This window comes from Nocardioides sp. ChNu-153 (assembly GCF_030466625.1).
In the GTDB taxonomy this organism is placed as follows: domain Bacteria; phylum Actinomycetota; class Actinomycetes; order Propionibacteriales; family Nocardioidaceae; genus Nocardioides.
This window is the reverse complement of sequence record NZ_JADEVT010000012.1, coordinates 55,410-103,952: the sequence shown is the minus strand read 5'-3', so window position 1 is coordinate 103,952 and position 48,543 is coordinate 55,410. Positions and strand designations below refer to the sequence as shown.

The following is a 48,543-nucleotide window of genomic DNA, read 5'->3' as shown; positions in this document are numbered from 1 at the left end:
CAATCGTCATGCTGCTTGTTATTGTTCGCGTCCACTGTCTGGTGTCTGAGACAACACACCATCCCGCTGCCCCCACACTTGACCGGTGGGGACGACATGCGGGGATTGTGTAAGTCAATAGAGTTACGGCGGTCATAGCGAGAGGGAAACACCCGGTCCCATTCCGAACCCGGAAGTTAAGCCTCTCAGCGCCGATGGTACTGCGACCGGGAGGTCGTGGGAGAGTAGGACGCCGCCGGACATCCTTTCGCCTAGGGCGACCCTCTTCGGAGGGTCGCCCTAGTGCTATTTCCCGACGTTCTTGACGGCTCGGTTCGACTCGCCGAGGACGGTCAGGGCGACGCAGGGCCGCGGGGTCGTCAGAACGCGCGCATGATGGCGCCGATGCTCGACTTCGGCTGGAAGGACGTCGCCTTCTCGGGGAGTCGGCGCCCGGCCGCGACGACGGCGTCCACGGCGTCGTACGTGAGAGCCGGCACGAGCACGACGGTGCGCTCCTCGGCTCCCCGTGCGGGCGACGTCAACCGCGCCAACGCCGCCTCGGCCGTGTGGTGGAACTCGACGCGGTGCGCGGGCACGTGGGGGAGGAGCTCGCGGTGGAGCACCTCGACGGGAGCGAAGGTGCTCGACTCGGGGATGGTGACGGCCCACGAGTCCTCACCCGTGGTGACGACGAGCGTCCGCTGGTCCAGCGCCACCACCGGGGAGGCGTCTCCCAGGTGCCGCAGGTCGCCGATCCCCCGCAGGCGCACCGCGTCCACCAGTGCCATGGCGTCCACGCCGTGCAGCACCCGGTGGATGGCGCCCAGGAACAGCGGGGTGTCCGACTGGTCGACCGCCATCACGAGGCCGCGGTCCCAGCCGGGCTCGGTCTCCTCGGCGTCGAGCAGCTGGTAGGCCGCGAGCCGGTGGTGCCCGTCGGCCACCAGCAGCCGTGCCTCGCGGAACGACGCCGCGAGGTCTGCGACGGCGGCCTCGTCGGTGACCGCCCAGAACCGGTGCCGCTGCCCGGCGCGGTCGACGTAGTCCGTCAGCGGCGCGGCCAGCGTGGCGTCGTCGACGCACGCGCGCGTGGCCGCACCCGCACGGTGGGCCAGCAGGATGGGGGCGGGGTTGACCCGCATGGCGTGCATGCGCGCGGCCAGCTCCTCGGCCTGGTGCCGGTCCACGTCCTCGTGGGGCACGATGCCGGGCCCGGCCAGGGTGGCCGCGGAGCGGTGCACGGCGGCCAGACCGACCACGGCCCGGACGGCCAGCCCCTGGCTGCTGTACTCATGGACGTAGAGGGCTGGGCGGTCGTCCTGCACGAGGTTGCCCAGGCGGCGCCACCGCTGGATGCGCTCGGGCACCGCCCGGTGGGGACGGGCCAGGAGGCGCGCGGACGCCGGGTCGCCGACCCGCGCCGGTGAGAGCCGCGTGGCGGCGAAGGGGTGCAGCTCGACGGGAGGACCGACCGCCGGGGCGATGGTCACGTCGTCGGGCTCCACCGAGGCATCGTAGGGTGCCGCGGCAACCCGACCGACGAAAGGGGCGACCCGTGCTGGCCACCACCGAGCGACCGCTGGGCGAGGCGCACGACCTTGTCATGCTCGACCTGGACGGCGTCGTGTACGTCGGCGGGGAGGGCGTACCGGGTGCGGCGACCCACCTGGCACACGTGCGCGAACGGGGCACCCGCCTCGCCTTCGTCACCAACAACGCCTCCCGCCCCCCGGGCGTCGTGGCGGCCCACCTGGCCGAGGTCGGCGTACCCGCCGAGGTAGCGGACGTCGTCACCTCCGCGCAGGCCGCGGCGATGCGCCTGCGTGCCCGCTGGGGTGCCGGGGCGCGCGTCGTCGCGCTCGGGGCGGCGGGCCTGCGCGAGGCCCTGGAGGAGGTCGGGCTGGTGCCCGTCGGGGCCGAGGACGAGGCGGTGGCCGTGGCGACCGGCTACGGGCCCGACGTCGTGTGGCGCGACCTCATGACGGTGGCCGTGCGGATCCGCGACGGGCTGCCCTGGACCGCGAGCAACACGGACGGCTCGATCCCGACCCCGCGCGGGCCCGCCCCCGGGCACGGCGTGCTCGTCGCCATGCTCCAGGGGTTCACCGGCGTCACCCCCGAAGTCGCCGGCAAGCCCTCGCCCCCGTTGCTGGAGACGACGATCGAGCGCTGCGGCGCCGAGCGGCCGTTGATGGTCGGCGACCGCCTCGACACCGACATCGACGGCGGGATCGCGGTCGACGTGCCGACGCTGCTGGTGATGACGGGCGTCTCCGGTCTGGCCGACCTCGCCACGTGCGCGGTGGGGCACCGGCCGTCGTACGTCGCCGCCGACCTGGGCGGTCTCCTCGAGCCGCAGCCCGCGGTCGAGGTGGTCGACGGCCGCGTCGACCTCGGGGCCTGGAGCGCCGCGGTGACCGACGGCCGCCTGCAGGTCGAGGGCCGCGGGGACGCGGCCGGCACGGCGTCGGACTGGTGGCGCGCCGCGGCGGTCGCCCTGTGGCACCACCTCGACGTCACCGGTGCGCCCGCGGACGTGGGCGCCGTCCACAGCCCGGGGCTGCCGCCGTACGACGGGGGAGCCGACAGGTAGCCTCGGCAGCATGTCCGACTCCCGTCCCGTGCCCCCGGTCGACCTCGACGACCGCGTCGGCCCGGTCGTCGTGGAGCCGACGGGCGACGCGGACGTCGACGCGGTCGTGGCCGAGCTCGCCGCCCTCGACGGCACGCCGGTCGTCGACCACGTCGCCGTGCTCGAGAGCGTCCACGCCGGGCTGCGCCGCGTGCTCGACGGCACGACGGCCGGGTGACCGCGCTCGATGCCTCCCCGCCGCCTGCGGCTCGACGCCGAGCTCGTGCGTCGCAGCCTCGCCCGCTCCCGTGAGCACGCCAGCACCCTCATCGCCGACGGTCGCGTGAGCGTCGCCGGCGCCGTCGCGACCAAGCCCGCCACCGGCGTGACCACCGACGTCGCGATCGTCGTGCGCGAAGACCCGGGCGGCCCGGAGTACGTGTCGCGCGGCGGTCACAAGCTGGTCGGCGCGCTCGACGCCTTCGGCCCCGCCGGCCTCCTCGTGGAGGGCCGCCGCTGCCTCGACGCCGGGGCCTCCACCGGCGGGTTCACCGACGTGCTGCTGCGCCGCGGCGCCGCCGAGGTGGTCGCGGTCGACGTGGGCTACGGGCAGCTCGCCTGGTCGGTGCGGCAGGACCCCCGGGTCGTGGTCCGCGACCGCACCAACATCCGCGAGCTCGACCTCACCGTCACCGACGGGCCCGTCGACCTCGTCGTCGGCGACCTGTCCTTCATCTCGCTCGTGCTCGTGCTCGAACCGCTCCTGGCGGTGACCGCACCCGACGGCGACCTCGCCCTCATGGTCAAGCCGCAGTTCGAGGTCGGCAAGGACCGCGTCGGCAAGGGCGGCGTCGTGCGCGACCTCGCCCTGCGCGCCGAGGCGGTCACGACCGTGGCCGACGCCGCGGCGGCCCGCGGCTGGGGCGCGCGCGCCGTCGCGACGAGCCCCCTGCCGGGCCCGTCGGGCAACGTGGAGTTCTTCCTGTGGCTGCGCCGCGGGCCCGCCGAGATCGACGCCAGCCACATCCTCGAGGAGGTCTCGCGGTGACCACCGACGTGCCCACGGACGTCCGCAGGGTCCTCCTGCTCACCCACACCGGCCGGGCCGGTGCCCGGGTGGTGGCCGAGGAGTTCTGCCGGGCGCTGCACGCGGGCGGGCTCGAGGTGCTCGTGCCGGCCGACGAGGCGCCCGACCTCGACCTCGACGCGGGCGCGGTGCGCGTCGTCCAGGACGGGGACCTCGCCGACGCCGGCCTCGAGCTCGCCGTCGTCATCGGCGGCGACGGCACCATCCTGCGGGCCGCCGAGCGCACCCGCGCGTCGGGGACGCCGCTGCTGGGGGTCAACCTGGGCCACGTCGGGTTCCTGGCCGAGGCCGAGCACGACGACGTGGCCTCGACCATCGAGGCGATCGTCGAGCGGCGCTACACCACCGAGGAGCGGCTGACCCTCGAGGTCACCGTGGTGGTGGGCGGTGAGGTCGTCGAGCGCACGTTCGCGCTCAACGAGGCCTCCGTCGAGAAGGCCGCGCGCGAGCGGATGCTCGAGCTGGTCCTGGAGATCGACGGGCGGCCGCTGTCGCGGTGGGGCTGCGACGGCGTCGTGCTCGCCACGCCGACGGGGTCCACGGCGTACAACTTCAGCGCGGGCGGGCCCGTCGTGTGGCCCGAGGTCGAGGCGCTGCTGATGGTGCCGATCTCGGCGCACGCCCTGTTCGCCCGCCCCATGGTGGTGGCCCCCACCTCCGTGCTGGCGGTCGAGATCGTCACGCCCGGGACCAGCGCCGGGGTCCTGTGGTGCGACGGGCGGCGCGCGGTCGACCTGCCCCAGGGGGCCCGCATCGAGGTCACCCGCGGGACGCGGCCCGTGCGGCTCGTGCGGCTGCACGCCTCGCCGTTCGCCGACCGTCTCGTCGCCAAGTTCGGCCTGCCCGTCGAGGGGTGGCGCGGCGCCGCCGAGCGCCGGCTGCGCGACCTCGCCGTCGACGCGGAGGCCACCGCCGCCGCGAGCACCCCCGTCGGCCCCGGCGGCGCCACCGCCGGCCCCGCGGACCCGACCCACCCGACCCACCCGACCCACCCGACCCACCCGACGGGAGAGCCCGGTGCTTGAGGAGATCCGCATCCGCTCGCTCGGGGTCATCGACTCCTCGACCCTGACCCTCGGCCCCGGTCTCACGGTGGTGACGGGTGAGACCGGCGCGGGCAAGACCATGGTCGTGACGGCCCTCGGCCTGCTGCTGGGCGGACGGGCCGACAGCGGGGCCGTGCGTTCGGGCTCCAAGGCCGCGCGGGTCGAGGGTGTCGTGCTGACCGGCGGGCTCGACGGGTTCGCCGCCGCGGTGGAGGAGACCGGCGGCGTCGTCGAGGACGACCGCGCCGTCCTCGCCCGCAACATCTCCGCCGAGGGTCGCAGCCGTGCGTACGCCGGCGGCGCCACCGTCCCCGTGGCCGTGCTGGGCGAGCTCGCCCAGCCGCTCGTCGCGGTGCACGGCCAGTCCGACCAGCACCGGCTGCTGCGGGCCGCTGCCCAGCGCGAGGCGCTCGACCGCTTCGGCGGCGCTCCCGTCGCCGAGGCGGCCGCGGCGTACCGGGAGCTGCACGACGCGCTCGTCACGACCGAGCGCGAGCTCGCCGACGTCGTCGCCTCGAGCCAGGAGCGGGCCCGCGAGGCCGAGCTGCTGCGCTTCGGGCTGGACCAGATCGCGGAGGTCGCGCCCGGTGCCGGCGAGGAGGACGAGCTGGCCGCGGAGGAGTCCCGCCTGGGGTACGCCGACGAGCTGCGCACGGCCGCCGAGACCGCCCGCGAGGCGCTGTCGAGCGAGGTGGGCGCCCCCGACGCGCTCGGCGCCATGGCGGCGGCCCGCAGCGCGCTCGACGGTGTCGCCGAGCACGACCCGGCCGCCGCGGCGCTCGCCCAGCGGCTCGCCGAGGTGGGCTACCTCCTCACCGACCTCGCGGGAGACGTCGCGTCGTACGCCACGGGCGTCGAGGTCGACCCCGCCCGGCTCGCCGCCGTCTCCGAGCGCCGCGCCGCGCTCATCGCCCTCACCCGCAAGTACGGCGACACCATTGCCGAGGTGCTCTCCTGGTCGGAGCGCTCCGCGCGCCGATTGACCGAGCTGGAGTCCGCCGACGACAGCATCGACGAGCTGCGCGCGCGGCGCCGCACGCTGCGGGACCAGCTGGCCGAGGTCGGATCCCGCCTCAGCACCGCCCGCACCGACGCCGCCGGCCGGCTCGCCGAGCGGGTCGAGGCCGAGCTGGGCCACCTCGCCATGCCGCACGCCCGCTTCCGGATCGACGTGCGCCAGCAGGAGGTCGACCCCGGCGCCGGTGACGGGGACGGCGCCGGGGACGGCACCGAGCGGGCGCCGCTGCGGGTGGGGGAGCGCGTGCTCCGCTTCGCCCGCCACGGCCTCGACGAGGTCGAGATGCTGCTGGCGGCCAACACCGGCGCCGACCCGCGCCCGTTGACCAAGGGCGCGTCGGGGGGTGAGCTGTCCCGGGTGATGCTGGCCCTGGAGGTCTCGCTGGCAGCGACGAGCCCGGTGCCGACCTTCGTGTTCGACGAGGTCGACGCGGGCGTCGGGGGCAAGGCGGGCATCGAGATCGGGCGCCGCCTCGCGGGTCTCGCCGTGCACAAGCAGGTGCTCGTGGTCACCCACCTGCCGCAGGTGGCGGCGTACGCGGACACCCACGTCCTCGTGCGCAAGGAGAGCGACGGCTCGGTGACCAGCTCGGGCCTGACGGTGCTCGACGAGGGGGCACGCGAGCAGGAGCTGTCGCGGATGCTGGCGGGCCTGGAGTCCTCCGACACCGCCGTGGCGCACGCCCGCGAGCTGCTGGCCAGCGCCGCGCGGGACCGCGCGGCAGCCGCCCGCGCCTGAGCCCCCGCCTGAGCCCCCGCCTGCGCGCCCGAGCGCCCGCCGGGGCGGCTCCGGGGCGGCTCCGGGGTTGCCCCGGGACGAGACCGAGGGCACCGCGACGCGCCCGTCCCGCTTGCCGCCCACGGGGCCCGGGCGCTGTCACCATGGACGGGTCATGAGACTGCGCACCCGATCCGACGGCCCCGACGTCCTCCCCGGCACCACCGGCACCGCACGCGTCGGACGACGCGTCTCGGCGCTGCTGCCCCGTCTGCGGAAGGGGGACGTCGCCGTCGTCGACCTCGTCGACATGGACAGCTCGACGGCCCAGTCGCTCGTCGACGTCGGCGTGGTCGCGGTGCTCAACCTGCAGTCGATGATCTCGGGCCGCTACCCCAACCGCGGGCCCCAGGTGCTGGTCGACGCGGGCGTGGTCGTCGTCGACGAGCTGGGCTCCGCCGGCGGCCTGCGCGACGGCGCCGTGGTCCGGGTGCACGAGGGCCGGGTGCACGTCGGGGACGTCGCCGAGGCCGTCGCGACGGGTCGCGTGGTCGACGCCGCGCTCGTCACCCGCCAGCTCGAGGCGGCCCGCGAGGGCCTCACCAGCCAGCTCGACACCTTCACCCACAACGCCAGCGAGTTCCTGCGCCGCGAGCAGGACCTCCTGCTCCACGGCCAGGGCGTGCCGCTGCCGGCGACGCCCATCGAGGGGCGCCCCGTGGTCGTCGTCGTCCGCGGCGAGGACAGCGCGGCGCAGCTCGACGGCCTGTCCCGTTTCCTGCGCGAGCAGCGCCCCGTCCTCGTCGGCGTCGACCGCGCCGCCGACGACCTCCTCGAGGCCGGGCGGCCCGCCGACGTCGTCGTGCTGAGCAGCGGCCTCGACGCCGCCCTGCCCACGACCAAGGCGCTCAAGGCCGCGACCGACGTCATCGCCGTCGTGCCCGAGGGCATCAGCCGCGAGGCCTCCGCGCAGCTCGACCGGCTCGGCGTGCGGCCCCGCAAGGTGCAGACCCAGGCCACGGCGGAGGACGTCGCCCTGCTCGTCGCCGATCGCCAGGAGGCCTCCGTCATCGTCGGCGTCGGCGTCGGCGCGACCCTCCACGACTTCCTCGACCGGCAGCGCGCCGGTCTCGCCAGCACCTACCTGACCCGGCTCAAGGTCGGCCCCCGCCTCGTGGACGCGGCCGCCGTGCCGACGCTCTACTCCGGCCGGGTGCGTCCGGTGCACCTGCTCCTCCTGGTGCTCGTGGGCCTGCTGGCCCTCGTCGCCGCCATCTCCGTGACGCCCGTGGGCCAGGAGTGGGGCGACGACCTCGCCGCCCGGGCCCGCGACCTCGTCGACTACATCCAAGGACTCTTCTCGTGATCACGTTCCGCCAGCACCTCGTCACCCTCGTCGCCGTCTTCGCCGCGCTGGCGGTGGGCGTCGTCCTCGGTGGGGGCCCGCTCTCGGAGGTCGGTCGCAACGAGCCCGCGGCGGCCCCGACCACCACGCGCTCCGACGACGGGCTGCGTGCGTCGTACGGCGACGAGTTCGCGGCCACCGCGGCGCCCGCGCTGTACGGCGAGCGGCTCGCGGGGCAGCAGGTCGCCCTGGTGACGCTGGCCGGGGCCGACCCCGAGGTCGTCGCGGGTGTCGTGGGCCAGGTCGAGGCCGCGGGCGCCCAGGTCGCGGCGCGCTACGACGGCCGTGAGCGCCTCACCCTGCCCGACGACCAGGGCATGGCGGACTCCCTGGCCACCCGCCTCGTCGAGGACCTCGACCTGGCCGAGACCGTGCCGAGCGACCTGCCCTCGCACGAGCGCGTGGGCCGGCTCATCGGCCGGGCCGTCGCGAGCACCGAGACCGAGGGCGAGGAGGCGGACGCCGCCGCGGGCACGATCCTCGAGGCGCTGCGCACCGGCGAGATGCTCGACGGGCCGGCGACGGCGCCGGGCCGCGTGCCGCTCGTGCTCGTCGTGCTCGGCGAGGACCGGGAGGACGCCGCGGCGAACGCGCTCGTGGCCGGCCTGACCGAGGGGCTCGCCGCGGCGGCCGTCGGCGAGGTCGTCGTGGGCACGACGGCGTCGGGCGAGGAGGGCACGCTGGCCCAGCTGCGCTCCGAGGTCGAGGGCGTGAGCACCGTCGACGGCGGCGAGACCACCGTGGGCCAGGTGTCCTCGGTGCTGGCCCTCGCGGCCGCCCTGGACGGCACCACGGGGGCGTTCGGGGCCTCCGGGGCCGACGGCGCCGTTCCCGTCGGCTGAGCACCGCCGGATCTCGGGTAGGGTGGAAGCCCGTGAAGCACTCGACGCCCACGAAGCACGTATTCGTCACCGGGGGCGTCGCCTCCTCCCTCGGCAAGGGGCTCACGGCCTCTAGCCTCGGCAACCTCCTGAAGGCCCGCGGGCTCACGGTCACGATGCAGAAGCTGGACCCGTACCTCAACGTGGACCCCGGCACGATGAACCCCTTCCAGCACGGTGAGGTCTTCGTCACCAACGACGGGGCCGAGACCGACCTCGACATCGGGCACTACGAGCGGTTCCTCGACACCGACCTCAACCAGATCGCGAACGTCACGACGGGGCAGGTCTACTCGACCGTCATCCAGCGGGAGCGGCGCGGCGACTACCTGGGCGACACGGTCCAGGTCATCCCGCACATCACGAACGAGATCAAGGACCGCATGCTCGCCATGGGCGGCGAGGGCGTCGACGTCGTGCTGCACGAGATCGGGGGCACGGTCGGCGACATCGAGTCGCAGCCGTTCCTCGAGTCGGCGCGCCAGGTGCGCCACGAGGTCGGCCGCGACAACTGCTTCTTCATCCACGTCTCGCTGGTGCCCTACATCGGCCCGTCGGGGGAGCTGAAGACCAAGCCCACGCAGCACTCGGTCGCCGCGCTGCGCTCGATCGGCATCCAGCCGGACGCCGTCGTGTGCCGCGCCGACCGCGACCTGCCGGTCTCCATCAAGCGCAAGATCGCGCTCATGTGCGACGTGGACGACGAGGCCGTCATCACCTGCGCCGACGCGCCGTCGATCTACGACATCCCGAAGGTGCTGCACCGCGAGGGCCTGGACGCCTACGTCGTGCGCCGCCTCGACCTGCCGTTCCGCGACGTCGACTGGTCGTCGTGGGACGACCTGCTGCGCCGCGTGCACCACCCGGCCGAGGAGGTCACGGTCGCCCTCGTCGGCAAGTACGTCGACCTGCCGGACGCCTACCTGTCCGTCGCCGAGGCGCTGCGCGCCGGCGGCTTCGCGCACGAGGCGAAGGTGCACCTGCGCTGGGTGCCCTCCGACGAGTGCGCCACGCCGGCCGGCGCCGCCCGCGCGCTGGAGGACGTCGACGCGATCTGCGTGCCCGGCGGCTTCGGCATCCGCGGCCTCGAGGGCAAGCTCGGCGCCCTGACGCACGCGCGGACCCACGGCGTACCGACGCTCGGGCTGTGCCTGGGCCTGCAGAGCATGGTCATCGAGTACGCGCGGAACGTGGCGGGCCTCGGCGCCGCCGACTCGACCGAGTTCGACCCCGCCACCCCCGAGCCGGTCATCGCGACCATGGCCGAGCAGGCGGCGTACGTCGAGGGGGCCGGCGACCTGGGCGGCACGATGCGGCTCGGGCTCTACCCGGCCGACCTCGCCGAGGGCTCGATCGTGCGCGAGGTCTACGGCACCGGGCGGGTGGAGGAGCGCCACCGCCACCGCTACGAGGTCAACAACGCCTACCGCGCTCGGCTGGAGGAGGCCGGTCTCGTGTTCTCCGGTCGCTCGCCCGACGACGAGCTCGTCGAGTTCGTCGAGCTGCCGCGCGAGGTGCACCCGTACTACGTCTCGACCCAGGCGCACCCCGAGCTGATGTCGCGCCCGACGCGGCCGCACCCGCTCTTCGCGGGCCTCGTGCGGGCGGCGCTCGTGCGCCAGCGCGAGCTGCTCATCCCGATCGACGGGGGCGAGTGACCCGGTGACCGACGAGCAGCGCGACCCCGGGGAGCTCCGCGACGAGCCCGCCGCCTGGCCGGTGGAGTCCAGCGAGGACCTCCACCGCGACGGGTGGGTCGTCGCGCTGCGGGCCGACCGGATCCGCCGCCCCGGCGCCGACGACGAGGCGCCGTTCCGGCGCATCGTGCTCGAGCACCCCGGCGCGGCGGTCGTCCTCGCGGTCGACGACGACGACCGCGTGCTGTGCCTGCGCCAGTACCGCCACGCCGCGCGGACGCGCTTCGTCGAGCTGCCCGCGGGCCTGCTCGACGTGGCGGGGGAGCCGGCGCTGGAGGTCGCGCGCCGCGAGCTGCGCGAGGAGGCGGCGTTCGAGGCGGAGCGCTGGACGCACCTCGTCACGACGTACCCCTCGCCCGGGATCAGCAGCGAGAAGGCCTCCATCTTCCTGGCCGAGGGCCTGCGGGCCACCGACCGCGGCGACTTCGTGCTCCAGCACGAGGAGGCCGACATGGAGATGCTGTGGGTGCCGTTCGCCGAGCTGCTCGACGGCGTGCTCGCGGGACGCATCACCGACGCCCCCGTGGTCATCGCCGTGCTCGTGCTGCACGCGCGGCGCGTCCGGGGCGTGACCGGCGAGCCGGAGCCGACGTCCTGAGCGGCCCGACCGGAATCGAGCGGGCGGTCGCGACCTACCTCGACCACCTCACGGTCGAGCGCGGGTCGGCCCGCAACACGCTGGTCTCCTACCGCCGCGACCTGCGCCGGTACGCCGCGCACCTCGCCGCCCGCGGCATCTCCACGCTCGACGCGGTCACGACGCCGGTGGTGGCCGACTTCCTCGTCGCGCTGCGCACCGGCGACGACGCCCACCCGCCGCTCGGCGCCAGCTCGGCGGCGCGCACACTCGTCGCCGTGCGCGGGTTCCACCGGTTCGCGCTGCGCGACGGGCTCGTCACCCACGACCCGGCCGCCGAGGTGAAGCCCCCGACGCCGACCAAGCGGCTGCCGAAGGCGCTGCCGCTGAGCGACGTCGAGGCCATCCTCGACGCCGCCGGCGCCGCGGGCACGACGCTCGCGCTCCGCGACCGCGCGCTGCTCGAGCTGCTCTACGGCACCGGCGCCCGCATCTCCGAGGCCGTCGGACTCGACGTGGACGACGTCGACCGCACCGAGGGCACCGTGTGGCTGCGGGGCAAGGGCGGCAAGGAGCGCGTCGTCCCCGTCGGCTCGTACGCGCTGGAGGCCCTCGACCGCTACCTGGTGCGCGCCCGGCCCGAGCTCGTCGCGACGGGCGGCGGCACGCCCGCGCTGTTCCTCAACGCCCGCGGCGGGCGCCTGTCGCGGCAGAGCGCGTGGACCGTGCTGGTGCGCTCCGCCGACCGCGCCGGCGTCCGGGCCGACGTCTCGCCGCACACGCTGCGTCACTCCTTCGCCACCCACCTGCTCGACGGCGGCGCCGACGTCCGCGTGGTGCAGGAGCTCCTGGGCCACGCCTCGGTGACCACGACGCAGATCTACACGCTCGTGACCGTCGACAACCTGCGCGAGGCCTTCGCCCTCGCGCACCCCCGCGCCCGGTGAGCCCGGTGAGCGCCGTGGGCCCCGTGCCCCCGGTGAAGGAGCCGCTGCTCGCCGTCGTCGACGCCGCGGGCCCCGACCCCGACGCGTTGTACGACGGGTTCACCGCCTGGGCGCAGGAGCGCGGCGTACCGCTCTACCCCCACCAGGACGAGGCCGTCCTCGAGCTGCTGGGCGGGGCCAACGTCGTGCTGGCCACGCCCACCGGGTCGGGCAAGTCGCTGGTCGCGGCCGCGGCGCACGCCGCCGCGCTCGCCCAGGACCGCGTCAGCTTCTACACCGCTCCGATCAAGGCGCTCGTCAGCGAGAAGTTCTTCGACCTCTGCGCGCTCTTCGGGGCCGAGAACGTCGGCATGCTCACCGGTGACGCCGCCGTCAACGCGGACGCGCCCATCATCTGCTGCACCGCCGAGATCCTGGCCAACCTCGCGCTGCGCGAGGGCGAGGGGGCCGACGTCGGCCTCGTGGTGATGGACGAGTTCCACTACTACGGCGAGCCCGACCGCGGGTGGGCCTGGCAGGTGCCGCTCCTGACGCTGCCGCACGCCCAGTTCCTGCTCATGTCGGCCACGCTGGGCGACACGACGGCGATCCGGGCGGACCTCACGCGTCGTACCGGGCGGGAGACCGCGCTCGTGGCGGACGCCCCGCGTCCCGTTCCCCTCGACTTCCGGTGGTCCCTGACGCCGGTGGCGGAGACGCTCGAGGAGCTGGTCTCCACGCGGCAGGCGCCGGTCTACGTCGTGCACTTCACCCAGGCCGCGGCCGTCGAGCACGCCGTGGGCCTCGTCGGCCCCGGCGGGCTGACGGTGCTGACGGGTCGGCGCGACGACGCGTGGAAGGAGCAGAAGGCCCGCATCGCGGCGCACCTGGCCGACTTCCGCTTCGGCGCCGGCTTCGGCAAGACGCTCTCGAAGCTGCTGCGCTCCGGGATCGGCGTGCACCACGCCGGGATGCTGCCGCGCTACCGGCGCCTCGTGGAGCAGCTGGCCCAGGAGGGGCTGCTCGCCGTCATCTGCGGCACCGACACCCTCGGCGTGGGCATCAACGTGCCGATCCGCACCGTCCTCTTCACGGGCCTCGCGAAGTTCGACGGCTCGCGCCAGCGCGTGCTGCGCACCCGCGAGTTCCTCCAGATCGCCGGGCGCGCCGGCCGGGCCGGGTTCGACACCATGGGGTACGTCGTGGTGCAGGCCCCCGAGCACGTCATCGAGAACGAGCGGGCCAAGGCCAAGGCCGAGGCGAGGAACGCCGCGATGAGCGAGGAGAAGCGCGCCAAGCGGAAGAGCAAGGCGCAGCTGCGCAAGCCGCCCGAGGGCACGATCGTGTGGTCGGAGCAGACCTTCGACAAGCTGGTCGCCGGCGCGCCCGAGCCGCTGGCCTCGCGGATGCGCATCACCAACGCGATCCTGCTCGCCGTCCTCGCCCGCCAGGAGGACGCGTTCCCGGTGCTCCGCCGGCTCCTGACGGACAACCACGAGGACCGGCGCAACCAGCTGCGCCTGGCCCGGCGCGCCCTGCGCCTGACCCGCAGCCTCCTGACCTCGGGGGTGGTGCGCCGCCTCGACGAGCCCGACGCGCACGGGCGCCGCTACGTGCTCACCGAGGCGCTGCCGGTCGACTTCGCCCTCAACCAGCCGCTGGCGCACTTCGCGCTGGCCGCGCTCGACGTGCTCGACCCGGAGTCCCCGACGTACACCCTCGACGTCGTCTCGACGATCGAGGCCGTGCTCGACCCGCCGCGCCAGGTGCTGATGGCGCAGCAGTTCGCGCTGCGCGGCGAGGCCGTCGCCGAGATGAAGGCCGACGGGATCGAGTACGAGGAGCGCATGGCGCTGCTCGAGCAGATCACCTGGCCGCAGCCGCTGCGCGAGCTGCTCGAGGGCGTCTACGAGGTCTACCGCACGGCTCACCCGTGGCTGCCGGAGGACGCGCTGTCGCCGAAGTCGGTGGTGCGCGAGATGTACGAGCAGGCGATGAGCTTCACCGACCTCGTCTCGCGCTACGGGCTCGCGCGCTCGGAGGGCGTGGTGCTGCGCTACCTCTCCGACGCCTACCGCACGCTGCGCAGCACGGTCCCGGCCGCCCACCGCACCGACGAGCTCGAGGACATCGTGGCGTGGCTGGGGGAGACCGTGCGCCAGACCGACTCCAGCCTCGTCGACGAGTGGGAGGCGCTGGGCTCGGACGACCCCGAGGCGGTACGGCGGGCCGCGGCCGAGCGCGCCGCCGGCGTGGCCCCGGTGCCCGGCGGCAGCCGCCCCCTCTCGGCGCAGCCCGCGCTGCGCGTGATGGTGCGCAACGCCGCGTTCGCCCGCGTGCTGCGCTTCGCGCGCGACGACCTCGACGGCCTCGTGCGGGCCGAGCGCCTCGCCGCGGACCGCGTGGAGCCGCCCCGGCAGGTGCTGGTGGGCCGCTCGGTGTGGGACGCGGCGCTGGAGGAGTACTTCGCCGAGCACGACGAGGTGCGCACCGGGGCCGATGCCCGCGGGCCCGCCCTGCTCGACGTCGTCGAGGACCGCGGCCCGGCGCCGGGCCACCCCGACGGCGAGGACGCGCCGGTCGTGCGGCTGCTGCGGGTCACGCAGGTGCTCGACGACCCGGCCGGTCACCACGACTGGATCATCGAGTCGGCGGTGGACCTCGACGCCACCGACGAGACCGGCGAGCTGCTGCTGCTCACCACGGCGGTGCGGCGGCGCTGACGCCGGGCGGGGGCGGCGGTAGAGTCGCCCGCGGGCCGAGTCGACTAGTCGACGGACCCGGGTCCCGGGCCCGGTGCGCCGCCCACCCGCAGCACAGGACCGCCCGCAGCACAGGACCGACCGTCCGCCACCGTGGAGGAGCCAGACCGCGTGACCGACCCCCTGCCGTTCGCCACCGACACCGCGACCGAGCGGCTCGGACCCACCGGCAGGCCGCTCCCGGTCTTCCCGGAGCCCCCGCCGGTCACCCACCACGGCAACGGCCGCGTCGTGGCGATGTGCAACCAGAAGGGCGGCGTCGGCAAGACGACGACCGCGATCAACCTGGGTGCCGCGCTCGCCGAGCTGGGCCGCACCGTGCTGCTCGTCGACTTCGACCCCCAGGGGTCGCTCTCGGTCGGCCTCGGTCTCAACCCGCACGAGATGGACCTGTCGGTCTACAACCTGCTGATGGAGCGCGACGTCACCATCGACGACGTCGTCGTGGAGACCGGCGTGCCGGGCATGGACCTGCTGCCCTCCAACATCGACCTGTCGGCCGCCGAGGTGCAGCTCGTGCACGAGGTGGCCCGCGAGCAGACCCTCGCGCGGGTGCTCGCACCCGCCGTCGAGCGGTACGACGTCGTGCTCATCGACTGCCAGCCCTCACTCGGCCTGCTGACCGTCAACGCCCTGACCGCCGCCGACGGCGTCATCGTGCCGTTGGAGTGCGAGTACTTCGCGCTGCGCGGCGTGGCCCTGCTGAAGACGACCATCGACAAGGTCGCGGAGCGGCTCAACCCGCGCCTGACGATCGACGGGGTGCTCGGCACCATGTACGACGGGCGCACTCTCCACGGCCGCGAGGTCATGGAGCGCCTGGTGCAGGCGTGGGGCGACACGGTCTTCCACACCGTCATCCGCCGCACCGTGAAGTTCTCCGACTCCACGGTCGCCGGCGAGCCCATCACCAGCTACGCCTCGAAGTCGACGGGGGCCGACTCCTACCGCCAGCTCGCGAAGGAGGTGCTCGCCCGGTGGCCCGGCGCGTGAGCCTGCCGCCGGCCGACGACCTCTTCCGCCCGACCGCGCCCGTCGCGGACGGCGACGCAGCGCCGGCGCCACCCGCCGTACCCGCCCCGGCGGACGGGTCGGCGAGCGCCTCGGCGCAGCCGGCGGGGGCGCGACGACCGAGCGGGCGCGTCAAGCACGACGAGAAGATGACGGTCTACGTGACCTCCGCCGAGCTGCTCGACATCGAGCAGGCGCGGCTGCGGCTGCGGGCCGAGCTGGGCACGGCGGTCGACCGGGGGCGGCTGGTCCGCGAGGCCGTCGCGCTGGCGCTGGCCGACCTGGAGGAGAACGGCGAGGCCAGCGCGCTCGCGCGGCGCCTGCGTGGCGAGGGATGACGCTCGCGGACCCCGAGCCCACCGCTGACGCGGCGCCGGCCTTCGCGGTCCGCCTCGACAACTTCGAGGGACCGTTCGACCTCCTGCTCAACCTCATCGCCAAGCACCGGCTCGACGTCACCGAGGTGGCCCTGTCGCGGGTGACGGACGAGTTCATCGCCCACGTCAAGGCCGGTGGCCCGGTCTGGGACCTGGAGCAGACGACGTCGTTCCTGCTCGTCGCGGCGACCCTGCTAGACCTCAAGACCACCCGCCTGCTGCCGTCGGCCGAGGTGGAGGACGAGGAGGACCTCGCGCTGCTGGAGGCCCGCGACCTGCTGTTCGCCCGGCTGCTGCAGTACAAGGCGTACCGCCAGGTCGCCGGGGTGCTCGAGCGTCGGCTGGCCGAGGAGTCCCTGCGCCACCCTCGTGCGGTCGGCCTCGACGAGCGGTTCGCGACGCTCCTGCCGGAGGTGCTCATCGGCATCGGGCTGGAGGAGTTCGCCCGCCTCGCGGCCCGGGCCTCGGCGCCCCGCGCCGCGCCGGAGGTGTCGCTGGCGCACATCCACGCCCCGGCGGTCAGCGTGCGGGAGCAGGCGGCGGTCGTCGTGGCGCGCCTGCGGCGCCAGGGCGCGCTGACGTTCCGCTCGCTGGTGGCCGACGCCCCCGACACCCTGACGACGGTGGCCCGCTTCCTCTCGCTGCTCGAGCTGTTCCGCGAGGGCGTCGTCGCCTTCGACCAGGCGGTCGCCCTCGGCGAGCTCACGGTGCGCTGGACCGGGGGCGAGACCACCGACGTCGAGATCACCGACGAGTTCGACGGCACCCCCGTGCCGGCCCAGGAGGACCGATGACCACCCAGCCCGACGGCCCGACCCCCGACGCCGGCCCCGACCCCGGCCTCGACCCCGCAGACCTGCACCCGGCGCTCGAGGCGGTGCTGATGGTCGCCGACCAGCCGCTGCCCGCGGTCGTGCTCGCCGCGGCGCTCCGGCGCTCCGTCGACGAGGTCGAGGCCGCGCTGCGCGACCTCGAGGCGGGGTACGCCGCGCAGCGGCGCGGCTTCGAGCTGCGCGCCGTCGCCGGGGGCTGGCGCTACTACACGCGCGAGGAGTTCGCGCCCGTGGTCGAGCGGTTCGTCCTCGAGGGGCAGTCGGCCCGCCTGACGCAGGCCGCGCTCGAGACGCTCGCGATCGTCGCCTACCAGCAGCCGGTGTCGCGGGCCCGCGTCTCGGCGGTGCGGGGCGTCAACGTGGACGGCGTCATGCGCACCCTGCTCGCCCGCGGCCTGGTCGAGGAGGCCGGGCAGGACGAGACGAGCGGCGCGCACCTGTACCGCACGACGTCGTACTTCCTCGAGCGCCTCGGCATCACCTCGCTCGACGAGCTGCCCGAGCTCGCGCCGTACCTGCCCGCGATGGACGACCTGGAGGAGCCCGGACGATGAGGGAGATCGAGACCGACGCCGAGGGCCTGGTGCGGCTGCAGAAGCTGCTCGCCCAGTCGGGGGTGGCGTCGCGCCGCCGCTGCGAGGAGCTGATGCTCGACGGCCTCGTCGAGGTCGACGGCGAGGTCGTCACCCGCCTCGGCACGAAGGTCGACCCGCGCACCGCGGTGATCCGCGTCGACGGCGAGCGGCTGCCGCCGATCTCCGACCACGTCTACCTCGTGCTCAACAAGCCCCGCGGCGTGGTCTCGACGATGAGCGACCCCGAGGGCCGCCGCACCCTGTCGGACCTCGTGGCGGACCGCCCCGAGCGGCTGTTCCACGTCGGGCGGCTCGACACCGACACCAGCGGGCTGATCCTGCTCACCAACGACGGCGACTTCGCGCAGCGGATGGCGCACCCGTCGTACGAGGTCGACAAGACCTACGTGGCCGAGGTGGACGGCGACGTCAGCCGCGAGACGCTGACCCGGCTGCGCGACGGCGTCGAGCTCGAGGACGGGCCGGTGACGCTCACCGGCGTCCGCCTCGTCGAGCGTGGCGCCGGCGGCGCGCGGGGCCGTTCCATCGTCGAGCTGGTGCTGCACGAGGGCCGCAACCGCATCGTGCGTCGCCTGCTCGACGAGGTGGGTCACCCGGTACGACGCCTGACCCGCACCCGCATCGGCCCCGTCGACCTGCGGGGCATGCGGAACGGGGAGCTGCGCGAGCTGACCCGCGAGGAGCTCGGCGCGCTGCTCGACAGCGCCCGGCTCTGACACCCGGCCCCGACCACCCGGCTCCGACCCCCGCGCCCGGGCAGTAGCCTGTGCCGGTGTCCGAGGCGCCCCCTGATCTCCCGCCGCCGGGGACCGCAGCGGCCCCCGGCACCGTCCTCGTCGTCGGAGCGGGGCTGATCGGCACCTCCGTCGCCCTGGCGCTGACGGCCGCCGGCCACGACGTCCTCGTCGCCGACGCGCAGCCGGAGAACGTCCGCACCGCCACGCAGCTCGGGGCCGGTCTCGACGCGGCCACCGTGCCCGACCCCGACGTGGCGCTCGTCGTCGTGGCGGTGCCCCCGGACGCCCTGGGCGCGGTGGTCACCGACCGGCTGCTGCGCCACCCCCGCGCGGTCGTCACCGACGTCGGCAGCATCAAGGACCAGCCGCTGCGCGAGGTGCTCGCGGGTCCGGCCGCCGGGGAGGTCGCCCGGTACGTCGGGTCGCACCCGATGGCGGGCAGCGAGCGGTCCGGCCCGCTCGCGGCCTCGTCCACCCTGTTCGAGGGCCGACCGTGGGCCATCACGCCGCACCCGGACGCGCCGCGGTCCGCGGTGGAGCTCGTGGAGGCCGTGGTGCGCACCTGCGGTGCCGTCGTCGTGTGGCTGACCCCGGCCGAGCACGACCGCGCGGTGGCCCGCACCTCGCACGTGCCGCACCTGCTCTCCGCGCTCGTGGCGGGGCGTCTGGCCGAGGCGCCGGAGCAGCACCTCGCGCTGGCCGGTCAGGGGGTGCGCGACGTGACGCGCGTCGCCGCCGGCGACCCCGCGCTCTACGGCCAGATCGTCGCCGGCAACGCGGACGCCGTGCTCGACCTGCTGACCGAGGTGCGGGCGGAGCTCGACCGCGTGATCGCCGCCGTGGGGGAGGGGGACCGGCACCAGCTGGGCGCCGTGCTCGAGCGCGGCGTCGCGGGCACCCGGGCCATCCCCGCCAAGCACGGCGGACCCCCGCGCCCCCTCCGCTCGGTCTGGGTCTCGGTCCCCGACGCCCCGGGAGCGCTGGCGCGCCTCTTCGCCGACGCGGTGGCCAGCGGCGTCAACATCGAGGACATCCGCATCGACCACGACCCGGGTCGCCCCACCGGTCTCGTCGAGCTCGTCGTGGACGCGACCCGGGCGGAGCACCTGCTGGCCTCGCTCGAGGAGCGGGCCTGGGTGACGCACCGGTAGGCTGCTCGCCCGTGAGCCCGACCGACACGCCCGTCCCGCCCGCCCCCGAGCACGAGCCGCAGCACGCCGGCGCGCCCCTCGTGGTCGCCGTCGACGGCACCTCGGGCTCGGGCAAGTCGAGCACCTCGCGGGGCGTGGCGGAGCGGCTCGGGCTGGCCTACCTCGACACCGGCGCGCAGTTCCGGGCCATCACCTGGTGGATGCTGCGTCGCGGCGTCGACGTGCACGACGCCGCCGCGGTCGCGGACCGGGCGACGGAGCCCCGGCTCGTCTCGGGCACCGACCCGGCGGCGCCCACGATCCAGGTCGACGGCGAGGACGTCTCGGCCCCGATCCGCACGCCCGAGGTCAACGGCGCGGTCAGCCCGGTCAGCGCGGTGCCCGAGGTGCGCACCCGCCTGCTGGAGCAGCAGCGCGCCATCATCGCCGAGACGCTCGCGTCCGGCCGCGGGATCGTGGTCGAGGGCCGCGACATCGGCTCCGTCGTGTGGCCGGACGCCCCCGTCAAGGTCTACCTCAGCGCCGACCCCTCCGCGCGCGCGTCGCGCCGCTCCCGCGAGGAGGGGGGCAGCGACGTCGCCGCCACCGAGCAGTCGCTGCTGGCCCGCGACGCGATCGACTCCGGCCGGGCGACGGCGCCCCTCGTGCTGGCCGACGGTGCCGTGGCGATCGACACGACGCCGTACACGCTCGACGAGGTCGTCGGGCAGGTGGTGGCGCTCGCCCGGGCGGTCGAGGCCCCCGCGTGACGTCGGCGCCGGCGTCCCCGGCGCGGTGGCCCGCCGACCGGGGTGACGGGCCCAGCGAGGTCCCCCGCAGCGACGGCGTGCCGCTGCCCCGCCGCTGGCTGCTCCACGGAGGTCGACCCGCGTCGCGCTGGCTGATCCGCCGCCGGTTCTCCGTGCGCCTGCACCACCCGGAGCGGGTGCCGCGGCGCGGCGGCGTGGTGCTGGCCGCCAACCACGTCGGCTGGGCCGACGGGCCGCTGCTGGCGATCTTCAGCCCCCGCCCGGCCCACGCGCTCACCAAGGTCGAGATGTTCACCGGCCCCTTGGGGGCGTTCCTGCGGACCTGCGGGCAGGTGCCGCTCGACCGGTTCCGCCCCGACCCCGCGGCGATCCGCACGTGCCTCGGCCTGCTGCGCGCGGGGCGCGTGGTGGGCGTCTTCCCCGAGGGCCGGCGCGGCCCGGGGGACCTGTCGCGCTTCCACCGCGGCCCGGCGTACCTCGCCCTGGTGACCGGGGCACCCGTCGTACCGGTCGTGATCCTGGGCACCCGCGAGCCCGGCGGGCGCAGCGGCGACCTGCCGCGACGTGGCGCCCACGTCGACCTCTACTACGGTGAGCCCCTACGGCTGCCGCGGCAGCCGTGGCCGCGCACGCGGGAACAGGTCGAGGAGGCCTCGTTGTTGCTGCGACGGTACATGCTGACCACCCTCGACGCCGCGCGCGCCGCGACCGGGCGCGACCTGCCCGGGCCGCTGCCGCCCGACGACCTGGAGGAGGACCCCTACGCGGGGCTCGTCCTCCTCGACCCCGGATCCCCACCAGGAGCACCATGACCGAGTACGACGACCAGCCCGCCGCCGCCGGGGACCTGCCCGGCGACCCCGACGGCGGACCGCTGCCCGTGCTGGCGGTGGTGGGACGGCCGAACGTCGGGAAGTCGACCCTGGTGAACCGCATCATCGGGCGTCGCGAGGCCGTCGTGGAGGACCGCCCCGGCGTGACCCGCGACCGCGTCTCCTACGACGCGCAGTGGAACGGCCGGGCCTTCACCGTCGTCGACACCGGCGGCTGGGACCCCGACGCCCGCGGCCTCGCCGAGCGGATCCGCGCCCAGGCCGAGATCGCCGTGTCGCTGGCCGACGCCGTGCTCTTCGTCGTCGACGCGACCGTGGGCATCACCGACGCCGACGAGGCGGTCGTGCGGGTGCTGCGCAAGGCCGACAAGCCCGTCGTGCTGGCCGCGAACAAGGTGGACGACCAGCGCACCGAGACCGAGGCCTACGGCCTGTGGAACCTGGGCCTGGGCGAGCCCCACCCGGTCTCCGCCATCCACGGCCGTGGGTCCGGCGACCTCCTCGACGCGATCCTCGACGTGCTGCCCGAGCCGCCCGAGTTCGTCGACGCCGTGCCCGGCGGCCCGCGCCGCATCGCCATCGTGGGCAAGCCCAACGTCGGCAAGTCGTCGCTGCTCAACAAGCTGGCGGGGGAGGAGCGCGTCGTCGTCGACGACGCCTCGGGCACCACGGTCGACCCGGTCGACGAGCTGGTCGAGCTGGGCGGGCGCACCTGGCGCTTCATCGACACCGCGGGCATCCGCAAGCGCGTGAAGGAGGCGTCGGGCCACGAGTACTACGCCTCGCTGCGCACCTCGACCGCCATCGACCGCGCGGAGGTGGCCGTGCTCGTCGTCGACGGCGGCGCCTCCATCTCCGAGCAGGACCTCCGCATCGTGCAGACGATCCGCGAGGCCGGCCGCGCCCTCGTCATCGCCTTCAACAAGTGGGACACGGTCGACGAGGAGCGGCGCTACTACCTCGACCGCGAGATCGAGCGCGAGCTCGTGCAGGTGCAGTGGGCCCCGCGCATCAACATCACGGCTCGCACGGGCTGGCACGTCGACCGGCTCGTGCCCGCCCTCGACCGGGCCATCGAGGGCTGGGAGACGCGGGTCGGCACGGGTGCGCTCAACGCGTTCCTCGGTCGCCTCGTCGCCGAGCACCCGCATCCGGTGCGCAGCGGCAAGCAGCCGAAGATCATGTTCGGCACGCAGCCCTCCACGGCGCCGCCGACGTTCATCCTCTTCACCTCCGGCAAGCTCGACGCGTCCTACGAGCGGTTCGTGGAGCGCCGGCTGCGCGAGGAGTACGGCTTCGTGGGCACGCCGATCGTCATCACCCAGCGCGTGCGGGAGAAGCGCAAGCGCTGACCGCGGGGCGGTCCCGGGCGCGGCGATCAGCTGACCGCGTCGCCCGCCGCACCCCGCACGCGCTCGAGCACGCGCATCGAGCCGAGCGCGTCGACCTCGGCGAAGTCGCCGGAGTCCAGGGCGCGGCAGTACACGTCGTACGGCGGCCGCCCCCCGTCCGCGGGGTCGGGGAACACGTCGTGGATGACGAGGGCGGCGCCCGGGGCGAGCCAGCGGGCCCAGCCGGTGTAGTCGGCGTGGGCGTGCACCTCGGCGTGGCCGCCGTCGACGAAGAGCATCGACAGCGGCGTGCGCCAGAGCGCGGCGACGGTGGTGGAGCGCCCGATGACGGGCACCACGAGGTCCTCGAGCCCGGCGCGCTCGATGGTGCGGCGGAAGACCGGCAGGGTGTCCATCAGGCCGGACTCGGCGTCGACGAGCGTCGCGTCGTGGTGCTCCCAGCCGGCCTGGTTCTCCTCCGAGCCGCGGTGGTGGTCGACGGTGACGACCGTGCCGCCGACCTCGCGGGCCGCCGCCCCCAGGTAGACGGCGGACTTCCCGCAGTAGGTCCCGACCTCCAGCACGACCCCGTGGGGCAGGCGCGCCCGGGCCCAGCGGTGCAGCAGCAGGCCCTCGTCGGGCGGCATGAAGCCCTTCGCCGCCAGGGCGTGCTCGAGCAGGTCGGCGGGCATCCCGGCGGACGACTCCGCGGGCGTCGCGGCGCTCATCGCTGCTCCTCCGCGAGCTCGGCGGGGGAGTCGCCGACGGGCCGGCCGCGCCACCCGTTCCAGTGCCAGTGCAGGTAGCGGTCGATGGCCCGCACCACGTGGGCGCTGCGGATCGACGGGAGGGTGTCGAACGCGTGCTGGGCGCCGGGCAGCTCGGCGTACACGACCGAGCGGCGCGAGACCGCCCGCAGCCGCTCGACCATGAGGCGGGCCTGCTGCACGTTGACGAGGCTGTCGGTGGTGCCGTGCAGCAGGAAGAAGTCCGGGGCGTCGGGGCCCACCCGCAGCAGCGGCGAGGCCGCCTCGAAGACCTCCGGCTCCTCGTCGAAGCGGCGCTGCAGGATGAACGGGCCGAGGAACCGGTCGCGCATCCGGATGGCGCGGGGCAGGCCGCTGGCGCCGGCGAAGTCGTAGACGCCGTAGTGCGGGACCGCGACGTCGACGTGGGTGTCGGCGTCCTCGAAGCCGGGCTGGAACGCGGGGTCGCCGGGGGTGAGCGCGGCCAGGGAGGCCAGGTGGCCGCCGGCCGAGCCGCCCGTGATGGCGAGGTACGACGGGTCGCCGCCGTAGGCGTCGATGTGCTCGCGCACCCAGGCGATGGCGCGCTTGACGTCGACGACGTGCGCCGGCCACGGGTCGCGCGGGGCGAGGCGGTAGTTGATCGACACGCACACCCAGCCCTTGCTGGCCATGTGCTGCATCAGCGGGATCGCCTGGTGCTCCTTGCTGCCGACGCGCCAGGCGCCGCCGTGCACCTGCAGCAGCACGGGCGCCCCGTCGGGGTGGACGGGCTGGCTCGGCCGGTAGACGTCGAGCATCGTGCGGCGCCCCGCGTCGGCGTACGCGATGTCCCGCTCGACGTGCACGCCCGGCGTGCGGATCCGGAACGGCACGGCGAGCTGCCGCCACGGCAGGGCGAGGTCGGACGGCGTGGGTGCGGCGTCGAGCTGCTCGACGTAGTCGACGCCGAGGGCCTCGACCAGCGCCCGCTCGGTGCTGCCCTTGACCCGCTGCGCCTGCACCACCATCGTGGTGAGCGCCGCGGCGTTGCCCGCGGCGAGCAGCAGGCCCGCCGTGCGCCGGCGGTCGCCCGGCACCGGCCGGTGCGTCGCGGCGTCGAGGGCGGTGAGCCCGAGCAGCTGGGGCGCGAGCTCGCTGGTGAGCCAGCCGGCGGCGAAGGCGTACATGCCGGAGCGCAGGCCGCGCGGCGGCCGGAACGCGTTCGCGGAGAGGGCGGCGAGGGCGAGCTGGCGGCGGAGGAGTCCCACGGGGGCGACTGTAGGACCCGCGTGGGCGCCCGGCGAGGGTGGGTTACCGACCGGTCACCTGCCGCCGGTGCGCGCCCGCGCGTGCCCGGGTCGGGGCCGGTGGGACGATGGTCCGGTGACGCAGACTCCAGGCCTCCCGCTCCGCGACGTCCCGCTCACGCACTTCCGCGACGTGCTCGGCACGTTCGCCACCGGCGTCGTGGTCGTCACCGCCCTCGACGAGGGCGAGCCCGTGGGGATGACGGTCCAGTCGTTCGCGAGCCTGTCGCTGCGCCCGCCGCTCGTGCTGTTCTGCCCGGCCCGCACGTCGCGCACGTGGCCGCGCGTGCGCCGCGCCGGGAGCTTCTGCGCGAACGTGCTGGCCGAGGACCAGGCGGGGGTCGCCACGGCGATGGCCTCGGGCGCCGGGGAGCGGTTCGCCGGTCTCGCCTGGGAGCCCGGCCACGGGGGAGCGCCGCGTCTCGTCGGCGCACTGGCCCACGTCGAGGCGACCGTGCAGGCCGTCCACGCGGGGGGCGACCACGACGTCGTCGTCGGCCGGGTACGGCGGGTCGCCCGCAGCACGGCGGGCACCGGTCCGCTGCTCTACCACGAGGGCCGCTACGCCCGGGTGCTGGGCGAGGAAGCGGTCGCGCCCGGCCCCCGTCGCTGAGACGGGGACCGGGCGCGGGGTCCTGCTGGCGGCTGTACCCGGGTGCTGCCGGGGGCTCAGGCCGCCTTCGCCGCGGAGGCCTCGAGCGGGTCCTCGCCGATGACGTCGCCGCGGGGCGCGTCGTACCGCGCCTGGTCGAGGATGCCCTCCCGCTTGGCCACGATCGTGGGCACGAGCGCCTGGCCGGCGACGTTCGTCGCGGTGCGGATCATGTCGAGGATCGGGTCGATGGCGAGCAGCAGGGCGACGCCCTCGACGGGCAGGCCGAGCGTCGACAGGGTCAGCGTCAGCATGACGACGGCGCCGGTGAGGCCGGCGGTGGCCGCCGATCCGATCACGGACACGAACGCGATGAGCAGGTAGTCCTGGATGCCGAGCTCGATGCCGAAGATCTGCGCGACCGTGATGGCGGCCAGCGCGGGGTAGATGGCGGCGCAGCCGTCCATCTTCGTGGTGGCGCCGAACGGCACGGCGAAGGACGCGTACTCCTCGGGCACGCCCAGGTTGCGCACCGTCACGCGCTGGGTCAGCGGCATGGTGCCGACCGACGAGCGGGAGACGAACGCGAGCTGGATGGCGGGCCAGGCGCCGGAGAAGTACTTGGTGGGGGACAGGCCGTGCAGCTTCGCGAGCAGCGGGTAGACGCCGAAGAGCACGATGGCGCAGCCGACGTAGACGTCGATGGTGAAGACCGCGAGCGGGCCGAGCAGGTCCCAGCCGTAGGAGGCCACGGCGGCACCGATGAGGCCCAGCGTGCCGAGCGGCGCGAGGCGGATGATCCACCACAGGATCTGCTGGATCACGGCGAGGAACGAGCGCATGACGCCGAGGAACGGCTCCGCCTTGTCGCCGGCCTTCAGCGCGGCCGCACCGACGGCGAGGGCGACGACGACGATCTGGAGCACGCTGAAGCTGATGCCGCTCTCCGACGACGAGATGCCGAGGAAGTTGGCCGGCACGAGGCCCGTGATGAAGTCCAGCCAGGAGCCCGTGGACCCCTCGTACGACGCGTCCGTCGGCGCCACGTCGGCCGCGCCGCCGGGGTTGGTGAGCAGGCCCAGGGTGATGCCGATGGCCACCGCGATGAGCGAGGTGATCATGAACCACAGCAGCGTCTGCGCGGCGAGCCGCGCGGCGTTCGCGACCTGGCGCAGGTTGGCGATGCTCACCACGATCGCGACGAACACCAGCGGCGGCACGACGGCCTTGAGCAGGCCGATGAACACGTCGCCGACGGTCTGCAGGGTGGTCGTGAGCCAGTCGACCTCGCCCACGCGGGCCACGAGGCCCAGCGCCACGCCGAGCACGAGGGCGAGCACGATCTGCGCCCAGAACGGCGTCCGGAGGAGGGCGGGCCGCGGACGGGAGGTCCGCTGCGTCGAGTCGGGCGTCAAGTCGGGCACGGGAGGTGCTGCCTTTCCGAGAGGCCCGGGTCGGGCCGCGACGGACGCGCCCGGGGGCGGCGCGCCGCCCGCGGGGTCCCGCGGGCACGAGAGGCCACAACGGCGCCCGTCGCCCGCCTATTCCAGCCGACCTACTGCTGTTCAAGCTATCCGACTTGCTGCTCGTCGCGGAGCAGCGCGAGGGTCGCCCGCTCGAGCGCTGCCTGCCGCTCGTCGACCGTCGCGAACTCCCGGCCGACGACGTCGCCGATCGTGCGTCCCTCCTCGTAGGCGCTGACGACGCGGGGGTCGACGTAGGAGGAGCGGGCCAGTGTCGGGGTGTTGCCGAGGAACGACGAGACCTCCTTCATGGCGCCGCTCACGGCCCGCTTGCGCGAGGCCGCGGTCTCGCCCGGCTCGTCGGTGGCGGCCAGGGCGGCCGCGGCGAGCACGGTGGCGTGCCAGGTGCGGAAGTCCTTCGCCGTGGCGTCGATGCCGGTCGTCTCCCGCACGTACTCGTTGACCAGCGGGGGGAGCACGGAGCGCCAGCGCCGCACCTCCTTGAAGGCCAGCAGCCGCGGGTCGTCACCGCGGCGACGGCGCATGATGCCGAGCGCCTCGACGACCACCACGTCGTCGATCTCGATGCGGTGGTCGACGCCCGACTTGCCGGTGAACGCGAAGACCAGCACGCCGCCGCGCCGGCGCACGTGGCGACGCTCCAGCGTGGTCAGGCCGAAGCTGCCGTTCGTGTCGGCGTACACGTCGTTGCCGATGCGGAAGTAGCCGAGGTCCAGCAGCCGCACCGCGGTCGCCGCGGCGCGCTCCTGGGGCATCCCGTCGAGCCCGAGGTGGCCCAGCACGCTCTGCCGGGCGCGCTCCAGCGAGGTGCCGAAGTCGACCATCCGGTCGAACGTCGCGGCGTCGCGCTGCTCGCGCCAGACGGGGTGGTAGAGGTACTGCCGCCGGCCTGCGTCGTCGGTGCCGACCGCCTGGAGGTGGCCGTTCGGGTACGGCTTGATCCAGACGTCGCGCCACGCCGGGGGGATGACCAGCGCCTCGACGCGCTCCCGCTCCGCGGGCCCCAGACGCTGCCCGTGCTCGTCGAGGTAGGTGAACCCGCGCCCCACCCGCCGCCGGGTCCACCCCGGCTGCTCCGGCGACGTCCTGCGCAGGCGCGGCATGGAGCGAGCCTAGTCAGCCGGGCCAGCGGCGCCCGACCCTCGCGGACGTCATCCCGACCGAGGTACCCGGCGCCCCCTCTGCATGACGTCCGGCGGTCAGCTCAGCCGCGTCCCGCACCAGGGGCAGTGCTCGATGGCGATGCCGCTGCTCCCGCCGTCGTGGATGGGCAACCGGAACCCACCACCGGTCGCCATGACGACGACGTCCGGGCAGTCTTGCGGGTCCTCGTGCACGTCGCACCGGTGGGCGAGCTGGTACGCCATGGTGTCGCAGCAGCGAGGAATCGAGCCGGCTCCCGCAGCGGCGGCGTCCGAGGTCGGCCGCTCGGCCCGCCGGAACGGGACCCTCACCAGCCCCGCTCGCGCCACTCGGCGAGGTGGGGCCGCTCGGCGCCCAGGGTCGAGTCGTCGCCGTGGCCGGGGTAGAACCACGTGCTGTCCGGCAGCGTCCCGAACACCTTGGTCTCGACCTCGTCGATCAGCTGCGCGAACGCGGCCTCGTCGCCGAACGTGTTCCCGACGCCGCCGGGGAAGAGCGAGTCGCCCGTCCACAGGTGCGGCGCGCCGGAGCCGTCGTCGTACGTGAGCGCGACCGAGCCCGGGGTGTGGCCCGCCAGCGCGATGACGCCGAGCTCGACGTCGCCGAAGCGCACGCGGTCGCCGTGCTCCAGCGCCCGGGTCACGGGGACGCCCGTCTGCTCGGTGACGGCGGCTGCGTCGGGGGCGCCGACGAGGGTGGGGGCGCCGGTGGCGCTGACGACCTCGGCGAGGGCGCGGTGGTGGTCCCAGTGCTGGTGGGTGGTGACGACGGCCTCGAGCCCGCCCTCGCCGACCAGGCGGAGCAGCACGCGCGCGTCGTCGGCGGCGTCCACGAGCAGCTGCGCCCCGGTGCTGCGGCAGCGCAGCAGGTAGGCGTTGTTCGCCATCGTCGCATCGACGGCGACCTTGGTGACGACGAGCCCGGGGAGCTCGCGGACGGCGGGCTCCCCGCCCGGGACGACGTGGCCGGTGTAGGTCATGGGCCGATGCTAGGCCGCCGGGCTGGTGGCACGGCGGGCGCTCGACCGGGCCCGTGCGGCCCGCTTGCCCCGGGGTGACAACCTGGCGGGTGCGCGTCGGCTTGCAGATCCGTGCCCGATGTCGAAAACTTGTTCGACGCGACGACGGTGCCGATCCCTGGCGCCCGTCCCCACCGAGCAGAAGGACCACCGTGGCCGACCAGCTGATCATCCGAGGCGCTCGCGAGCACAACCTCAAGGACGTCTCGGTCGACCTGCCGCGCGACAGCCTCATCGTCTTCACGGGCCTGTCGGGCTCCGGCAAGTCGAGCCTGGCGTTCGACACGATCTTCGCGGAGGGCCAGCGCCGCTACGTCGAGTCGCTCTCGGCGTACGCCCGGCAGTTCCTGGGGCAGATGGACAAGCCGGACGTGGACTTCATCGAGGGCCTCTCCCCGGCGGTGTCGATCGACCAGAAGTCGACGTCGCGCAACCCGCGCTCGACGGTCGGCACCATCACGGAGGTCTACGACTACCTCCGCCTGCTGTACGCGCGGGCCGGCACGCCGCACTGCCCCGTCTGCGGCGCCGTCATCGAGCGCCAGACGCCGCAGCAGATCGTCGACCGCGTCCTGACCCTGGAGGAGGGGCGCCGCTTCCAGGTGCTCGCGCCCGTCGTGCGCGGCCGCAAGGGCGAGTACCTCGAGCTCTACCGCCAGCTGACGACGCAGGGCTTCTCGCGCGCCCGCACCAACGGCGTGACGCACGCCCTCGACACGCCCCCGACGCTCGACAAGCAGAAGAAGCACACGATCGAGGTCGTGGTCGACCGCCTGGCGGTGAAGGCGTCGTCGAAGCAGCGGCTCACCGACTCGGTCGAGACCGCGCTCGGCCTCGCGGGCGGTCTCGTCATCCTCGACTTCGTCGACCTGCCCGACGACGACCCCGACCGCGAGCTGCGCTTCTCCGAGAAGCTGGCGTGCCCCAACGAGCACCCGCTCGAGGTGGACGAGCTCGAGCCGCGCTCGTTCTCCTTCAACGCCCCCTACGGCGCGTGCCCCGAGTGCTCCGGCCTCGGCGTGCGGATGGAGGTGGACGCCGAGCTCGTGGTGCCCGACCCGACGGCGACGCTGGGCGAGGGCGCGCTCGCGCCGTGGACCGGCGCGCACGTGGCCGACTACTTCCTGCGGCTGCTCGCCGCGCTCGGCGACGAGCTCGGCTTCGACCTCAACACCCCGTGGGACGAGCTGCCGGCCAAGACCCGCGGCACCATCCTCGACGGTCGCGCGACCAAGGTGCACGTGCGCCACCGCAACCGCTACGGCCGCGAGCGGGCCTACCACGCCGACTTCGAGGGCGTGCGGGCGTACGTCGAGCGCCGGCACCGCGAGGCGGAGTCCGACACGAGCCGCGAGCGGTTCGAGGGCTTCATGCGCGAGGTGCCCTGCCCCACGTGCAAGGGCGCCCGGCTCAAGCCCGTCGTGCTCAGCGTGACCGTCGGCGAGCGCAACATCGCCGAGGTCTGCGCGATGCCGCTCAACGAGGCGTCGGAGTTCCTCGACGGGCTCGAGCTGTCGTCGCGTCAGCGCCAGATCGCGGCCAACGTGCTCAAGGAGATCCAGGAGCGGCTGCGCTTCCTGCTCGACGTCGGCCTCGACTACCTGAGCCTCGACCGGCCCTCGGGCTCCCTGTCGGGCGGCGAGGCGCAGCGGATCCGGCTCGCGACGCAGATCGGCGCCGGCCTCGTCGGCGTGCTCTACGTGCTCGACGAGCCGTCGATCGGCCTGCACCAGCGCGACAACCAGCGGCTCATCGAGACGCTGCTGCGGCTCAAGAGCCTCGGCAACACCCTCATCGTCGTCGAGCACGACGAGGACACGATCCGCGTCGCCGACTGGGTCGTCGACGTCGGGCCGGGCGCCGGCGAGCACGGCGGCCAGGTCGTGCACTCGGGCAGCGTCGCCGACCTCTACGCGCACCCCGACTCGATCACGGGGCAGTACCTCTCGGGCCGCCGCGAGATCCCCGTCCCGGCCGTGCGCCGACCGCTGACGAAGGGCCGCGAGCTGACGGTCGTCGACGCGCGGGAGAACAACCTGCACGGCATCGACGTGACCTTCCCGCTCGGGGTCTTCGTCGCGGTCACCGGCGTCTCCGGCTCGGGCAAGTCGACGCTCGTGAACGACATCCTCTACGCCTCGCTGGCCAAGCAGATCTACAACGCCAAGGCCGTGCCCGGCCGGCACCGCAAGATCACCGGCACGGAGCACGTCGACAAGGTGATCCACGTCGACCAGTCGCCGATCGGGCGCACCCCGCGGTCCAACCCCGCGACGTACACGGGGGTGTTCGACCACGTCCGCAAGCTCTTCGCGCAGACGCCCGAGGCCAAGGTGCGCGGCTACCTGCCCGGCCGCTTCTCGTTCAACGTCAAGGGCGGGCGCTGCGAGGCCTGCGCCGGAGACGGCACGCTGAAGATCGAGATGAACTTCCTGCCGGACGTCTACGTCCCGTGCGAGGTGTGCCACGGCGCGCGCTACAACCGCGAGACGCTCGAGGTGCACTACAAGGGCAAGACCATCGCCGAGGTGCTCGACATGCCGATCGAGGAGGCGGTCGAGTTCTTCGCCGCCGTCCCGGTCATCCACCGGCACCTGTCCACCCTCATGGAGGTCGGTCTGGGCTACGTGCGCCTCGGTCAGCCGGGCACGACCCTGTCCGGCGGCGAGGCGCAGCGCGTCAAGCTCGCCACCGAGCTGCAGCGCCGCTCGACCGGTCGCACGATCTACGTGCTCGACGAGCCGACGACGGGTCTGCACTTCGAGGACATCCGCCGCCTGCTCGACGTGCTCGGCCGCCTGGTCGACCAGGGCAACACGGTGCTCGTCATCGAGCACAACCTGGACGTCATCAAGACCTCGGACTGGGTCGTCGACATGGGCCCCGAGGGCGGCTCGCGCGGCGGCACGGTCGTCGCCAGCGGCACGCCCGAGGACGTCGCGGCCGTGCCCGAGAGCCACACCGGCCGCTTCCTCGCGCCGTTGCTCGAGGGCCGGGCCGCGAGCGCCCAGCCCCCGCGCGACCCGGCGCCCGAGCCGCTGCGCGGCAAGGGTGCGGTGAAGGCCGCGGCGAAGGCGGCCGCGGCCGCCGACCAGGCCGAGAAGGCTGCGGCGAGGAAGACCCCGGCGAAGAAGGCCCCGGCGAAGAAGGCCCCGGCGAAGAAGGCCCCGGCGAAGAAGGCGACGGCGAGGAAGACCCCGGCGGGGAAGACCCCGGCGGGGAAGACCCCGGCCACCGCGGGCGCCCGGAGCCGGGCGTGAGCCCCCGGGACCGGTCGTCCGGTACGCCGGCGCTCGGCCGCCGCGGGTTCGTGCGGGTCGCGGCGGGCAGCGCCGCCGGTGCGCCGCTGCTCGCGGCGTGCGGCGGCGAGACGGAGGTGTCCGCGCCCGACGGCGCCCCGGGCGAGGTCATCGTGGCGGCGGCCGACGTACCGGTGGGTGGCGGCGTGATCGTCGACGACCCGGCGGTGGTGGTGACGCAGCCGCAGGCGGGCACATTCAAGGCGTTCTCGTCGATCTGCACCCACCAGAGCTGCAGGGTCACCCAGGTCGAGGACCGCGCGATCGTGTGCCAGTGCCACCGCAGCCTCTTCTCGATCGACGACGGCGCGGTGCTCGACGGGCCGGCGGAGGAGCCGCTGCCCGAGGTGGCGGTCGCCGTCGACGGCACCGACGTCACGTTCGCGTGAGGGGGCCGCGGCCGTGGCCGATCCGCTGACCTACCGCCCGAAGCCGGGGGAGATCCCCACGCAGCCGGGCGTCTACCGGTTCCGCGACGCCCAGCGCCGGGTGATCTACGTCGGCAAGGCGAAGAGCCTGCGGGCGCGGCTGTCGTCGTACTTCCAGGACATCTCGGCGCTGCACCCGCGCACCGCGACGATGGTGACCACGGCGGCGAGCGTCGAGTGGACGGTGGTGGGCACCGAGGTCGAGGCGCTGCAGCTGGAGTACTCCTGGATCAAGGAGTTCGACCCGCGCTTCAACGTGAAGTACCGCGACGACAAGTCGTACCCGTGGCTGGCCGTCACGGTCTCCGAGGAGTTCCCGCGCGTCATGGTCGGCCGGGGCGCGAAGCGGAAGGGCACGCGCTACTTCGGGCCCTACAGCCACGCGTGGGCCATCCGGGACACCGTCGACACGCTGCTGCGCGTCTTCCCGATGCGCTCGTGCAGCAACGGGGTGTTCAAGCGCTCGCAGCAGGTGGGGCGCCCCTGCCTGCTGGGCTACATCGACAAGTGCGCCGCGCCGTGCGTCGGCAACGTCAGCGCGGAGGAGCACCGCGCGATCGTCGACGACTTCTGCGCGTTCATGGCGGGGCAGACGGCGGCGTTCACCAAGCGCATCCACCGCGAGATGCTCGCCGCCAGCGACGCCCTCGACTTCGAGCGGGCCGCCCGGCTGCGCGACGACCTGGGCGCGCTGGAGCGGGCCCTGGAGAAGCAGGCCGTCGTGCTCGGCGACGGCACGGACGCCGACGTCATCGCCCTGGCCGCCGACCCGCTCGAGGTGGGCGTGCAGGTCTTCCACGTGCGGGGCGGACGCATCCGCGGCCAGCGCGGGTGGGTCGCCGACCGCACCGACGAGGGCGGCACCCCCGAGCTCGTGGAGGGCTTCCTCCTGCAGCTGTACGGCGGGGAGGCCGGCGACGCGATCCCCCGCGAGGTGCTGGTGCCCGAGCTGCCGAGCGACGTCGCCACCGTGGAGCAGCTGCTGGGCGAGCTGCGCGGCGGCAAGGTGCAGGTCCGCGTCCCGCAGCGCGGCGACAAGCGCGCCCTGCAGCAGACCGTCGAGCGCAACGCGCAGCAGGCGCTCGCCCTGCACAAGACGAAGCGCGCCAGCGACCTCACGACCCGGAACCGGGCGCTGGAGGAGATCCAGGCCGCGCTGGACCTCGACGACGTGCCGCTGCGCATCGAGTGCTACGACGTGTCCAACCTGCAGGGCACCGAGGTCGTGGCGTCGATGGTGGTGTTCGAGGACGGGCTGGCCCGCAAGGGCGAGTACCGCCGCTTCGTCGTCAAGGGCGTCGAGGGCCAGAACGACGTCGCCTCCATGCACGAGGTGATCACGCGCCGGTTCCGCCGGCTGCTCGACGAGCAGGCCCGCTCCGAGCTGCGGCCCGGCGACGACACGACGGGCCCCATGCTGGTCGACCCCGACACGGGGCGACCGCGCAAGTTCGCCTACGCCCCGGGGCTCGTCGTCGTCGACGGCGGTCCGCCGCAGGTAGCGGCCGCGCAGCGGGCGCTCGACGAGCTCGGGATCGACGACGTGCCGATCGTCGGCCTGGCCAAGCGCCTCGAGGAGGTGTGGGTGCCGGGGGAGGAGGACCCGGTGATCCTGCCGCGCACCTCGGAGGGCCTCTACCTGCTGCAGCGCATCCGCGACGAGGCCCACCGGTTCGCGATCAACCACCACCGCTCGCGGCGCTCCAAGTCGATGGTCGAGAGCGTGCTCGACGACGTGCCCGGGCTCGGCGAGGTGCGCCGCCGCAGCGTGATCAAGCACTTCGGCTCGCTGCGCAAGCTGCGCCAGGCCGAGGTCGAGGAGATCGCCATGGTCCCCGGTGTGGGGCCGTCGACGGCGGCGGCGATCAAGGACGCGCTGGCGGCCGACGACGCGCAGCGGCGCGCGCGGGGCCAGAATGTGCGGATCAACACCGCCACCGGTGAGATCGAGGAGGACTGAGTGGACGAGCCCGTCCCGTCGAGCACCGCCCCCGCCCCAGCCGCCACGACCGCGGGTCAGCTCGTGGTCGTGACCGGCATGACCGGCGCCGGGCGCAGCACCGCGGCGAAGGAGCTGGAGGACCTGGGCTTCTACGTGGTCGACAACCTGCCGCCGGCGCTGCTGCGCGACGTCGTGCGTCTCGTCGACGAGAGCAAGGGGCCCCAGCAGCCCATCGCCGTCGTGGTCGACGTGCGCTCGGGGTCGTTCTTCGACAGCCTGCAGGTCAACCTCGCCCAGGGGGCCACGGGCCGGCACGCGACGCTCGTGTTCCTCGAGGCCACCGACGAGGTGCTGGTACGCCGGCAGGAGGCCGCCCGGCGCCCGCACCCGCTCCAGGGTGGCGGGCGCCTGCTCGACGGGCTGCAGCGTGAGCGCGCGGTCCTGGCCCAGCTGCGCTCGACCGCCGACCTCGTCATCGACACGAGCAACCTCAACGTGCACCAGCTGACGAAGCGGGTCGCGCACGCGTTCGGCACGCCCGACACGACCCGGCTCAAGGTGCGGGTCGTGAGCTTCGGCTTCAAGTACGGCATCCCGGTCGACGCCGACTACGTCGCCGACATGCGGTTCCTGCCGAACCCCCACTGGGTGCCCGAGCTGCGCCCGCTCACGGGGCAGGACCCCGACGTGGCGACGTACGTGAAGGAGCGACCCGGGGCGGAGCTGTTCCTCGAGCAGTTCGTCCCCCTGCTGCAGACCGTCGCCGAGGGCTACCTGGCCGAGGGCAAGCGGTTCATGACCGTCGCCGTCGGGTGCACCGGCGGCAAGCACCGCAGCGTCGCGATGTCGGAGGAGATCGCCGCGCGGCTGCGCGAGCACGGCTACGAGGTCCGGGCGACCCACCGCGACCTCGGACGCGAGTGAGCTCGTTCACCGACGCGGCCGCCGCACTGGGTCCGACCGGCCCCCTGGGGCCGCGGACGGTCCCGCTGCCCGCCACCCGCGTCGTCGCCCTCGGCGGGGGCCACGGCCTGCACGCGTCGCTGGCCGCGCTGCGCCGCGTCGTCGGCGACCTGACGGCGGTCGTGACGGTGGCCGACAACGGCGGGTCGTCGGGGCGGCTGCGGGGCGAGTTCGGTGTGCTGCCGCCCGGTGACCTGCGGATGGCGCTGGCCGCCCTCTGCGGCGACGACGACTGGGGCCGCACGTGGGCGGAGGTGCTGCAGCACCGGTTCGCCGGCGAGGGCGAGATGCGGGGCCACGTGGTCGGCAACCTGCTCATCGTCGGCCTGTGGGAGCTGCTGGGCGACAGCGTCCCGGCCCTCGACTGGGTCGGGCGCCTGCTCGGCGCGCAGGGCCGGGTGCTGCCGATGGCGGTGACACCCATGGACATCACGGCCGACGTCGCGCTCGACGGCGAGGTGGTGCGCGTCCGGGGCCAGGTGGAGGTGGCCAGCACCGCCGGGCGCATCGAGGGCATCCAGCTCGACCCGGCCGACCCCGAGGCCTGCCCCGAGGCGGTCGACGCCGTCCGGTCCGCCGACTGGGTCGTGCTGGGGCCGGGCAGCTGGTACACCTCCGTCATCCCGCACCTCATGGTCCCCGACCTGCGGCGGGCCATCGTCGGCACGCGCGGGCGGGTCGCGGTCGTCCTCAACCTCGAGGGGCAGCCGGGGGAGACCGCCGGCTACGGCCCCGAGGAGCACCTGGCCGCGCTGCTCGAGCACGCGCCCGACCTGCGGATCGACACGGTCGTGGCCGACACGGCCGCGGTGGCGGACACCGGCGCCCTCGAGACCGCGGTCGCGCGGCTGGGTGGGCGGCTGGTCGTCGCGGACGTGGCGGCGGGTGACGGCACCCCCCGCCACGACCCCGCCCGGCTCGCCGCCGTGCTCGGTCGGGTGATGGGCGCCACGACCGAGCCGGCCCCGGCGGGCCCACCGGTCCAGCCCGGCCCGTCCTCCTGAGGCGAGCGGTCACCGGCGCGGCGTGGCAGGATGGCGCGCATGGCGATGACGGCCCAGGTGAAGGCGGAGCTCTCCAACACGCACATCACCAAGAACTGCTGTCGCAAGGCCGAGGTGGCCACGCTCCTGCGCTTCGCGGGCGGCCTCCACATCGTCGGCGGCCGCATCGTGGTGGAGGCCGAGCTCGACACCGGCGCAGCCGCCCGCCGCCTCCGCAAGGACGTCAAGGAGGTCTTCGGCCACGACTCCGACGTCGTGCTGGTGCAGGGCAACGGCATCCGCCGCGGCAGCCGCTACCTGGTGCGCGTGGTCAAGGACGGCGAGGCGCTGGCCCGCCAGACCGGGCTGCTCGACGGGCGTGGACGGCCGGTGCGGGGCCTGCCGCCGCAGGTCGTCTCCGGTGGCGCGTGCGACGCGGTCGCGGCGCTGCGTGGGGCCTTCCTGGCGCACGGCTCGCTGACCGAGCCGGGTCGCTCGTCCTCGATGGAGGTCACCTGCCCCGGCCCGGAGGCCGCGCTGGCGCTCGTGGGCGTCGTACGACGTCTGGGGATCCAGGCGAAGGCCCGTGAGGTCCGCGGGGTCGACCGGGTCGTGGTGCGCGACGGCGACGCCATCGGCGCCCTCCTGACCCGGCTGGGGGCGCACGAGGCGCTCATGGCCTGGGAGGAGCGACGGATGCGGCGCGAGGTCCGCGCCACCGCCAACCGCCTCGCGAACTTCGACGACGCGAACCTGCGCCGCTCCGCGCGGGCCGCGGTGGCCGCGGGTGCGCGGGTCGAGCGGGCGCTGGAGATCCTCGGCGAGGAGGCCCCCGAGCACCTCAAGACCGCGGGCCACCTGCGCCTGGAGCACAAGCAGGCGTCGCTCGAGGAGCTCGGCCAGCTGCACGAGCCGGCCCTCACGAAGGACGCGATCGCGGGCCGGATCCGCCGGCTGCTGGCCATGGCCGACAAGCGCGCGGAGGACCTCGGGATCCCCGACACGGAGGCGTCCCTGACCCCGGACATGCTCGCCGAGGAGGTCTGAGTCGGGGCGCGGCCCCGGTTCGGTAGGGTCGGCAGCGGCAACCCGCCAACGAGCCGGGTCCTGGCCCCGGGTCACGCATCCCTAGGAGTCGAGTAGCAGTGACTGTTCGCGTAGGAATTAACGGCTTCGGCCGCATCGGCCGCAACTTCTTCCGGGCGGTCCGCGCCTCGGGTGCCGACATCGAGATCGTCGGCGTGAACGACCTGACCGACAACGCCTCGCTGGCGCACCTGCTCAAGTACGACTCGATCCTGGGTCGTCTCGACGCGGACGTCGCGTCGACCGACACCTCGATCGTCGTGGGCGGCACCGAGATCCACGCGTTCGCGGAGCGCAACCCGGCCGACCTCAAGTGGGGCGACATCGGCGTCGACGTCGTCGTCGAGTCCACCGGCTTCTTCACCGACGCGACGAAGGCCAAGGCCCACGTCGACGGCGGCGCCAAGAAGGTCATCATCTCGGCGCCGGCGACCAACGACGACATCACCATCGTCATGGGCGTCAACCACGAGCAGTACGACGCGGCGGCCCACACGGTCATCTCCAACGCGTCCTGCACCACGAACTGCCTCGCCCCGATGGCCAAGGCGCTCAACGACGCCATCGGCATCAACAAGGGCCTGATGACGACGGTCCACGCCTACACGGCCGACCAGAACCTGCAGGACAACATCCACAAGGACCTGCGCCGCGCCCGCGCCGCCGCGATCAACATCGTGCCGACCTCGACCGGTGCCGCGAAGGCCATCGGCCTGGTGCTGCCCGAGCTCAAGGGCAAGCTCGACGGCTACGCGCTGCGCGTGCCGACGCCGACCGGCTCGCTGACGGACCTCTCCTTCGAGGCGTCGCGCGAGACCTCGGTCGAGGAGGTCAACGAGGCCGTCAAGGCGGCCGCCGACGGGCGCTTCCTCAAGTACTCGACCGACCCGATCGTGTCCTCGGACATCGTCACCGACCCGGCGTCGTGCATCTTCGACTCGCCGCTGACCAAGGTCATCGGCAACCAGGTGAAGGTCGCGGGCTGGTACGACAACGAGTGGGGCTACTCCAACCGCCTCGCGGACCTGATCTCCTACATCGGCGAGACCCTCTGACGTGGGTTCCTACCCCGGACTCGGCGAGGTCGGCGGGAAGCGCGTCCTGGTCCGCTCGGACCTGAACGTGCCGCTGGACGGCACCACCATCACGGACGACGGCCGGATCCGGGCGAGCGTCCCGACCATCCGCGCGCTGGCCGAGGCCGGCGCGCGGGTGGTCGTGACCGCCCACCTCGGCCGGCCCAAGGGCGCGCCGGACCCGGCGTACTCGCTCGCCCCCGTCGCCGGCCGGCTCGCCGAGCTGCTCGAGGCCCCCGTCGCGTTCGCCACGGACACGGTGGGGGAGAGCGCGCAGCAGGTCGTCGCCGACCTGGGCGACGGCCAGGTCGCCGTGCTGGAGAACGTGCGCTTCAACGCGGGCGAGACCAGCAAGGACGAGGCCGAGCGCGGCGCGTTCGCGGACGAGCTGGCCGCCCTCGCCGACGCCTTCGTCTCCGACGGCTTCGGCGTGGTCCACCGCAAGCAGGCGAGCGTGTACGACGTCGCGCAGCGCCTGCCGCACACGATGGGCGCGCTCGTGCGGGCCGAGATCGACGTGCTGACCCGGCTGACCGAGACCCCGGAGCGCCCCTACGTGGTGGTGCTCGGCGGGTCCAAGGTCTCCGACAAGCTCGGCGTGATCGACAACCTGCTCGGCAAGGCCGACAAGCTGCTCATCGGCGGCGGCATGGTCTTCACCTTCCTCAAGGCCCAGGGCCACGAGGTCGGCCGGAGCCTGCTCGAGGAGGACCAGATCGGCACGTGCGTGGAGTACCTGCGCCGGGCCGAGGCCTCCGGCGTCGAGATCCTCCTGCCCTCCGACATCGTCGTCGACAGCGAGTTCCCGACCGGGGACACGCGGCCGGAGCCGATCGTCGTACCGGCGTCGAACATCCCGGCCAGCAGCCTGGGCCTCGACATCGGGCCCGACTCGGCCGCGGCGTTCGCGGCCGCACTGGCCGACGCCCGCACCGTGTTCTGGAACGGCCCGATGGGCGTGTTCGAGGTGCCCGAGTTCGCGGGCGGCACCCGCACGGTCGCCGAGGCGCTGACGAAGGTCGACGGCCTCTCGGTCGTCGGCGGCGGCGACTCGGCCGCGGCGGTGCGCACGCTCGGGTTCGACGAGACGGCCTTCGGCCACATCTCGACGGGCGGCGGCGCGAGCCTGGAGTACCTCGAGGGCAAGGAGCTCCCGGGCGTGAAGGTGCTGGAGGACTGATGGCCACGAAGAAGACGGGCACCTCCGGGCGCACGCCGCTCATGGCGGGCAACTGGAAGATGAACCTCAACCACCTCGAGGCCGTCAGCCTGGTGCAGAAGCTGGCGTGGACGCTGTCGGACAAGAAGCACGACCACGACGCCGTCGAGGTCGTGGTCGTGCCGCCGTTCACCGACCTGCGCTCCGTGCAGACCCTGGTGGACGGGGACCGGCTGAAGCTCCAGTACGGCGCGCAGGACGTGTCCGTGCACGACGAGGGCGCCTACACCGGCGAGATCTCGGCGTCGATGCTGGCCAAGCTCGGCTGCTCCTACGTGGTGGTCGGCCACTCCGAGCGCCGGGAGCACCACGGCGAGACCGATGCGGTCGTCAACGCGAAGGCCCACAAGGCCCTCGCGGCCGGCATGGTCCCGATCGTGTGCGTCGGCGAGGGTCTCGAGGTGCGCCAGGCGGGCGAGCACGTGGCCCACACCCTGGCGCAGGTCGACGGCTCGCTCGCGGGCTTCAGCGCCGAGCAGGTCGCGGGCCTCGTCGTCGCCTACGAGCCCGTGTGGGCGATCGGCACCGGCGAGGTCGCCACCCCGGCGGACGCGCAGGAGGTCTGCGCGGCCATCCGCGCCCGCGTGCGCGAGGTGCACGGCGACGCGGCGGCCGACGGCCTCCGGGTGCTGTACGGCGGATCGGTGAAGGCCGCGAACGTCGCCGGCATCATGGTCGAGGAGGACGTCGACGGCGCGCTCGTCGGCGGTGCCAGTCTCCAGGCCGAGGAGTTCGGCGGCATCTGCCGCTTCTACGACATGCCCCGCCTCTGAGGCGCACGTCCCGCACCACCCGCACTGACGGACCCCCGAGCCCCGGGCTCGGGGGTCCGTCGCGTCCGGGGTGCCCGCGCCCGCGGCCCCTGGCCCGTGATCGCCCCCGCCCGTGTAACGCGGTGTCCGGGCTACTGCACACGTGGTGTGCGGGCGCAGCAGAGGCGCCAGCGCCGCACCAGACACCGCCACCGCAGGAGAGAGCGGCCTCGGCGGACACCAGCGGCAGCGGGCCCGCCGTACGGCTCGCGGCGTCCGCCGTCGCGTCCGCCGTCGCGTCGCCCCGCTCTCCCCGGCTCAGCCGTCCCCGGCGCGCGGCTCGTCGTCGCGCGTCGCGGGGCCGCCCCCCGTGAAGAACCCGGCTCGGGGAACCCGGGCCGGAGAACCCGGGACGGGCCCCTCGTGGCGCCGTCGGACCGGGGCGGCCCGTGACGTAAGGTTTCGTCCCGTGACTGTCCTCTTCACCGTCGTGCTGGTGATCACCAGCCTGCTCCTCATCCTCCTCGTGCTCCTGCACAAGGGCCGGGGCGGCGGCCTCTCCGACATGTTCGGTGGCGGTGTCTCGACCAGCCTGGGCGGTTCGTCGGTCGCGGAGCGCAACCTCGACCGCTACACCATCGGGATCGGCATCATCTGGTTCGCCAGCATCATCGCCCTCGGTCTGCTGCTGGCCTACGACGGCCAGTCCTGACCAGGGTCTCGGGGAGGAACGCGCATGGCCGGTAGGAGCAGCTCCATCCGCGGGGCCCGGATCGGTTCGGGTCCCCAGGGCGAGGAGGCACGCGGCGAGGCCGCGGCCCGCCAGACCGTCACGTACTTCTGCGCCCACGACCACCGGTCGGTGATGACGTTCTCCGTCGAGGCCGTCGCCCCGGAGACGTGGGACTGCCCGAAGTGCGGCCAGCCCGCCAGCCTCGACGCGGAGAACCCGCCGCCGGCCCACAAGGCGGAGCCGTACAAGACCCACCTGGCCTACGTGAAGGAGCGCCGCTCCGACGCCGAGGCCAAGGTCATCCTCGACGAGGCGCTCAAGACCCTGCGCACGCGCCGCGCGTCGGGCGAGCTGATCTTCTGACGCCCCGTCGTCGGTGACGACGGTCCGCACCCGGCGCCGGAACCGGTCGACGCCGACGAGCAGCGGCGTGCGCCTTGCGACGAATCCGCGTGCTCAGGCGCGCCGCTAGCGGCGACGCGACGTCAGAGCGCCGACGCGGCCGCCTCGTCGATCCACCACACGGTCTCCTGCTCGCCCTGGACGCCCGCGGCGGGGGTCTCGTGCACGTCGGCGGGCTCGCCCCGTTCGGGGCCGCCCAGCGCTCGGGCGACGGCCTCGGCCTTGCCCTCGCCGCTGATCAGGAACCACACGGCGTCCGCGTTGCGCAGCGCCGGGAGGGTCAGGCTGACCCGCTCGGGCGGCGGCTTCGGCGAGCCCGTCACGCCCACGGCCAGCGCGTCGGTGACGCCGACCTGGGGGAAGCCGGGGAAGAGCGAGGCGACGTGGCCGTCCGGCCCCACGCCCAGCATGACGACGTCGAAGCGGCCGTTGCCCAGCGTGCGCAGGGACGCGTCGTACGCCGCGGCGGCCTCGTCGACCGAGCCGGCCGTCGCGGTGGAGGCCACCTCGTGCACGCGCTCGGCCCCCACGGCGTCGAGGAACGCCTCGCGCGCCTGCAGCGCGTTGCGGTCCTCGGAGTCCGGCGCCACGAAGCGCTCGTCGCCGAACCAGAACACGACGCGGGCGAAGTCGACGCCCGCGTCGGGCGCCAGGCGGGCGACCTCGCGGTGGATGGCCTCGGCGATGGTGCCGCCGGTGAGCACGACCTGCGGGTCGTGCCCCCCGGCCTGCACCTCGGCCAGACGGGCCAGGAGCGCCGTGGCCACCGTGGCGGCCAGCGCACCCGCGTCGGGCGAGCGGCGTACCTCGGTGGTCACGACGCCAGCGCCGCGCGCACGGTGGCGAGGGCCGCGGGGGACGCGAGGTGCAGCCGCAGCACGGGGCGGTGCTTGTCGGCCAGCACCTGGCCGTCGCCCACGGCCTGGGCCTCGATGAACTCGCCGAACGTGAACGGCCGTCCGGGCACCTCGAGGTCGGCCTCCGGGGCCGTCGTCACCTGCAGGTAGACGCCGGTGGCGGGGCCGCCCTTGTGGTACTGCCCCGTCGAGTGCAGGAACCGCGGTCCCCACCCGAAGGTGACGGGTCGCCCGGTGCGCACGGCGAGCTCCGCCCGTACGGCGCCCAGCTCGGCGTCGCGGGTGCGGTCGAGGTAGGCCTGCACGGCGAGGTAGCCGCGCTCGGCGTCGAGCTGGCCGAGCAGGGCCTCGACGGCACCGTCGAGGGTCGCGACGTCGGCGGGCAGCCAGCCGGGGGAGGCGTAGACCGTCACGTCGCCTGCGGTGAAGGCGGGCTCCGGCTGCGCGCCGCCCCCGTCGAGCATCTCCCGGGCCGCGGCCTTGGCGCTCTCCACGTCGGGCTGGTCGAACGGGTTGATGCCGATGACCCGACCGGCGACGACCGTGGCGTACTCCCACAGCAGCAGCTGGCCGCCGAGCGTGGCGTCGACCGCGGCGCCCCAGCCGGAGGCCGGCGGGCAGGTGTCGAACGGGAACCCGGTGCCGTAGGACACCAGCACCTCGTCCCGCGTGCTCGGGTCGAGGTTGGGCGCGTCGGTGCCCTCGACGACCACGGGCAGCACGCCCTTGCCGAGCTTGCCGGTCGACTCCGCGACGAGCTGCTCGATCCAGTCGCCGAGACCGGGGTACGGCGCGTCCGCGGCCGCCAGCACCAGCTTGTCCACGCCGCGCGCGTTCGCGGCGCCGATGAGGGCGCCGAGCCGCAGGCCCGGGTTGTCGACGGAGTCCTCCTCGAGGGCCGGGCGCAGCGCGGCGGCCTGGTCGAGCAGCGAGCCGATGTCCGCACCGGCGAGGCCGGACGGGACGAGGCCGAAGGCCGTCAGCGCCGAGTAGCGACCGCCGACCGACGGGTCGGCGAGGAACACCCGGTAGCCGTCCGCCTCGGCCGACTGCGAGAGCGGCGACCCGGGGTCGGTGACGACGACGATGCGGCGGCGCGGGTCGATGCCGGCGTCGCGGAACGCCTGCTCGAACGCACGCTTCTGGCTGTCGGTCTCGACGGTGCCGCCCGACTTCGACGAGACGACCACGACGGTCTGCTCCAGGCGGTCGGTCAGGAAGCCGCGCACGTAGTCGGGGTCGGACGAGTCCAGCACCCCGAGCTCGACCCCGGCGGCGCCGCAGACGACCTCGGGCGCCAGCGACGAGCCGCCCATGCCGCAGAGCACGACGCGGGTGACGCCGGCCGCGGCGAGCTCGTCCCGCAGGGCCTCGACCTGCGCCACGAGGGGGCGCGACGTCTCGGTCAGGTCGACCCAGCCCAGGCGCTTTCCGGCCTCCTCCTCGGCGTCGGAGCCCCACAGGGTGGCGTCGCCCGCCGCGATGCGGGAGGCGACGTGGTCCCCGGCGAGGTCCTGCACCGTCTGGACGAACGCCTCCTCGTCGGCGTAGCCGAACGTGAGGGCGTAGCCCTCCCCGGTCGCCCTGCTCCAGTCGGTCATCGCGCGTTCGCGTCCGTGGCGGCGGCGATCTGGCCCTTCACGGTCTCGAGCAGCTCGTCCCACGAGGCGAGGAACTTGTCGACGCCCTCCTTCTCCAGGGCGCGGATGACGTCGTCGTAGTCGACCCCGGCGGCGGCGACGGCGTCCATGACGGCCTGCGCGTCGTCGTACTTCGTCGTGACCTGGTCGCCCTCGACCTCGCCGTGGTCGGCGAAGGCGTCCATCGTCTTCTCCGGCATCGTGTTGACGGTGCCGGGGGCCACGAGGTCGGTGACGTACATCGTGTCGCGGTAGTCGGGGTTCTTGACGCCCGTGGAGGCCCACAGCGGGCGCTGCGGGTGGGCGCCGGCGGCCGCGAGGCGCTCCCAGCGCTCGCCGGAGAAGACGCGCTCGTAGGCCTGGTAGGCCAGCCGGGCGTTCGCCACGGCCGCCTTGCCGAACAGCTCGGCATCGGCGCCGGCGGCGTCGAGGCGCTTGTCGATCTCGCTGTCGACGCGCGAGACGAAGAACGACGCCACGGAGTGGATGTCCGACAGGTCGCGCCCGGCCTCGAGGGCCTTCTCCAGCCCCGCGACGTAGGCCTCCATCACCTGCTCGTAGCGGCCGAGGCCGAAGATCAGCGTGACGTTGACCGAGATCCCCTCGGCGATCGCGTCCCGGATGGCCGGCAGGCCCTCCGTCGTCGCCGGGATCTTGATGAGGAGGTTGGGGCGGTCGATCGTCGCCCACAGCTCCTTCGCCGAGGCCAGGGTGGCGTCGGTGTCGAAGGCCAGGTCGGGCGTGACCTCGATGGAGACACGGCCGTCGACGCCGCCGGTCGCGGCGTGCACGGGCGCGAGCACGTCGGCCGCGTCGCGCACGTCCTTCGTGGTCAGCGCGAAGACGACGCCGTCGACGTCGGTGCCGTCGGCGACCAGCTCGCGCAGCTGCGCGTCGTACCGCTCGCCGTCGGCGAGGGCGGCGGCGAAGATCGACGGGTTGGTGGTGACCCCGACGACCGACTTCTCCTCGACGAGCGCGGCCAGGTTGCCGGTCTCGATGCGCTCGCGGGAGAGGTCGTCGAGCCAGATGGACACACCCGCGTCGGCGAGTGCCTTCAGACGGTCGGACATAGCTACCTCCTGGGGTAGTGGGGTAGGGGAGCGGATCAGCCGGTGGTGATCTGCAGGCTGTCCTTCGCGGCGCGCACGACGGCCTCGGGGGTGAACCCGAACTCGGCGAACATGCGCGCGGCGTCGGCGCTGGCGCCGTACGTCTCGATGGAGACGACCTTGCCGTGGTCGCCGACGAGACGCCACCAGGGCATCGCGATGCCGGCCTCGACCGCGACGCGCGCCTTGACGGTGGGCGGGACGACGCTCTCGCGGTACGCCGTGTCCTGCTGCTCGAACCACTCGAGGCAGGGCGCGGAGACGACGCGGGCGCGCACGCCCTCCTCGGCGAGCAGCTCCGCGGCCGCGACCGCGAGCTGGACCTCGGAGCCGGTGCCGATGAGCACGACGTCGGGCAGGCCGCCCTCGACGTCCTTCAGCACGTAGGCGCCGCGCGCGACGCCGTCCGTCGTGGCGAACCCGTCCTCCCCGCGCGGGAAGACCGGCAGGTTCTGGCGCGACAGCGCCAGGGCGGCCGGGCGGTCGTCGTGGCCGAGGATCGCGGCCCAGGCGGCGGCGGTCTCGTTGGCGTCCGCCGGGCGGACGACGTCGAGGCCCGGGATGGCCCGCAGCGCGGCGAGGTGCTCGACCGGCTGGTGGGTCGGGCCGTCCTCGCCGAGGCCGATGGAGTCGTGCGTCCACACGTAGGTGACGGGCAGCCCGCTCAGCGCCGCCACACGGACCGCACCGCGCATGTAGTCGGAGAACGTCAGGAACGTGCCGCCGAAGACGCGGGTGAGGCCGTCGGCCGCGATGCCGTTCATGATCGCGCCCATGCCGTGCTCGCGGATGCCGAAGTGGAGCACGCGGCCGGCGTGGGGGTCGCCCGTCCAGTCGCGCGTGGAGCGCGAGGCCGGGATGAAGGACGGGGCCTCCTTGATGGTCGTGTTGTTCGAGCCGGCGAGGTCGGCGGAGCCGCCCCACAGCTCGGGCATGACCGGGGCGAGCGCGTTGATGACCTTGCCCGAGGCGGCGCGGGTGGCGACGCCCTTGGGGTCGGCCGGGAAGACCGGCAGGGCGTCGACGAGGCCCTCGGGCAGGTCGTGCGCCTTGAGGCGGTGCAGCAGGGCCTCGCGCTCGGGGTTGGCGGCGGCCCAGGCGGCGTACTTCCCGTCCCACTCCTTGCCCCACGCGGCGCCGCGCTCGGCGAGCGAGCGGGTGTGCTCGAGCACGTCGGCGGGCACCTCGAAGGTCTGGGCGGGGTCCCAGCCCAGCACCTCCTTGGTCGCGGCGACCTCCTCGGCGCCCAGCGCGGAGCCGTGGGCGGCCTCCGTGCCCTGGGCGTTGGGGGCCGGCCAGGCGATGACGGTGTCGAGGACGATGAGCGACGGCTGGTCCTTCACCTCGCGCGCGGCCATGACGGCGGCGTGCAGGGCGGGGACGTCCTCCTCGTAGCCCTCGCCGCCGTTGGTCCAGTCGACGGTCTGGACGTGCCAGCCGTAGGCCTCGTAGCGCTTCGCCACGTCCTCGGTGAACGCCACGTCGGTGTCGCCCTCGATGGAGATGCGGTTGCGGTCGTAGACGACGGTGAGGTTGCCGAGCTGCTGCGTGCCGGCGATGGAGCTGGCCTCCGCGCTGACGCCCTCCTGGAGGTCGCCGTCGGAGCAGATCGCGTAGACCTGGTGGTCGAACAGGCTCTCGCCCTCCGGAGCCTCGGGGTCGAGGATGCCGTGCTGGCGGCGGCCCGCCATCGCCATGCCGACCGCGTTCGCGACGCCCTGGCCCAGGGGGCCGGTCGTGACCTCGACGCCGGCGGTGTGCCCGTACTCCGGGTGGCCGGGGGTCTTCGAGCCCCAGGTGCGCAGCGACTTCAGGTCCTCGATCTCGAGGCCGAAGCCGCCCAGGAACAGCTGCGTGTAGAGCGTGATGCTGGAGTGGCCGCACGACAGGACGAACCGGTCACGGGCGATCCAGCTCGGGTCGGACGGGTCGTGGCGCATCACCTTCTGGAACAGCAGGTAGGCCACCGGCGCCAGGCTCATCGCCGTGCCCGGGTGGCCGTTGCCCACCTTCTGGACCGCGTCCATCGCCAGCACTCGCGCGGTGTCCACCGCCTTGCGGTCGAGATCGGTCCATTCCAGCTGGTTCTCGGTCACGAAGGTCCTCTCGGATGTGCTCGGTGATGGTGCGGCACGACCTCGGTACCCGGGTCGTCGCCCGGCACCGCCGCCGATGCCGAGCCTACTGCTGAGGGGGTCTAGACTCGACCCCGCACTCGACCGTCCGCCCGTGAGGAGCCCCGAGCTCCCGAGGGCGCCGCACCACCCGAGGACACCTGTGAACTTCGCCGGACAGTCGGCCTCCTCCGCAGCGCGAGCGGACGGACCGACCGACCGTCAGGTCGAGGCGCAGCTCCCGGCGGTCCCGCCCACGACGGGCGAGGAGGAGACGGCCGACGACCTTGGGGTCCGCGAGGAGCCGCCCGCCGGTCGCCCGTCGCTGCGCGACGTGGTCGCGGCGTACGTCGGGCTCACCAAGCCGCGCGTCATCGAGCTGCTGCTGCTCACCACCGTCCCCGTGATGTTCTTCGCCGCCCGCGGCGTGCCCGAGCTGGGCGTCGTGCTCGCGACCGTCGTCGCGGGCACCCTGTCGGCGGGCTCGGCCTCGGCCCTCAACTGCGTCTACGACCGCGACATCGACGAGCAGATGCGCCGCACGCGCCGTCGCGCGCTGCCGCGGCACATCGTGACGCCGCGGGCCGCGCTCGTGTTCGGCCTGACGCTCGGGGTGGTCTCGACGGCGGTGTTCCTCGCTTTCGTCAACCCGCTCTCGGCGCTGCTGTCGGTGTCGGCGAACGCGTTCTACGTGCTCGTCTACACGATGGTGCTGAAGCGCCGCACCACGCAGAACGTCGTCTGGGGCGGCGCCGCGGGCTGCTTCCCGGCGCTCATCGGCTGGACGGCGGTGACCGGCGAGCTCGCGTGGCCGCCGGTGGTCTGCTTCCTCATCGTCTTCTTCTGGACGCCGCCGCACACGTGGGCGCTCGCGCTGCGCTACCGCGAGGACTACGCGAACGTCGCCGTGCCGATGCTGCCGGTGGTGGCGCCCGCGGGTTCGGTCGGCCGCCAGGTCGTCCTCTACTCGTGGGCCACCGTCGCCGTCTCGCTGCTGCTGTGGCCGGTCGCGGGCACCGGGTGGTTCTACCCCGCCGCCGCCACCGTCCTGGGCGCGGTCTTCCTCGTCGAGGCGCACCGCATGTGGCGTCGCGCCGTCGGCACGGAGGACCTCTCGGTCATCCGCCCCATGCGGCTGTTCCACTCCTCGAACCTCTACCTGTCGCTGCTCTTCGTCGCCATCGCGATCGACCCGCTGATCGGCTGAGCCCGGGGCCCGCGGCGCGGCGGCCCGGGCGGCGTACGCGTGTGGCGTCCTGCCGGGGTGTGGCGGCGGCCATTGCTGCCGCCCGGGACGTCATCCCGATCGTGGTCCAGGGCGCTCGCTCCGCATGACGTCCCGCGCGGCTGTTGCTGCCGCCGCTCAGGCGGGTACGG

The 48,543-nt window shown here is 74.3% G+C and carries 44 protein-coding genes, 1 rRNA gene and 1 pseudogene (1 of these 46 cut by a window edge); 34 read left to right on the top strand and 12 right to left on the bottom strand.

The window, feature by feature from the left end; genetic code table 11:
• Positions 1 to 124: 124 nt before the first annotated feature.
• A 5S ribosomal RNA gene (gene rrf / locus INN71_RS14510) occupies positions 125 to 241 on the top strand.
• A 118-nt stretch (positions 242 to 359) separates the two neighbouring features.
• On the opposite strand, the pseudogene INN71_RS14505 reads toward rrf, so the two are convergent.
• Positions 360 to 1,511, bottom strand: a pseudogene (locus tag INN71_RS14505) (DUF1015 family protein); the annotation flags it as partial.
• Between the two features lie 26 nt (positions 1,512 to 1,537).
• On the opposite strand from INN71_RS14505, the gene INN71_RS14500 reads away from it, so the two are divergent.
• The 20 genes from INN71_RS14500 (at position 1,538) to der (ending at position 22,309) form a co-directional block, all read left to right on the top strand.
• Positions 1,538 to 2,575, top strand: a complete 1,038-nt coding sequence (locus tag INN71_RS14500) for an HAD-IIA family hydrolase (RefSeq protein ID WP_277498125.1) — start codon at positions 1,538 to 1,540, stop codon at positions 2,573 to 2,575.
• Between the two features lie 10 nt (positions 2,576 to 2,585).
• A complete protein-coding gene (locus INN71_RS14495) occupies positions 2,586 to 2,792 on the top strand; it encodes a hypothetical protein (RefSeq protein ID WP_277498126.1) in 207 nt (68 codons plus the stop codon).
• A 9-nt stretch (positions 2,793 to 2,801) separates the two neighbouring features.
• Positions 2,802 to 3,602: a TlyA family RNA methyltransferase gene (locus INN71_RS14490; RefSeq protein ID WP_277498127.1), complete on the top strand. Its 801-nt coding sequence runs from the start codon at positions 2,802 to 2,804 to the stop codon at positions 3,600 to 3,602.
• Positions 3,599 to 4,666, top strand: a complete 1,068-nt coding sequence (locus tag INN71_RS14485; RefSeq protein ID WP_277498128.1) for an NAD kinase — start codon at positions 3,599 to 3,601, stop codon at positions 4,664 to 4,666. The genes INN71_RS14490 and INN71_RS14485 overlap by 4 nt, the downstream gene beginning before the upstream one ends.
• Positions 4,659 to 6,443, top strand: coding sequence for a DNA repair protein RecN (gene recN, locus INN71_RS14480; protein WP_277498129.1), 1,785 nt, complete (start codon positions 4,659 to 4,661; stop codon positions 6,441 to 6,443). The genes INN71_RS14485 and recN overlap by 8 nt, the downstream gene beginning before the upstream one ends.
• A gap of 154 nt (positions 6,444 to 6,597) precedes the next feature.
• Entirely contained in the window at positions 6,598 to 7,788 is a 1,191-nt protein-coding gene (gene steA / locus INN71_RS14475; RefSeq protein ID WP_277498130.1) for a putative cytokinetic ring protein SteA, read from the top strand.
• Positions 7,785 to 8,669 (top strand): copper transporter, encoded by an 885-nt coding sequence (locus INN71_RS14470; RefSeq protein ID WP_277498131.1) that lies wholly within the window; start codon positions 7,785 to 7,787, stop codon positions 8,667 to 8,669. Before steA ends, INN71_RS14470 begins: the two co-directional genes overlap by 4 nt.
• A 32-nt stretch (positions 8,670 to 8,701) precedes the next feature.
• Positions 8,702 to 10,366 carry a CTP synthase gene (locus tag INN71_RS14465; protein ID WP_277498132.1) on the top strand — a complete coding sequence of 555 codons (1,665 nt, stop codon included), beginning with the start codon at positions 8,702 to 8,704 and terminating at the stop codon, positions 10,364 to 10,366.
• A gap of 4 nt (positions 10,367 to 10,370) precedes the next feature.
• The gene (locus tag INN71_RS14460; protein WP_277498133.1) at positions 10,371 to 11,003 is read left to right on the top strand and encodes an NUDIX domain-containing protein; all 633 of its coding nucleotides are present in this window, start codon (positions 10,371 to 10,373) and stop codon (positions 11,001 to 11,003) included.
• On the top strand, positions 11,000 to 11,929 hold the full coding sequence (xerD, locus tag INN71_RS14455; protein ID WP_277498244.1) for a site-specific tyrosine recombinase XerD: 930 nt from the start codon (positions 11,000 to 11,002) through the stop codon (positions 11,927 to 11,929). The genes INN71_RS14460 and xerD overlap by 4 nt, the downstream gene beginning before the upstream one ends.
• 14 nt (positions 11,930 to 11,943) lie before the next feature.
• Entirely contained in the window at positions 11,944 to 14,631 is a 2,688-nt protein-coding gene (locus INN71_RS14450) for an RNA helicase (RefSeq protein WP_277498245.1), read from the top strand.
• Between the two features lie 150 nt (positions 14,632 to 14,781).
• A complete protein-coding gene (locus INN71_RS14445; RefSeq protein WP_277498134.1) occupies positions 14,782 to 15,663 on the top strand; it encodes a ParA family protein in 882 nt (293 codons plus the stop codon).
• Positions 15,648 to 16,019 carry a hypothetical protein gene (locus INN71_RS14440; protein WP_277498135.1) on the top strand — a complete coding sequence of 124 codons (372 nt, stop codon included), beginning with the start codon at positions 15,648 to 15,650 and terminating at the stop codon, positions 16,017 to 16,019. Before INN71_RS14445 ends, INN71_RS14440 begins: the two co-directional genes overlap by 16 nt.
• Complete coding sequence (locus tag INN71_RS14435; protein ID WP_277498136.1) at positions 16,016 to 16,852, top strand: ScpA family protein; 837 nt, start codon at positions 16,016 to 16,018, stop codon at positions 16,850 to 16,852. Before INN71_RS14440 ends, INN71_RS14435 begins: the two co-directional genes overlap by 4 nt.
• The gene (gene scpB, locus INN71_RS14430; protein ID WP_277498137.1) at positions 16,849 to 17,445 is read left to right on the top strand and encodes an SMC-Scp complex subunit ScpB; all 597 of its coding nucleotides are present in this window, start codon (positions 16,849 to 16,851) and stop codon (positions 17,443 to 17,445) included. The genes INN71_RS14435 and scpB overlap by 4 nt, the downstream gene beginning before the upstream one ends.
• Positions 17,442 to 18,203: a pseudouridine synthase gene (locus INN71_RS14425; protein WP_277498138.1), complete on the top strand. Its 762-nt coding sequence runs from the start codon at positions 17,442 to 17,444 to the stop codon at positions 18,201 to 18,203. The genes scpB and INN71_RS14425 overlap by 4 nt, the downstream gene beginning before the upstream one ends.
• Positions 18,204 to 18,259: 56 nt before the next feature.
• Positions 18,260 to 19,375, top strand: coding sequence for a prephenate dehydrogenase (locus INN71_RS14420; RefSeq protein ID WP_277498139.1), 1,116 nt, complete (start codon positions 18,260 to 18,262; stop codon positions 19,373 to 19,375).
• Positions 19,376 to 19,386: 11 nt separating this feature from the next.
• Positions 19,387 to 20,124: a (d)CMP kinase gene (gene cmk, locus INN71_RS14415; protein ID WP_277498140.1), complete on the top strand. Its 738-nt coding sequence runs from the start codon at positions 19,387 to 19,389 to the stop codon at positions 20,122 to 20,124.
• Entirely contained in the window at positions 20,121 to 20,936 is an 816-nt protein-coding gene (locus INN71_RS14410; RefSeq protein WP_277498141.1) for a 1-acyl-sn-glycerol-3-phosphate acyltransferase, read from the top strand. Before cmk ends, INN71_RS14410 begins: the two co-directional genes overlap by 4 nt.
• Positions 20,933 to 22,309 (top strand): ribosome biogenesis GTPase Der, encoded by a 1,377-nt coding sequence (gene der / locus INN71_RS14405; RefSeq protein WP_277498142.1) that lies wholly within the window; start codon positions 20,933 to 20,935, stop codon positions 22,307 to 22,309. The genes INN71_RS14410 and der overlap by 4 nt, the downstream gene beginning before the upstream one ends.
• 26 nt (positions 22,310 to 22,335) lie before the next feature.
• Here der and INN71_RS14400 read toward each other — a convergent pair whose 3' ends face one another.
• Complete coding sequence (locus tag INN71_RS14400) at positions 22,336 to 23,016, bottom strand: class I SAM-dependent methyltransferase (RefSeq protein WP_277498143.1); 681 nt, start codon at positions 23,014 to 23,016, stop codon at positions 22,336 to 22,338.
• Entirely contained in the window at positions 23,013 to 24,284 is a 1,272-nt protein-coding gene (locus tag INN71_RS14395; RefSeq protein WP_277498144.1) for an alpha/beta hydrolase, read from the bottom strand. Before INN71_RS14395 ends, INN71_RS14400 begins: the two co-directional genes overlap by 4 nt.
• A gap of 115 nt (positions 24,285 to 24,399) precedes the next feature.
• Between INN71_RS14395 and INN71_RS14390 the strand changes: the two genes are divergently transcribed.
• Positions 24,400 to 24,936: a flavin reductase family protein gene (locus INN71_RS14390; protein ID WP_277498145.1), complete on the top strand. Its 537-nt coding sequence runs from the start codon at positions 24,400 to 24,402 to the stop codon at positions 24,934 to 24,936.
• Between the two features lie 56 nt (positions 24,937 to 24,992).
• Here the strand turns inward: INN71_RS14390 and INN71_RS14385 are convergent, their stop codons facing one another.
• From INN71_RS14385 to INN71_RS14370, 4 genes are all read right to left on the bottom strand, one after another.
• Positions 24,993 to 26,339 carry a dicarboxylate/amino acid:cation symporter gene (locus INN71_RS14385; protein WP_277498146.1) on the bottom strand — a complete coding sequence of 449 codons (1,347 nt, stop codon included), beginning with the start codon at positions 26,337 to 26,339 and terminating at the stop codon, positions 24,993 to 24,995.
• Between the two features lie 146 nt (positions 26,340 to 26,485).
• Positions 26,486 to 27,502 (bottom strand): DNA topoisomerase IB, encoded by a 1,017-nt coding sequence (locus tag INN71_RS14380; protein ID WP_277498147.1) that lies wholly within the window; start codon positions 27,500 to 27,502, stop codon positions 26,486 to 26,488.
• Positions 27,503 to 27,598: 96 nt separating this feature from the next.
• Positions 27,599 to 27,853, bottom strand: a complete 255-nt coding sequence (locus INN71_RS14375; protein WP_277498149.1) for a hypothetical protein — start codon at positions 27,851 to 27,853, stop codon at positions 27,599 to 27,601.
• Positions 27,850 to 28,521: an MBL fold metallo-hydrolase gene (locus tag INN71_RS14370; protein ID WP_277498150.1), complete on the bottom strand. Its 672-nt coding sequence runs from the start codon at positions 28,519 to 28,521 to the stop codon at positions 27,850 to 27,852. Before INN71_RS14370 ends, INN71_RS14375 begins: the two co-directional genes overlap by 4 nt.
• Before the next feature lie 191 nt (positions 28,522 to 28,712).
• Here INN71_RS14370 and uvrA point away from each other — a divergent pair, with 191 nt between their 5' ends.
• The 11 genes from uvrA to INN71_RS14315 all read left to right on the top strand — a co-directional run bounded on the left by uvrA (position 28,713) and on the right by INN71_RS14315 (position 41,404).
• Complete coding sequence (gene uvrA, locus INN71_RS14365; RefSeq protein ID WP_277498151.1) at positions 28,713 to 31,820, top strand: excinuclease ABC subunit UvrA; 3,108 nt, start codon at positions 28,713 to 28,715, stop codon at positions 31,818 to 31,820.
• Complete coding sequence (locus INN71_RS14360; protein WP_277498152.1) at positions 31,817 to 32,248, top strand: Rieske (2Fe-2S) protein; 432 nt, start codon at positions 31,817 to 31,819, stop codon at positions 32,246 to 32,248. The genes uvrA and INN71_RS14360 overlap by 4 nt, the downstream gene beginning before the upstream one ends.
• Before the next feature lie 13 nt (positions 32,249 to 32,261).
• On the top strand, positions 32,262 to 34,247 hold the full coding sequence (gene uvrC / locus INN71_RS14355; protein ID WP_277498153.1) for an excinuclease ABC subunit UvrC: 1,986 nt from the start codon (positions 32,262 to 32,264) through the stop codon (positions 34,245 to 34,247).
• Entirely contained in the window at positions 34,248 to 35,153 is a 906-nt protein-coding gene (rapZ, locus tag INN71_RS14350) for an RNase adapter RapZ (protein ID WP_277498155.1), read from the top strand.
• 44 nt (positions 35,154 to 35,197) lie between these two features.
• Positions 35,198 to 36,196 carry a uridine diphosphate-N-acetylglucosamine-binding protein YvcK gene (gene yvcK, locus INN71_RS14345; protein WP_277498246.1) on the top strand — a complete coding sequence of 333 codons (999 nt, stop codon included), beginning with the start codon at positions 35,198 to 35,200 and terminating at the stop codon, positions 36,194 to 36,196.
• Positions 36,197 to 36,235: 39 nt separating this feature from the next.
• Positions 36,236 to 37,222, top strand: coding sequence for a DNA-binding protein WhiA (whiA, locus tag INN71_RS14340; protein ID WP_277498156.1), 987 nt, complete (start codon positions 36,236 to 36,238; stop codon positions 37,220 to 37,222).
• Positions 37,223 to 37,320: 98 nt separating this feature from the next.
• Positions 37,321 to 38,316, top strand: coding sequence for a type I glyceraldehyde-3-phosphate dehydrogenase (gene gap, locus INN71_RS14335; protein ID WP_277498157.1), 996 nt, complete (start codon positions 37,321 to 37,323; stop codon positions 38,314 to 38,316).
• Between the two features lies 1 nt (position 38,317).
• A complete protein-coding gene (gene pgk, locus INN71_RS14330) occupies positions 38,318 to 39,517 on the top strand; it encodes a phosphoglycerate kinase (RefSeq protein WP_277498158.1) in 1,200 nt (399 codons plus the stop codon).
• A complete protein-coding gene (gene tpiA, locus INN71_RS14325) occupies positions 39,517 to 40,329 on the top strand; it encodes a triose-phosphate isomerase (RefSeq protein ID WP_277498160.1) in 813 nt (270 codons plus the stop codon). Before pgk ends, tpiA begins: the two co-directional genes overlap by 1 nt.
• Positions 40,330 to 40,777: 448 nt before the next feature.
• Positions 40,778 to 41,020, top strand: coding sequence for a preprotein translocase subunit SecG (gene secG, locus INN71_RS14320; protein WP_277498161.1), 243 nt, complete (start codon positions 40,778 to 40,780; stop codon positions 41,018 to 41,020).
• A gap of 24 nt (positions 41,021 to 41,044) precedes the next feature.
• Positions 41,045 to 41,404, top strand: coding sequence for an RNA polymerase-binding protein RbpA (locus tag INN71_RS14315; protein ID WP_277498162.1), 360 nt, complete (start codon positions 41,045 to 41,047; stop codon positions 41,402 to 41,404).
• Between the two features lie 122 nt (positions 41,405 to 41,526).
• Here the strand turns inward: INN71_RS14315 and pgl are convergent, their stop codons facing one another.
• From pgl to tkt, 4 genes are read right to left on the bottom strand one after another with little or no spacing between them, the layout of a single operon-like run.
• Positions 41,527 to 42,261 (bottom strand): 6-phosphogluconolactonase, encoded by a 735-nt coding sequence (gene pgl / locus INN71_RS14310; protein WP_277498163.1) that lies wholly within the window; start codon positions 42,259 to 42,261, stop codon positions 41,527 to 41,529.
• On the bottom strand, positions 42,258 to 43,901 hold the full coding sequence (locus INN71_RS14305; RefSeq protein ID WP_277498164.1) for a glucose-6-phosphate isomerase: 1,644 nt from the start codon (positions 43,899 to 43,901) through the stop codon (positions 42,258 to 42,260). The genes pgl and INN71_RS14305 overlap by 4 nt, the downstream gene beginning before the upstream one ends.
• Positions 43,898 to 45,013, bottom strand: coding sequence for a transaldolase (tal, locus tag INN71_RS14300; protein WP_277498165.1), 1,116 nt, complete (start codon positions 45,011 to 45,013; stop codon positions 43,898 to 43,900). Before tal ends, INN71_RS14305 begins: the two co-directional genes overlap by 4 nt.
• 35 nt (positions 45,014 to 45,048) lie before the next feature.
• Positions 45,049 to 47,148, bottom strand: coding sequence for a transketolase (tkt, locus tag INN71_RS14295; protein ID WP_277498167.1), 2,100 nt, complete (start codon positions 47,146 to 47,148; stop codon positions 45,049 to 45,051).
• 343 nt (positions 47,149 to 47,491) lie between these two features.
• Between tkt and INN71_RS14290 the strand changes: the two genes are divergently transcribed.
• On the top strand, positions 47,492 to 48,373 hold the full coding sequence (locus tag INN71_RS14290) for a heme o synthase (RefSeq protein ID WP_277498247.1): 882 nt from the start codon (positions 47,492 to 47,494) through the stop codon (positions 48,371 to 48,373).
• 156 nt (positions 48,374 to 48,529) lie between these two features.
• Here INN71_RS14290 and INN71_RS14285 read toward each other — a convergent pair whose 3' ends face one another.
• Positions 48,530 to 48,543, bottom strand: the final stretch of a protein-coding gene (locus tag INN71_RS14285) for a heme A synthase (RefSeq protein WP_277498168.1). It continues 919 nt past the right edge of the window; only the last 14 of its 933 coding nucleotides appear in the window; its start codon lies beyond the right edge, outside the window; the stop codon is at positions 48,530 to 48,532.

Coding starts and splice junctions, on each gene's coding strand:
- INN71_RS14400 (WP_277498143.1), bottom strand. CDS start 23,016: ATGAGCGCCGCGACGCCCGCGGAGTCGTCCGCCGGGATGCCCGCCGAC.
- INN71_RS14490 (WP_277498127.1), top strand. CDS start 2,802: ATGCCTCCCCGCCGCCTGCGGCTCGACGCCGAGCTCGTGCGTCGCAGC.
- tpiA (WP_277498160.1), top strand. CDS start 39,517: ATGGCCACGAAGAAGACGGGCACCTCCGGGCGCACGCCGCTCATGGCG.
- INN71_RS14380 (WP_277498147.1), bottom strand. CDS start 27,502: ATGCCGCGCCTGCGCAGGACGTCGCCGGAGCAGCCGGGGTGGACCCGG.
- INN71_RS14315 (WP_277498162.1), top strand. CDS start 41,045: ATGGCCGGTAGGAGCAGCTCCATCCGCGGGGCCCGGATCGGTTCGGGT.
- der (WP_277498142.1), top strand. CDS start 20,933: ATGACCGAGTACGACGACCAGCCCGCCGCCGCCGGGGACCTGCCCGGC.
- steA (WP_277498130.1), top strand. CDS start 6,598: ATGAGACTGCGCACCCGATCCGACGGCCCCGACGTCCTCCCCGGCACC.
- INN71_RS14495 (WP_277498126.1), top strand. CDS start 2,586: ATGTCCGACTCCCGTCCCGTGCCCCCGGTCGACCTCGACGACCGCGTC.
- INN71_RS14425 (WP_277498138.1), top strand. CDS start 17,442: ATGAGGGAGATCGAGACCGACGCCGAGGGCCTGGTGCGGCTGCAGAAG.
- INN71_RS14370 (WP_277498150.1), bottom strand. CDS start 28,521: ATGACCTACACCGGCCACGTCGTCCCGGGCGGGGAGCCCGCCGTCCGC.
- tal (WP_277498165.1), bottom strand. CDS start 45,013: ATGTCCGACCGTCTGAAGGCACTCGCCGACGCGGGTGTGTCCATCTGG.
- whiA (WP_277498156.1), top strand. CDS start 36,236: ATGGCGATGACGGCCCAGGTGAAGGCGGAGCTCTCCAACACGCACATC.
- INN71_RS14305 (WP_277498164.1), bottom strand. CDS start 43,901: ATGACCGACTGGAGCAGGGCGACCGGGGAGGGCTACGCCCTCACGTTC.
- INN71_RS14435 (WP_277498136.1), top strand. CDS start 16,016: ATGACGCTCGCGGACCCCGAGCCCACCGCTGACGCGGCGCCGGCCTTC.
- scpB (WP_277498137.1), top strand. CDS start 16,849: ATGACCACCCAGCCCGACGGCCCGACCCCCGACGCCGGCCCCGACCCC.